Annotated in this window: 29 protein-coding genes; 21 read left to right on the plus strand and 8 right to left on the minus strand. The window is 42.0% G+C overall.

What is annotated here, in order from left to right; genetic code table 11:
- Positions 1-728 precede the first annotated feature (728 nt).
- The 6 genes from E7303_RS12795 (at position 729) to E7303_RS12820 (ending at position 7,601) form a co-directional block, all read left to right on the plus strand.
- Positions 729-899, plus strand: coding sequence for a chorismate--pyruvate lyase (locus E7303_RS12795; protein ID WP_292145727.1), 171 nt, complete (start codon positions 729-731; stop codon positions 897-899).
- Positions 900-948: 49 nt separating this feature from the next.
- The gene (locus E7303_RS12800; protein WP_292145728.1) at positions 949-1,938 is read left to right on the plus strand and encodes a DUF4003 family protein; all 990 of its coding nucleotides are present in this window, start codon (positions 949-951) and stop codon (positions 1,936-1,938) included.
- Positions 1,939-2,114: 176 nt separating this feature from the next.
- The gene (locus E7303_RS12805) at positions 2,115-2,567 is read left to right on the plus strand and encodes a PaaI family thioesterase (RefSeq protein ID WP_292145729.1); all 453 of its coding nucleotides are present in this window, start codon (positions 2,115-2,117) and stop codon (positions 2,565-2,567) included.
- A 138-nt stretch (positions 2,568-2,705) separates the two neighbouring features.
- The gene (locus E7303_RS12810; protein WP_292145730.1) at positions 2,706-4,109 is read left to right on the plus strand and encodes a carbon starvation CstA family protein; all 1,404 of its coding nucleotides are present in this window, start codon (positions 2,706-2,708) and stop codon (positions 4,107-4,109) included.
- Positions 4,110-4,249: 140 nt separating this feature from the next.
- Entirely contained in the window at positions 4,250-5,785 is a 1,536-nt protein-coding gene (locus tag E7303_RS12815; protein WP_292145731.1) for a GGDEF domain-containing protein, read from the plus strand.
- 133 nt (positions 5,786-5,918) lie between these two features.
- Positions 5,919-7,601: a flavocytochrome c gene (locus E7303_RS12820; RefSeq protein ID WP_292145732.1), complete on the plus strand. Its 1,683-nt coding sequence runs from the start codon at positions 5,919-5,921 to the stop codon at positions 7,599-7,601.
- Positions 7,602-7,668: 67 nt separating this feature from the next.
- Here E7303_RS12820 and E7303_RS12825 read toward each other — a convergent pair whose 3' ends face one another.
- The 3 genes from E7303_RS12825 to E7303_RS12835 form a co-directional block, all read right to left on the minus strand.
- On the minus strand, positions 7,669-8,265 hold the full coding sequence (locus E7303_RS12825) for a 5' nucleotidase, NT5C type (RefSeq protein ID WP_292145733.1): 597 nt from the start codon (positions 8,263-8,265) through the stop codon (positions 7,669-7,671).
- Between the two features lie 118 nt (positions 8,266-8,383).
- Positions 8,384-11,143 (minus strand): glycoside hydrolase family 2 TIM barrel-domain containing protein, encoded by a 2,760-nt coding sequence (locus tag E7303_RS12830; protein ID WP_292145734.1) that lies wholly within the window; start codon positions 11,141-11,143, stop codon positions 8,384-8,386.
- Positions 11,133-11,984 carry an AraC family transcriptional regulator gene (locus E7303_RS12835; RefSeq protein WP_292145735.1) on the minus strand — a complete coding sequence of 284 codons (852 nt, stop codon included), beginning with the start codon at positions 11,982-11,984 and terminating at the stop codon, positions 11,133-11,135. The genes E7303_RS12830 and E7303_RS12835 overlap by 11 nt, the downstream gene beginning before the upstream one ends.
- Positions 11,985-12,199: 215 nt before the next feature.
- Here E7303_RS12835 and E7303_RS12840 point away from each other — a divergent pair, with 215 nt between their 5' ends.
- Complete coding sequence (locus E7303_RS12840; RefSeq protein WP_292145736.1) at positions 12,200-15,511, plus strand: DUF5107 domain-containing protein; 3,312 nt, start codon at positions 12,200-12,202, stop codon at positions 15,509-15,511.
- On the opposite strand, the gene E7303_RS12845 is transcribed toward E7303_RS12840, so the two are convergent.
- Positions 15,490-16,653 carry an ATP-binding protein gene (locus E7303_RS12845; protein ID WP_292145737.1) on the minus strand — a complete coding sequence of 388 codons (1,164 nt, stop codon included), beginning with the start codon at positions 16,651-16,653 and terminating at the stop codon, positions 15,490-15,492. The two genes, E7303_RS12840 and E7303_RS12845, sit on opposite strands and share 22 nt — an antisense overlap.
- Before the next feature lie 150 nt (positions 16,654-16,803).
- Between E7303_RS12845 and E7303_RS12850 the strand changes: the two genes are divergently transcribed.
- From E7303_RS12850 to E7303_RS12865, 4 genes are all read left to right on the plus strand, one after another.
- The gene (locus E7303_RS12850; RefSeq protein WP_292145739.1) at positions 16,804-18,390 is read left to right on the plus strand and encodes a hypothetical protein; all 1,587 of its coding nucleotides are present in this window, start codon (positions 16,804-16,806) and stop codon (positions 18,388-18,390) included.
- Positions 18,391-18,456: 66 nt separating this feature from the next.
- The gene (locus tag E7303_RS12855) at positions 18,457-19,443 is read left to right on the plus strand and encodes a diaminopimelate dehydrogenase (protein WP_292145740.1); all 987 of its coding nucleotides are present in this window, start codon (positions 18,457-18,459) and stop codon (positions 19,441-19,443) included.
- Positions 19,444-19,458: 15 nt separating this feature from the next.
- Complete coding sequence (locus E7303_RS12860) at positions 19,459-21,495, plus strand: SpoIIE family protein phosphatase (RefSeq protein WP_292145741.1); 2,037 nt, start codon at positions 19,459-19,461, stop codon at positions 21,493-21,495.
- Between the two features lie 11 nt (positions 21,496-21,506).
- Positions 21,507-22,784 (plus strand): O-acetylhomoserine aminocarboxypropyltransferase/cysteine synthase family protein, encoded by a 1,278-nt coding sequence (locus E7303_RS12865; protein ID WP_292145743.1) that lies wholly within the window; start codon positions 21,507-21,509, stop codon positions 22,782-22,784.
- Positions 22,785-22,831: 47 nt separating this feature from the next.
- Here E7303_RS12865 and nadE read toward each other — a convergent pair whose 3' ends face one another.
- From nadE to E7303_RS12880, 3 genes are all read right to left on the minus strand, one after another.
- The gene (gene nadE / locus E7303_RS12870) at positions 22,832-23,587 is read right to left on the minus strand and encodes an NAD(+) synthase (protein WP_292145744.1); all 756 of its coding nucleotides are present in this window, start codon (positions 23,585-23,587) and stop codon (positions 22,832-22,834) included.
- A 56-nt stretch (positions 23,588-23,643) separates the two neighbouring features.
- The gene (gene pncB / locus E7303_RS12875) at positions 23,644-24,849 is read right to left on the minus strand and encodes a nicotinate phosphoribosyltransferase (RefSeq protein ID WP_292145746.1); all 1,206 of its coding nucleotides are present in this window, start codon (positions 24,847-24,849) and stop codon (positions 23,644-23,646) included.
- A gap of 68 nt (positions 24,850-24,917) precedes the next feature.
- Positions 24,918-25,433 carry an adenylyltransferase/cytidyltransferase family protein gene (locus E7303_RS12880; protein WP_292145747.1) on the minus strand — a complete coding sequence of 172 codons (516 nt, stop codon included), beginning with the start codon at positions 25,431-25,433 and terminating at the stop codon, positions 24,918-24,920.
- A 268-nt stretch (positions 25,434-25,701) separates the two neighbouring features.
- Here E7303_RS12880 and E7303_RS12885 point away from each other — a divergent pair, with 268 nt between their 5' ends.
- The 9 genes from E7303_RS12885 to E7303_RS12925 all read left to right on the plus strand — a co-directional run bounded on the left by E7303_RS12885 (position 25,702) and on the right by E7303_RS12925 (position 39,727).
- Positions 25,702-27,342, plus strand: coding sequence for a glycosyl hydrolase family 28 protein (locus E7303_RS12885; RefSeq protein WP_292145748.1), 1,641 nt, complete (start codon positions 25,702-25,704; stop codon positions 27,340-27,342).
- A gap of 366 nt (positions 27,343-27,708) precedes the next feature.
- The gene (locus E7303_RS12890; RefSeq protein ID WP_292145749.1) at positions 27,709-29,049 is read left to right on the plus strand and encodes a DUF2130 domain-containing protein; all 1,341 of its coding nucleotides are present in this window, start codon (positions 27,709-27,711) and stop codon (positions 29,047-29,049) included.
- Between the two features lie 31 nt (positions 29,050-29,080).
- On the plus strand, positions 29,081-30,436 hold the full coding sequence (locus tag E7303_RS12895; protein ID WP_292145750.1) for an MATE family efflux transporter: 1,356 nt from the start codon (positions 29,081-29,083) through the stop codon (positions 30,434-30,436).
- Between the two features lie 38 nt (positions 30,437-30,474).
- Positions 30,475-32,130 (plus strand): spermidine synthase, encoded by a 1,656-nt coding sequence (locus E7303_RS12900; protein ID WP_292145751.1) that lies wholly within the window; start codon positions 30,475-30,477, stop codon positions 32,128-32,130.
- A gap of 129 nt (positions 32,131-32,259) precedes the next feature.
- Positions 32,260-34,257, plus strand: coding sequence for a methyl-accepting chemotaxis protein (locus E7303_RS12905; protein ID WP_292145752.1), 1,998 nt, complete (start codon positions 32,260-32,262; stop codon positions 34,255-34,257).
- A gap of 13 nt (positions 34,258-34,270) precedes the next feature.
- Complete coding sequence (locus E7303_RS12910; protein ID WP_022776001.1) at positions 34,271-35,260, plus strand: substrate-binding domain-containing protein; 990 nt, start codon at positions 34,271-34,273, stop codon at positions 35,258-35,260.
- A 136-nt stretch (positions 35,261-35,396) separates the two neighbouring features.
- A complete protein-coding gene (locus tag E7303_RS12915; protein WP_292145753.1) occupies positions 35,397-36,689 on the plus strand; it encodes a chloride channel protein in 1,293 nt (430 codons plus the stop codon).
- 171 nt (positions 36,690-36,860) lie between these two features.
- Entirely contained in the window at positions 36,861-37,118 is a 258-nt protein-coding gene (locus E7303_RS12920) for a hypothetical protein (RefSeq protein ID WP_022775998.1), read from the plus strand.
- A gap of 269 nt (positions 37,119-37,387) precedes the next feature.
- The gene (locus E7303_RS12925) at positions 37,388-39,727 is read left to right on the plus strand and encodes a carbohydrate-binding domain-containing protein (protein ID WP_292145754.1); all 2,340 of its coding nucleotides are present in this window, start codon (positions 37,388-37,390) and stop codon (positions 39,725-39,727) included.
- Positions 39,728-39,818: 91 nt separating this feature from the next.
- Here E7303_RS12925 and E7303_RS12930 read toward each other — a convergent pair whose 3' ends face one another.
- Positions 39,819-40,481 (minus strand): HAD hydrolase-like protein, encoded by a 663-nt coding sequence (locus tag E7303_RS12930; RefSeq protein WP_292145755.1) that lies wholly within the window; start codon positions 40,479-40,481, stop codon positions 39,819-39,821.
- Positions 40,482-40,615: 134 nt separating this feature from the next.
- Here E7303_RS12930 and E7303_RS12935 point away from each other — a divergent pair, with 134 nt between their 5' ends.
- On the plus strand, positions 40,616-41,803 hold the full coding sequence (locus E7303_RS12935) for a ribonuclease H-like domain-containing protein (RefSeq protein WP_292145756.1): 1,188 nt from the start codon (positions 40,616-40,618) through the stop codon (positions 41,801-41,803).
- The last annotated feature ends 48 nt before the right edge of the window (positions 41,804-41,851 follow it).

A 41,851-nucleotide genomic window follows, 5' to 3' on the forward strand; every position in this document is an offset into this window, starting at 1 on the left:
ACATTTTAAATCAGGATAGAGCATTCATGGCTCTTTTATATTATTTTTTCAATTTACACCATTATATGGACATAATGGCTTGCTTTTCCATAATTCATGACCTAATCTTCATTTTATTTTCATTTAGGTCATGTTTTTGATAGATCCACTGTCTTTACTTTTCCAAAATCCATGACCTAAACATCATTTTTCTTTCAATTAGGTCATGTTTTTGATAAATCCACTGTCTTACTTTTCCAAAATCCATGACCTAAACTCCATTTTTCTTTCATTTAGGTCATGTTTCGCATTCTACGATTGCCTTATGCAGCCAGAAAACATGCCCCCAAAACAATGATTTCTATGCTTAAGGTATAAAAGACCATAGACTGCTACTATTTGAACTTTTAAATGGAAATATCCACGCATCAGAATGACGCATGGAACCCACGAAATGTAGTACCAACGATGTCTAACAAATATTCTCTCCAAAAACTGCCGCTTTTGAAAATAATAGCTGATTACAATGAGCGCAAGCCAATGCATAGCTCATAATGTAAGCATCCGCATATTCGGCCAAAGATTACTCTTTGAGCTTTTATACTTTACCATTTAAGGTTAAAAAAGACAACTCATTTCTTACATTTTAAAAATCATGGTAAATAATCAAAAGAATTCATTTATACCTGCGGGTTTCTGTAGTATTATCATATACATATGTGTTGTGGCAGATAAACAGGAGGTTTGTCATGGAAACTTGGTATTACGTAGTTGAAAGTATTGACGGCGATTATGCAAATTTAAAAAGAACAGATATTGAATCCGAGGATCTAAAGCTCGTTGCGAGAGCTCTTTTGCCGGAAGGAATAGCAGAAGGAACGCAGCTTAAGTATGAGTTCATGCAGTATTCAATTATATGATCCGGTAATGACAATTTAAAGAAAAGACTGAATTTTGGGAGAAAAGTGTATGAGAAGTGAAATTGAAAAAAGATGTGAATTGTTGGTAGAAAACAGGAAGCTCGCGGGGAAGGCTTCTTTATTGGATCATGATCTTATCAAAGTTGTAGCCGCTTCTTTTTTTACAGAAAAAGACAAGACGGCTGATGTTGATCAGCTTAAAGATTGTAAAAAGCTTATCAGAAAAAAGCAGGGAATATTCTCAGAAATTAGAGGCAACAATGAGCTGATCATTGCAGCCAAGATGGCTGCCAGTGGTAATCCTGAAGGGTATCTGGATAAGCTGATAGATGTGTATGGAGAGTTCCAAAAGGGGAAGATCCTTGGTTCTTCTTACAGAGTCCTTGCTGCAGCTTCAATCTGCGACACAGGAAGGGCATCTGAGGCAGAAAGCCTTGTTGAGAAGACCTACGAGATTATGAAGGGCATGAGAAAGGATCATCCATTCCTTACAACAGATGAGGATACAAGCTTTGCAGTTCTTTTAGCAATGAAGGACAAGAGCACAGAAGAGATATTGGCAGAACTCGAGGAGATTTACCAGCTTATTAAAAAGAACTTTGCATTCCATGAGGATGCTGCATACTCACTTAGTCAGGTGCTTGCAACATTTGATGGACAGGCAGAGCTAAAGAGCGAAAAAGTAATGGAGCTTTTTGAGGCCTTCAAAAATGCCGGAGCAAAGTATGGTAAAGGCTATGAGCTGGCTTCGCTTGGTATTCTTGTGGGAATCGACAAGAATATTGAAGACCTTGTTTCTGAGGTTGTGGAAGTAGCAGAATATCTTAGTGGTAAAAAAGGCTTTGGAATACTGAATATGAACAGGCATACAAGACTTATGCTCGGTACTATGATCGTTTCCGAAATCTATTCTGATGGAAACGTAGCAACTGGCGCATCTGTCGCAAGCAGTGCTCTTTCTGCAGTTATTGCTGCGCAGCTTTGTATGTACGTAGCGATCATGTCTGCGGCTTCTGCTTCAGCGTCATCAAGTAACTGATGGAGTGCGGCATCAGGGAACAGATTTGCCAGCCAATTGAAATTTAGAGCCTTGGGCGATATAATAATCACATAAAATCTGCTTTTTGTGGCAGCTGATACTCGTAACGGCTTGTATCAGCTGCCTATATTATTGCAGACTCATTGATATAAATCACGAAAGGCAAGGAAATAGAATTGAGAAAAGCAAGATCAGAAAAAGAAAACGCAATGAGGGAGAAGATGATTCCTGAGTTATATGAGAACAAATATAACAGCTTCATTGGGTTTGAGATTATGGAACTGAGTTCAACCTACAGTAAAGCGAGGATCAAGTGTGACTCAAGACTTCATAATACATATGGCAGTATACACGGAGGCGCACTCCTTTCATTTGTTGACGCTATGGCAGGAGCTACTGCAAGCATGAGCGGTTATTACGCAACAACAGTATCCGCAAACTTAAACTTCTTATTGCCGGCGATAAACACTGAGTATATTTACTGCGAGTGCATGAAGCTCAAGACTGGTAAGCATATTTTGGTATTTGATATAAGAGTTACTGATGATAACGGAAATCTTTTGGACAGTGGTGAATTCTCATTCTTTGCCAGCAAGGTTCCTGTTCTGGGTGACAATCTCAAGTTTTAATATGACAAAAAGATGGGTAAAAGACTCTGCGAAACAGCAGAGTCTTTTATTTTATACTTATTTTAGACAACAAGCTAACGCAGTATAGTAAAATTGAAATGGACAATTACACTTGGAAGCAAGGGGCAAGGAGAAAAAATGATTTCGTTAGTGATTTCTTTAGTAGTACTTTTATGCGGATATTTGGTGTATGGAAAGATTGTTGAGAAGATTTTTGACCCGGATGACAGAGAAACTCCGGCAGTTGCAATGAATGACGGAGTAGACTGCGTTCCCATAAAAACAGGTAAAGCCTTTTTGATACAGCTATTGAATATAGCGGGGACAGGGCCGATCTTTGGAGCTCTTATGGGAGCATGCTTTGGACCTGTTGTTTTTTTGTGGATAGTATTCGGATCAATTCTTGGCGGAGGTGTTCACGATTATCTGTGTGGAATGATCTCATCCAGACATAAAGGCGCATCAATAGCGGAATTATCCGGTGAGTATCTTGGTAACAAGGTCAGAATTGGAATGCGCGTATTTTCGATAGTTCTTTTGCTCCTTACAGGAACTGTGTTTGTTACAAGTCCGGCAGCTCTTATTGCCAGACTTACTCCGAACATATTCAGCACGAGTTTCTGGGTAGTCGTTATTCTTTTGTATTACATTCTGGCAACGCTCCTTCCAATTGATAAGCTTATCGGAAATCTCTATCCGATATTTGGAATAATACTTATTGCGATGGCGACAAGTGTTATGGGAGGGACTATCTTTGGAAACTACACTATTCCTGAGATTACGTTAAAAGACCTCCATCCTGAGAATCTGCCTATTTGGCCATTCATGTTTATAACTGTGGCCTGTGGAGCAATTTCAGGTTTTCATGCCACTCAGTCCCCTATGGTTGCTAAGTGCATAACCAGTGAAAAACAGGGAAGAATTGTGTTTTACGGAGCGATGATATCAGAGGCTGTTATTGCGCTGATATGGGCTGCTGCAGGAGTTGCTTTTTATGGATCAACTCAGCTTCTAAACGATGCTCTGACAAATCTTGGCCAGTCCGGAACTGTGTATGAGATTTCAGAGACAATGCTTGGAAGTGTTGGCGGAATCCTTGCGGTGGTTGGCGTTGTTGTATGCCCAATAACGTCAGGAGACACGGCATTTAGAAGCGCGAGACTTATTATTGCCGAGATGACAAAGCTTGATCAGAGCAAGATAAAAAATCGTCTTATCATCACAGTTCCTTTGTTAGGAGCAGGAGCAGTCCTTACTCAGCTTGATTTTAATGTGCTCTGGAGGTATTTTTCCTGGTCCAATCAGACTCTGGCAATGATCGCGCTATGGACATTTTCTGCATATCTTTTAAAAGAAGGCAAGAGTAAAAAGAGCTCTCTTATAGCTGCACTTCCTGCGACTTTTATGTCTGCTGTCAGCATGACATACATTCTTATGGCAGAAGAGGGATTGGGGTTATCTGCAGTTGTAAGCTATCCAATCGGTATAGCATTCGCACTTGCTCTTTTTGCTTTTTATTTAATGAAACTAAAAAATAGATAAGAAGAATACAAACAGTATATTGAATAAAAGTTTTCTAAATATTATTAAATGTTTTCGCTATTGTAGATTTTATCTGTGGGCTTTATTAGAATTATTGTTATAAGACTCATAAGATTGGTTTATTTTCAGGTGTGCTGCCTATGGCTAAAAATAGCGACATTTACACGCCAAATATAGTAGTTGATGCGACGGATTATGATGAATTTATGAAAGAAAATCGAAGAATCATAAACCGTTATATTAACACGGTGCTTTGGTTCTGTATTTTTACAGGACCAGCTATTGCTGTGGGCATTTTTTATGGGGTGTTTAATGCTGCCTCATACAGCACCTGCGTTGTGATCTCTGCGAGTATGATCGTAGTGGCTTTTATCCACCGCCAGATAATCAGAGTATGGCCCTATGCGCGCTCTGCAGGTCTAATAGCATTCCTTTGCATGGAAGTGCTCCTGGTCCTAATGTCCTATAACCATATTCATGTGAATATTACATGGTTCTTTGTACCATTTTTAAGCACCCTTTTTTGTGAAAAGAGATTGTTCATTATTACTGTGTCAACCAATTACCTGGCGATGGTCATATCTACGTACTTAATTTCTTTTTACAATGCGGATATTATTTCTGTTTATAGCACTAATATGGAGTTTTTTGCCAATACTCTGATGGGATATACCATTGAAACCGCGGTCATGACGGCTTCGGGATTGGCAATCATAAGGATTGTAAGTGGATACTTTGCAGATCTCATTCAAAAGAATCGTGCGACTCGTACGTATGCTACGCAGATTCGTGCTCAGATGGACGTTCTTTATTCCATGTCTGAGGTGTATGACTATGTCAATCTTATAGATTTTAAGGCAATGACAGAATTTTCCATTAAGGATGGAGAACAGGCAAAACCCTTAAGTTTGGGCGACCATGCGCATTCTCTTATGAATCATCATATAAAAGAGAATGTGGATAAAGAACAGCTGGAAGACTTCTGGGATTTTACAAATCTGAAAACTCTAAAGAACAGGCTGTATTGTAAAAGATTTATCTACGGCGAATATATAAATGTAAAAACGGGGTGGTTCAGAGCTCAGTACATCAATATTGAAGAGGATGAAAAGGGCTTTCCTTCGCTTATAGTGTACACTGTTCAGAATATAAACATGGACAAAAGAAGGGAAGAGAATCTCATAAAGATCTCTCATACTGATGATTTGACCAAAGTATTTAACAGAAGGTGCCTGGAATACGATCTTTCTGTTTATAATTCAAAGCCTATTGAAGATGATCTTGTTATAGCCTCTGTTGATATCAACAGGTTAAAGTACACCAATGACACCTTTGGACATGCTGCGGGAGATGAGCTGATCTGTGCAGCTGCCAATGCTTTAAGCGAAGCACTTGGAGATAGTGGAAAAGTATACAGGACAGGTGGAGACGAGTTCACACTTGTCATTCACACAAAGAATATTTCTGCTATAAATGATGAAATAAAAAAGAATGCCTCCGCGTGGACGGGAAGTTATGGAGGCAAGCTTGCAATCTCAATAGGATATGCATCCCATCGTGATAATCCTGAGGTGGGATTGGATAGATTAAAGGTCATGGCTGATTCTCTGATGTATGAGGACAAAAACCGGTACTATAAGAGAAATGGCTATGAGAGAAGAGCGAAAGAATTCTGAATATTTTTCAGGTTGCTTTAAATCAAGTTGTATCATTTTTTGATGGAAAGGAAAAGATATGGGAAGTCTCACAAAGCGAATTTTATCATGTTTAGCATGCGTGGCATTAATTGTGTTTTGCATTGGCGGAAGCATGTATGTCGTTGAGCGTGAAGGGCATCAGTACGATGGCGCAGCGCAGGGCTTTGCAGGAGAGATCAAGGTCTCTGTTTTTGTCGAAGGAAATACCATAACAGACATTACATATCAGACAGAGGGCGAGACACCATCTATTGGAGGAAGTGCCATAAAAGCACTAAGGACAAAAATCCTGAAGACTCAGAATGTGAATATCGACACTATTTCCGGAGCGACTTATTCCTCAAAAGGTTTTTTGTCTGCTGTGGAAATGGCACTTGGAGAGGCCGGAATAGTTGCTGATGGAAGCGGAGCCGGAGCAGGAACTGCCGAAGATTATGAAGCTACTGCTGATGTTGTAGTTGTCGGAGGCGGCGGAGCCGGAATGACGGCAGCGATCACTGTTGCTGAAAATGGTAAAAGCGTAATCCTTCTTGAGAAGAGTGACATTCTTGGCGGAAATACAAGCCGTGCAAGTTCAGGAATGAATGCAGCAGAGACTCATTATGAAAAAGAGCAGGGAATTGAAGACTCCGTAGAACTCTTTATCGAGGATACCATTAAGAGTGGAAAAGAGATAAATGATCCGGAGCTTGTAAGAACTCTTGCCGAGAACACATCAGAAGCTATCGACTGGCTGGATAAAGAGAATGCTCCTCTTTCAGGGCCTCTGGGAACAATGGGCGGCCTTAGTGCAAAGAGAACTCACCGTCCTGTGGATGCAGAAGGAAATGTTACTTCTGTAGGTAACTTCCTTGTATCAGCCCTTGGTGTAAGACTTGAAGAGCTTGGAATTGAAGTTCAGACCGGAGCTACAATAAATAAGATCCTTATGGAAGATGGAAAAGCTGTAGGCGTATCAGGAGTTGGAGCATATGGCGAAAATATCACTGTTCATGCTAATTCCGTTATCATTGCAACAGGTGGATTTGGCGGCAACATGGATCGTATCGTAGCGCTTCGTCCTGATCTTGCAGGATATATTTCCACAAACGTGGCAACTGCAGATGGTGATGCCATTGATTTCCTTGGTGAAGTTGGTGCAGACTTTGTGGATATGGAGCAGATCCAGCTTCATCCTACTGTAATCCCTACTGATGGAGCACTTGTTGGTGAGGCCTTAAGAGGTGATGGTGCCATCCTCGTAAATAGAGAAGGTGTGAGATTTACCAATGAAACCGGAACAAGAGACGCAGTATCTGCTGCAGAAGTTTCACAGACCGGTGGAAATGTATGGCTTATTGCCAACCAGGAAATGTATGAAGGCTCAGCGGTTATCAAGAAACTCGATAAGAGCGGATACCTTGTGACAGGCGCAGATCTCGATGAACTTGCAAAGGCCATGGAGTTTGATGCAAATGCCACTGCTGCATTGAAGGAAACAGTAAGTACCTGGTCTTCCTATGTTGCTTCAGGCACAGACGCTGATTTCTCAAGAGATATTGGAACGCCTCTTACAGATCTTTCTTCAGGACCTTACTACGCAGTTAATGTAGGCCCGGGAATTCACCACTGCATGGGCGGTGTAAAGATAAATACAGATGCTCAGGTCATCTCAACAGATGGAACTCCAATCCCAGGACTCTACGCCTGTGGAGAGGTTACCGGTGGTATCCACGGAGCTAACAGACTTGGTGGAAACGCTGTTGCTGATATCGTTGTATTCGGAAGAATTGCCGGTGAGAACGCATCAAAGTGATTGATAAAAAACAATAAAAATAAAACTTCCAACACAGGGTATGTAAAATGTGTTGGAAGTTTTTTCGCTATTTAACAAGTTCTTTTATTGTTTTCCAATCAGGGCATCTTGTGAAGGCCTTGCTTGGAAATTCACATTCCCTGTTCCAGGGCCTGTCAACTACCATTACCTTAAGGTCAGGAAGATGGTCAAAAAACTTAAATGCCATAGGTGAGTCTTCAATGGCATAGTCAAATTTCATTTTGTAGTAATCTTCCAGTTCAAGATTGAATTCGCTGTTCTTGATGAAACTGTCGCGGCCGTATTTGTTCAGGCAAAAGAGCTTAACTCTCTTCAGATCATGTTCATCAAGCCACTGCCTTGAAGCTTCATAAGCACTGTCTGGTCTTCCTGTAATGATAGAGACATCGTGTCCCTGATCAAGCCAGTTGTTGATAGTCGTGGCAGCTCCCGGTGTCTCCTCGTAAGAAAGAAGAACCTCAGGCCTGTGGCCTTCAATCATCATATCTTCATATTCCTTATCAGTAAGATCAAAAGATCTCTTGAGATCAAAGAACTTTATATCTTCGTAAGGCACTTCCTTATTAAACATTTCTTTTACAAGTATGGAAAAGTGCTTGGCAGTTTCACATAAACAATCGTCAAAATCAATATAAATATTCATACTTCGTTTACTCCGTTTTTCTGTTCCGCAAAATGACACATTAAGAGTATACGTACATGAAGTGAATTGGTCAATTCATATACGCCACTGTTTGGGAGTGGAAATTTGAAAAAACAAGTCAAAAGAACCGTCCCAATGTCTTGTTAATGTCATCAGGGGTCATCTCAGAAACGGGGTTAAACTCATCTGAATCCATATAGCTGTAGATACTGTGTAAAAGAGCTCTCGCTTCAGGATATTCCTGGAGGTCCCAAAGGCCCATGGATGAAGCCATAAGCTTGCCGCCGTTGCACTTTACTTCAAGAAGCTGAGACATTGGACGGAGAGTAGCATAGCTGTCCATCTCAGTTACAAGAGTGTCCATGTATTTTGGAAGGATGAAAGCTCTTTGTGAAGCCATTGGCCACCACTGGTAGTTGGTGAACTCTTCGGTAGGGAAGGTCTTAAATAAAGGATGGTCCTTTAAAATGAGCTGTCCCATAGTGCCTTCCTGGTTAGGGAAAGTTCCAACTGACCAAAAGTCCGTAGAGAACTGAGCTTTGGCAGAATGTGGAAGAGCTTCTTCTGTTGAGTGGGGAGCAAGGAATACTTTGCCGCCGGCTTCCAAAATTTTTATTGCCTTTTCGTCAAAGACTTCTGTTTCATAAACTGAATCAGGACAAACAGGCGTTACATCAGGGTAAACCCACACAGGGTAAGTGTTTCTAATATCGGTGTTTTCATAATAAACAACCAGATCCAGCCTTTTAGGAGAAGTGTAGTCTGCTAATGGTATTTCAATTGTTCCCACATTTGTTAGTGTTCCTGCAGGGCAATGAACTTCGCTTAAGACTCCCCCCTTGCAGGTAGCGCCGGATGTAGCCTCAGCACTATCTGAATGCTCGCAAAGGGCATACTTTACAGGTAAAAAGAAATCATCATGGCCGTAATTGGCAAATAAAACATCTGCTTTTATCAGATCTCCTGCAACATAAGTGTATCTGTCAAGAAGAACCAAAAGCGCCTGATCTGTGAAGAAACTTCTAAATCTTGAAGGTTCTGCAAATGGAAATGCTTTTGCTTCAAGGTGAGAATTGAGCATTCCCACAAGAGCTGTTCCCTGTCCGGGGAAGTCCTGAAGTCCAAGAAGAGATAAGCCTGACATTTCAGGAGTTCTCATGACAGCTTCAACTTCCTCGCGATAGCCTATTAAAGCGAGTTCACCTGTTGCGGCGATTCTCTTTTTCCATTCTTTATCTGATATACCAAGGGCTTTTAATTTATCCTTTACAATGCTGTAATTATCTGGCTTTGTAACACCTTTGAACTCATCAATCTCGTCAATATCAGGAGAGACCTCGTACTGACCAACTTCGAAACCAAAGACAGGTTTGTCATAGTCTTTTCTGAGGTCCTTCATAATCTCTGAGAAGTTGTTTTTTGCATTAGGATAGGTCTTATTAAAAAGCCCTTTAACTCCGGAAAGACGGATGTGCTTGTCCTTAAAGCGGGCAGAAGTGTAGAAGTCGCTCTCTTTATCAACTCCGTTTGCGCCGTAGAAGTTGTTTGATCCCCAGGCAAAGAGACGGGTGTTGTCAGTTCTTTTGGCGATTGATAAGAGCTCGTGCATGTAGGCAACGCCCTCTTCATCTGTTATGAGCTCATTTCCGAGTGAGAGCATGACAAAAGAAGGGTGGTTGGCGTAAGTCCAGAGGATCTCCAAAAGCTCTGTCTGGTAATATTCCTTGCTTTCACTGCTCTTAAAAGCGTCCCTTGGATTCCAGTGGGAGAGCTCAGGCTGCATCATCATACCAAGCTCGTCAGCTGCAGAAAATGCTGCTTCCGGCGGGCACCAGGAGTGGAAACGCATGCAGTTTACACCGTATGAGGCGTAGGTTTTAAGTATCTTTGTCCAGCTTTCCTTGTCCATTGGAGGAAAGCCTGTTTCTGGGAAAACGGCACAGTTGGCTTCGCCTCTTAGGAAAAATCTGCGGTCGTTTATTGTAAGTCTTCCCTCGCTATCGTAGGAGAAGTCCCTGATGCCAAAACGGACATTTTTCCTTGTAATTTCTTTTGCACCAGCTAAAAGAGCTACTGTAAGGTCGCAGAGATTGCCCTTTCCTTCATCCCAGAGGTGGTCTCTGTAATTTTCGGAAAGTTCAAGATCTGTGAGTTCTATGACAGTGCAGTCGTCGGATGGATCAATGTCTACCGCTGATTCGATGGTGTCTGCAAGGTATGGACAGCTAAGGACAAGGCTCATGTTTGAGGCGCTTACAGCGTTTTCAGCTACATCTATAACGATGCGTACATCAAGTTTGTTTCCGTGAGGGTAGACCATAATGTCAGATAAAAAGATATTATCTCTTTCCTCCACGTAGATGTCGCCTATTATTCCGTTCCAGTTAGTCTGGGTCTCATCTGTGGCTGCTGAGGAAAAGACAATGTCTTTGTAAGGAAGTCCCTGATAGGAGTTGTCGCAGGTGAAGGTGATGGTGCTTCCTTTGTGAAGAATGCCCGTAACTTCGAAAACGTAGGGAGTGCTAAGGCATCCGCTGGCGCTTGGAATGTCTGTGCCGTCCACATTAAGAGAAAGAGCACGGGCTCTCTCTGCCACGATAAAAAGCCTCTTATCTGAAGATGGCTCTTCATCAAAAGTCCTCTGAAATGTAGCCTCGCCCTCATAGGTGTAGAGCCTTGTGAACCTGGAGTTGATCCTTGGGTCAGTCTCCGCATCTTTTTCCATGTGTTTGTTTCTGTCTTCAACGTCCGGGTGCCAGGGCTTTGCAACCTTGTCAATATTTCCAATCTCGTTGGTATCAAGGGTTCCGGGAAGCTGCCCTTGCTTTTGAACCTGGTTTGCAGTAATCGTCCAATTGCCTGTTAGATCATATCTCATAATTTTCTCCTCTTCTGTATTTAAGCGGTGTTGTGCCGTTTTTCTTTTTAAATGACTGGCAAAATGCGCTCTCGTCGCTAAATCCAACCTTTTCAGCAATATCACTTATGCTCATATCCGTTGAGGATAAGTAGTATTTGGCGGACGAAAGCCTTGTATCAATAATGAACTGGTGCGGCGTTACGCCTGTTTTTTTCTTAAAAGCTCTGAGAAAATAATAGCTTGTGAGACCTGCAATCTCTGATAGTTCATCAATTGAAATATTTTCTGAAAAATGATCATTTATATAGCTTAAAACCTTTTGGAAATTCTCACTGTTTCCGATGATCTGGGTGTTCTCTGAAGTCAGCATTAGGTTCAAAAGATTGTGGATCATCAGCGAGTAATCGCCCTCGGAGCATTTGTTTTTACTCTCATTCATGGACTCAATTATCTTGTGGCAAAGACTCTTTATGGGCTGCAGGTTCTGCGGGGTTAAGATGTTTCCTTTGGAATTAATTATGGCTTCGTAGAAGTCATTGCTCATGTTGCCATCAAAGTGGATCCAGGAGATGGTGGTTTTCACAAGGCTCTTATAGGAGTGAGGCTCATAGCAATTTATCAATAAAATCTGACCGGGATATACTATGTATTCTTTTCCGGAAATGCAGGCTGTAAGTTCTCCGGATTCAACAATTATCATGAGGTAACTGTCATACCTTTCACGACTCAGTTCATAACCGGGAAGGTACGTGAACCTACCTGCCACAACCGGATAGAAAAAGAGCTTTTGAGCTGTGGCAGAGGCATAGTGGAAAAAGTATTCAGAATCCCTTGAAACGTACTTTTCTGTAGATTTCATAAGCGGTTCCTTAGCTTGAAAATATTTCTTTTAACATAGAGGAATTATAGCACTGACAGATAGCTCATACAATAGAGCAATATTTTAACAAAAATCACCAATTTTTTCACTTGATGATAACCCTGGGGTAAATGAAAATGTAAGTAACTAGTCCGGGGCTTGCTCTGAATAGTTACGAATGTTAATAACAATAGTATCCGCAAAGGAGAATAGACATGATAGATGCAAAAATATGGGAAGAGAGCGTTCTAATCCCAACTTACGAGGTCGGAAAGCCTGATATAAATCCAATGTTTTTGGAGAAGAGAGTGTATCAGGGAAGCACAGGAAAAATATATCCTTATCCTTCAACCAATGAGATCAGCCGCGCCAAAAAGGATGTGGCCTGGAAGGCAGTTTTTCTTGAGAACGAGTATATCAAGGTGATGATCCTTCCACAGCTTGGAGGCAGGATCCAGAGAGCCTATGACAAGACAAACGGCTACGATTTTGTCTACTACAATCAGGTGATAAAACCAGCTCTTGTCGGACTTACGGGGCCATGGATCTCAGGAGGCATTGAGTTTAACTGGCCTCAGCATCACAGACCTACAACTTATTCTCCTGTGGATTATAAGCTTACACAGAATGACGACGGCAGTGTGACTCTGATCACAGGCGATGTTGACCAGATGTATGGAACAAAAGAGATAACCAAGTTTACCCTTTATCCTGGGAAGGCTTTTATAGAGATTACAGGGCAGCTCTATAACAGAACACCGCTTCCGCAGACTTTTTTGTGGTGGGCTAACCCTGCGGTTTCTGTAAATGATTACACACAGTCAATTTTTCCGCCCGATGTTCACAACGTATATGACCACGGAAAGCGTGCTGTTTCAAGGTTCCCTATCGCAACTGGCGAGTATTACAAGCATGATTACAGCGAGGGTGTTGATATTTCAAGATATAAGAATATTCCTGTGCCTACTTCATATATGGCTGAGAAGTCTGATTTTGACTTTGTTGGAGGCTATGACTATAAGAAAGAAGCAGGCCTTTTGCATGTTGCTGACCATCACGTATCACCGGGCAAAAAGCAGTGGACATGGGGGTGCGGTGACTTTGGAAAGGCATGGGACCGAAATCTTACAGACGAGGATGGCCCATATATCGAGCTTATGACCGGCATGTTCTGCGACAATCAGCCTGATTTCTCCTGGCTTAAGCCCTATGAGGAGAAGGTATTTAAGCAGTACTTTATGCCATACAAGAAGGTTGGCCAGGTAAAAAATGCCACGATCCATGGGGCACTTAATGTTGAGGTGAAGCCTGACAAAGCGCTCTACATCTGTATTTATGCAACTGAGAAGTACAATGACGCTACCCTTTCAGTCCTCTATGGTGGTGAGACTCTTTTTTCTGAGAAGGTTTCTATTTCCCCTGTGGATATCTGCGAGCGGGAGCTTGAACTAGGTAAGATTCTGGAAGGGAAGGTTACTAAAGAGGAATTTGACAAGAGCAGGATCAAGGTGACAGTCACGGACAATACTTCGGGGAAAGAGCTTGTTTCCTACAAAATCCTTGAGGAAAAAGACCCTGAGTTTGCTGAGCCTGCAGAGGCAGTAAAGGACCCTTGTGATATTCAGACCAATGAAGAACTGTTCCTTGCAGGTAACCATATTGAGCAGTATCGCCATGCGACATTTTTACCTGACCCATATTACCTTGAGGGCTTAAAGCGCGATCCCGGGGATATCAGGATCAACAATGCCTATGGACTTCTTTTGCTTAAAAGAGGCAGATTCGACCTTTCGGAGAAGTACTTCAGAAAAGCAATCGAGAGGCTTACAAGGCTTCATCCCAATCCTTACGATTCCGAGAGCTTCTACAATTTGGGACTATGCCTCTTTTACCAGGAAAAATATGATGAGGCTTACGACGCCTTCTATAAGGCAACCTGGTCAGATGAACAGAAGGAAAAATCTTTTTATTATCTTGCGGCTATTGCGGCAAGGAAACATGAGTATGAGACGGCTCTTGACCTGATAGACGAGGCACTTGTGAAAAACAGTCATAGCACAAAGGCGAGAGCTTTAAGGGCGGCTATTCTCTATAAGCTTGGAAGAAAAACCGAGGCCCTTGATTATACCTGTGAGAACTTAGAATTTGATACTTTTGATTTTGTGTCAGCTTATATCAGGACTTTGCTTGTGGGCGAAGGAGCAGAACAGTTCAGAAAATTTACAAGGAACTTCCATGAGACCTTCCTTATGGTGGCAAGGGACCTTGCTGAAGGCGGATTCTATGAAGAGGCTGTAAGCGCCCTTGATATCTACGACGGTGATAATCCAATGGTCCATTATTATCGCGGCGCATATTTTGAGAAGCTGGGTGAAAAAGAGAAAGCTCTTTTGGCATATAAGAAAGGGGAAAAGGCAGATCCTGCTTACTGCTTCCCTAATAAGCTTGAGGACATCGCAGTTTTGAAGGCTGCGATAGCTGCTGATGAGGAGGGCTCAAAAGCAAGGTATTATCTGGGATGTCTGTACTACGATAAACTTCAGTACGACCTGGCAATTGAGATGTACGAGGCTTCCCTTGAGATATGCGATACATTTCCAACTGTTTTAAGGAACCTGTCAATTGCCTACTACAACAAGAAAAACGCTCCTGAGAAAGCCCTTAGCTGCCTTGAGAAAGCCTTTGACCTTAACAGGCAGGACGCAAGGGTGTTCCTCGAACTTGACCAGCTCTATCAAAAGCTCAACAGACCTTTGAAGGAGAGACTTGAGAAATATAAGGAAAACATTGGCCTTATCGAGAAGAGAGATGACCTTTATACAGAGTATGTGACACTGCTTAATACCCTTAAGCTTCATGAAGAGGCCCACGAGAGGATCACAGGCCACAGCTTCCAGACCTGGGAAGGTGCAGAAGGTAAGATCACAACTCAGTTTAAGGTAAGTCTCCTTGAGCCGGCAAAAGACCTGATAAAAGAAGGTAGGGCAGGTGAAGCAAAAGACAAGCTCCTTGAGGCTCTTTCATATCCTGAAAATCTTGGTGAAGGCAGACTTGAAGGCACGAAGGATAACCATATTTACTACAACCTTGGATGCTGCTTAGAAATGCTGGGTGACAATGATAAGGCAAAAGAGTGTTTTGAGAAAGCCACCCTTGGAGCCATGGAAGTCGCAGGAATGATGTACTACTATGACCAGCCTGCTGATATGATACTTTACCAGGGACTTGCATTTGAGAAGCTTGGAAACAAAAGGGAAGCCAATTCAAGGTTCTATAAGCTCCTTTATTATGGGCAAAAGCATCTTCACGACAAGTTCAAAATGGACTATTTTGCTGTATCAATGCCGGATATGTCAGTGTTTGACGCAGATATGGACAAAAAAAATAAAGCCCATTGCTATTATCTTATGGGCCTTGGATACATAGGCCTTGGAGATAAAGAAAAAGCAATGGACTGCCTTAAAAAGGTTATTGAACTGGATAATACGCATCAGAATGCATATATTTACTCAGAATATTCACTGTAATTATCAAGGAAATGATGGCGCTTTCCATCAGGCGTCTTGTAGGCAACAAGGGCGTTGAGATGAACATTCTCCACACTTTTGAAGATGTTTGCTTCTATATAAGGGCTTCTTTCTCTGAGCTCTGAAATAAGAGATTTTATCTCAGCGCGCTTGCTGCCCTTATCTGTACCGCCGCAGCTTGCGCAGCTCTCTGTCAGCCTGCAGGCACAGTTGATAAAAGTGAGATCATTGTATGCCATCCATTTTTTGATGTTCTCTTCTCTGATGAGGTAAAGAGGTCTTATAAGTTCCATGCCCTCAAAGTTTGTACTGTGAAGCTTTGGCATCATAGTCTGTATCTGACCACCGTAGAGCATTCCCATCAGTATGGTTTCGATGACATCGTCGTAGTGGTGACCGAGGGCTATTTTGTTACATCCAAGCTCTTTTGCCTTACTGTAAAGGGCACCACGTCTCATTCTTGCACACAGGTAGCAGGGTGAGCCTGAAACTTCCTTATCTACAATGTCAAAGATATCTGAGTCGAAAACAGTTATAGGAATCTGCATCAGTTTGGCATTGTTGATAATTGTGGTGTAGTTTATGTCGTTGTAGCCGGGGTTCATTACCATGTATACTACTTCAAAGTTCTTTTTACCATGCCTTGAAAGCTCCTGGAAAAGCTTAGCCATCAGCATGGAATCTTTTCCACCGGATATGCAGACAGCAATCTTGTCCCCGTCCTGGATGAGGTCGTAGGTGTTGATTGCTTTTGTGAACTGGCTCCAAAGCTCAGGTCTGAACTTCTTGATGATACTTCGCTCGATTTCTTTGCAGCGCATTTCTTTTTCATCTTCATCAGAGAGCTGATGCTCTATAGTATATCTGTAATAGCTGTAGATACCGCCTTCTATGCTGTAAATCTCGTAGCCCTTTGGAGTGAACTCTTCGCAGATCTCTACTGAGTGCTTTCCCGAGTAACACAAAAGATAAATTGGCTTTTCTTTTGACAGTTCATTTTCATGATCAGAAAATGTTTCCCAGGAAATATTCAAAGCTCCCGGGTATGAACTTTTATTGAAATCCTTTTCTTCACGAACATCGATGACAAGCTTGTCTCTGCTGTCTTCGATCATTTCTTCTATTGTTTTTGTGTATAACATATCTTTTCCTTATTATATAAATCAAAAAACCTGTAAAGTGTCTATGAATGTTATCATACTTTTTTTATCTATTCAATGGTGTCAGAAATAATTAAAGGAAGTATAATTGAGGAAGAATGTGCAAATGCAAAAGTTTGCGAGGAGGATTATATGAAGAAAAAACTGATTGGAATCATGTTGGCCTGTGCATTTTTAGTTTCTGCATGCGGGACTGATCAGAAAAATGCAGGCGAGGGCTCTTCTTTAGAAGCTACGACAGAAGAGGCGTCAAAAGATACATCGGAAGATGTTCAGACTTCAGATGAAACAACAGCTGAGGCGGATGCGGTCGAGGCTACATATGCAAACTTCCTTGCGAACAAGGCAAAAGTTCATATAAATCAGGACAGGGACTTTGGAACATATTTTTCTTTTGAAAAGGATAAAGACTTAAATTACACCCTTGAGGAACTTACAAATGTAATTATTTCCAATTATCTTGGGCAGTTTGAGGGCGCCAAGATTGAGCTTGAAGGAATCGAGTATTCTTACCTTGACTGCGGAAATGACGGCAATGAGGAACTGGCAGTCTGCATCCACACACCTTCTCTGGAGGATTGGGCTGAGTACCTTATTATAAAAGAAATTGATGGAAAGCTTGAGTGTCTTTATTCCAATGAGGGCTGGTCACGAAGCAGAGTCGGAATCAATAAATACGGATATATTTACGGCGACGGATCAGGCGGAGCTTCCAATCATTATTTTGAAAAGAGCTACATAGATGCCCGCGGAAACTGGCATTATATCTACGGTGACGAGACAACCGTTTTTGACTGCTCAGATACAGAATATCCTGGAGATATCTGGGGCGGCGAAGGTGAGCATGTAAGTCTTGAAATGCCACTTCCGGGAAGCTTTGTTTTCTTTAGCTTCGATTTTAATAATACAGAAGATGAAAAAGACAATGTATTCAGCTATGCGCAGTATAGCGGTGACTATGAAAATGACAACGGTCTTGGCGGATATTTCTACTGTAAGCTTATTGAGGACGACGGAATATATGATGACGAGTACCCTCTGAAGAAGTTCTATGATGCAGTGGGAATTGAGACCATTTCTATAAAGGAACTCAATGAACTCATTAGGGAGAAGGCAGAGGCGGAAGGCTTCACACCTGAAATTGCAAGCGCTGAGGATGTTGAGTGGAAGGAACTTGAGTACACTTTTGATCCTGACATAGAGACCTTCAATGCTGACAATTTCATTGAAACAAGTGCCTTTTTCCCGATATATCTTTCTCTCAGAAATAATGAAGATGCAAGCACGATCCTTCATATAAATGCTGATGGCAGCGTAGAAGGTTCCTACTATTCATCTAATTATTCAAATGAAAATGGAAATGAGTCAAAAAAGAATGAGTTCACCGGCAAGTTTGCCTTAAAGAAAAAGGTTAGTGACACCGAGTTTACTCTCACACTTTCTGACCTTACCCTCAAGAATGAAGCAGGGACTGAGGTTGTAAAGGAGACAAAGACCGGCGTTAAGACACATACATATTTTGTGACACCACCTGGAGTGGATGACGATGGCAAGAACTTTACTTTATATTTGCCGGATACTCCGGTTTCTTCACTTCCAGATGAAGTGTTAAATGCCCTTGGTGATTACTGGCGAGAGCAGCTTAGTGAGCGCGAGACCATAGGCAAGTGTATTCTTTTTGGAAACGATGGTAAAAAATATCTTTGGCTGGAGTTTTGATTGTTGTATAATCGAAATTAATTTAGGCCAGATTAGGGTCAGGTTTAAAGCGATAAGGAGGAGTTTATGAGTACTAGAATTGGAATCCTGGGTTATGGAAACCTTGGTAAAGGTGTTGAACTTGCAGTTAAGGCTGCTCCAGACATGGAGCTTGTAGCTGTGTTTACAAGAAGGGATCCTTCTTCTTTAAAGATAGCAACAGAAGGAGTTCCTGTTGTTTCTGTTAAGGATGTTGCTGATTATAAGGATAAGATCGATGTTATGATCCTTTGCGGAGGAAGTGCAACAGATCTTCCTGTTCAGACTCCTGAGTATGCAAAGCTTTTCAACGTGGTTGACAGCTTTGACACACACGCAAGAATTCCTGAGCATTTTGCAAACGTTGATGCTTCTGCAAAGGAAAGCGGCAAGATCGCAGTTATCTCATGTGGTTGGGATCCTGGAATGTTCTCACTTGCAAGAGTTTATTCAAATGCTATTCTTCCGGATGGAAAAGATTACACATTCTGGGGCAAGGGAGTATCTCAGGGACATTCAGATGCTATCCGCAGAATTAAAGGCGTTAAGAATGCAAAGCAGTACACAATCCCTGTAGAGAGCGCTCTTGAGGCAGTTAGAAACGGAGAAAATCCTGAGCTCACAACAAGACAGAAGCACACAAGAGAGTGCTTTGTTGTTCTTGAGGAAGGCGCAGATGCTGCAGCAGTAGAAAAAGAGATCAAGGAAATGCCTAACTATTTTGCTGATTATGACACAACAGTTCATTTTATCAGCGAAGAAGAGCTCTTAAAGAACCACAGCGGAATGGCACACGGCGGATTTGTATTCAGAAGCGGCAAGACAGGCGCTAACAAGGAGCACAATCACATTATTGAATACAGCTTGAAGCTCGATTCAAACCCTGAATTTACAACAAGCGTTCTCGTAGCAGTTGCAAGAGCAGCAAAGCGCATGAACGACGAGGGTCTCAAGGGATGCAAGACAATCCTTGATATTCCACCTGCTTATCTTTCAGACAAGAGTGGAGAAGAGCTTAGAGCACATCTTCTTTGATCCAGGGTATAAGTCATGAAAACTAAGAAGCGACTGTCTATTAGAAGTAAAATACAGATAATGGTCATGGCGATCATTGTCGTAGCTCTTTTGATAACTAGCACAGTTAGTGTAATTAGCATGCTCAGAATCAGGTCGCAGGCAAAAGACATACTGAAAGCCAGAATGGAGAGAAATCTTTCTAATACAGTAGTAAACAAGGCAACCTTAGCCAATGCTGAGCTTCTTAGATATGCGGAATATACAACAGCTCTTTCGGATTATATATCTGAGCTTTACCAGTCGCCACAGAAGTATAAGCCAAGAGAGGTTCTGCCTCCGCAGCCCCTTGATAATAACAAGGAAGTGATGAAAAGATATCTGGCTACAAGGGAGATTTCCTACGAAGATGTTAAGGATGAGATAGGTCTTTTGGGAAATGCCGAGCAGATATTTGTTCCTGTGTATAACAGTGACATTAGCAATATTGTAGCTATTTATCTGAGCACTAACTCAGGAATTCAGATATCCTATGATGCTGATTCCGAGATGACAGCCAATAATGATGGCAGCGAAGTTTATTACAACTATTACGGCAGAGTGTGGTATGACCTGGCCAGGAAAAAGGGACAGGTCTGCTTTACTGATGTCTATATGGATGATTACAACAGAGGCATGATGATCACATGTGCAGCGCCCTTTTACAGTGAACTTGGTGAGTTCAAGGGCGTTGTGTGCATGGATATGCTTATTGATGATCTGTATTCAGCTATTGTTGATTTTGATGTTTTGGCAGGTGACGGCGACTACGCTTTCATTGTGGATGGCAAAGGATATGCAGTCTTGCCCAAATATAAGGACCTGAACATCAAAGATGACAAGGAGATGAATGAGGAACTCATAGAAGCTATCATGTCCGGTGAAACAGGGGTAACTTATTCTGAAATATCAGATTGCTATTTTGCATATTCTCCAATAGAGAGTACCAATTGGAAATTATGCATCAGAGTGCCGCAGAGCATGATCTTGGAGCCGGTTCAGGATATGAGTTCCAAGATTCTTACAAGCATGGTCTGGTTTATTCTTATTTTTATCCTGGTAGTTTTCATGATCACAGCTATAGTGAGAAGCTTTGCTTTGAATTTTACGGAGCCGCTTTTTGCGCTCAGGAAAGATGCAGAAGAGATCAGTAACGGAAATCTCGAGCATGTGGCCAAAATTTACAGTAATGATGAGATTGGAGATCTTGCTGTAAGTTTTAACAACATGGCTATTTCTCTTAAGGATTACATTGCCAATCTGACGGCTATGACTGCTGAAAAAGAGAGGATCGGAGCGGAGCTTTCTGTAGCCACTAAGATTCAGGAAGATATGCTTCCCAGAAAATTCCCGGCATTTCCTGACAGGCATGAATTTGACCTTCATGCTACCATGGATCCTGCTAAAGAAGTAGGTGGCGATTTTTATGATTTCTTTTTACTGGATGATGATCATATAGTTCTGGTAATGGCTGATGTTTCCGGAAAGGGAGTTCCGGCGGCACTTTTCATGGTCATTGCCAAGACACTTATCAAGAACAGGGCGTTTATGGGCGGCTCTCCTTCAGATATTCTGGAGTATACCAATGAACAGCTTTGCAGCAGTAATGATTCGGAGATGTTTGTTACTGTGTGGTTAGCTATAATTGAGATTTCTACAGGAAAAGGAATCGCTGCCAATGCAGGTCATGAGCATCCTGTCATAAAAAGAGCCGGTGGCGACTATGAGCTTGTGGAGTATCGCCATTCACCTGCTGTAGCTACAATTGAAGGCTTGCATTTTAAGGAGCATGAATTTGAGCTTCACCCGGGGGACAATATTTTTGTGTATACGGATGGAGTACCTGAAGCAACAAATGCAGAGAATGAGCTCTTTGGAAATGAACGGATGCTTGAAGCTCTCAACAGGAAAAAAGATAGCAATTCTGCAGAAATATTAGACAATATGAAGCTGGCGATAGATGAGTTTGTCGGGGAGGCACCTCAGTTTGATGACATAACTATGCTGGCATTTAGATATTTTGGAAAACAATAACGGAGGATAGTATGAACAACCAGAAAATTGGAACAAAATGTGTGCAGGCGGGATACACACCGGGAAACGGAGAACCTCGTCAGATACCTATTATTCAGTCAACAACATTTAAGTATGACACAAGCGAAGATATGGGTAAATTATTTGACCTTGAGGCTTCAGGATATTTTTACACAAGACTTCAGAACCCTACTAACGACCATGTCGCTGCCAAAATTGCAGCTTTGGAAGGTGGAAGCGCAGCAATGCTCACTTCTTCAGGTCAGGCAGCTAACTTCTTTGCACTATTCAATATCTGCGAGTGCGGAAGCCACATCGTAGCTTCTTCTTCAATCTATGGAGGAACATTTAATCTTATAGCTGTAACAATGGCAAAGATGGGAATTGAAGTTACATTTGTTTCACCTGATGCTGATGAGGAGGAACTTAACGCAGCATTTAAGGAAAACACAAGAGCAATGTTTGGTGAGACAATTGCAAACCCTGCTCTTACAGTTCTTGATATCGAGAAATTTGCGAAGGTTGCACATGCTCATGGCGTGCCGCTTGTCGTTGACAATACTTTCCCAACTCCTGTAAACTGCAGGCCTATCGAGTGGGGAGCTGATATCGTAACACATTCTACAACAAAGTACATGGATGGCCATGGGGCAGCAGTTGGCGGTGCTATTGTTGATGCCGGCAAGTTTGACTGGATGGCTCATGCAGATAAGTTCCCGGGCCTTACACAGCCTGATGAGTCTTATCACGGAATTGTTTACGCAGAGAAATTCGGAAAAGAAGGTGCATTTATCACAAAGTGCACATCACAGCTCATGAGAGACTTTGGATGCATCCAGTCTCCACAGAATGCATTTATCCTTAACCTTGGACTTGAGTCTTTGCATGTTCGTATGCCAAAACATGTTGAAAACGGGCTTGCAGTAGCTAAATTCCTTGAAGGTCACAAGAAAGTCGTTAAGGTTAATTATCCGGGACTTGAGTCTGACAAGTACTATGAGCTTGCCAAGAAGTATCTTCCAAACGGTGGTTGCGGCGTAGTATCCTTTGAACTTGAAGGTGGAAGAGCCGCAGCAGAAAGCTTCATGAAGAAGCTTAAGATCGCCGCAATCGAAACTCACGTTGCCGATGCAAGAACATGTTGCCTTAACCCTGCAACATCTACACATCGTCAGCTTACTGATGAACAGCTCGAGGCAGCAGGTATCCCTGCAGGTCTTATCAGAATCTCCTGCGGACTTGAAGACTCTGCAGATCTTATCGCAGACATCGCTCAGGCGCTGGAGTAAAAATAAGTTAGACACTGAGAAGAAGACAGAGGGAAGACAGAGGGACCTTAACTTTGTCGATAGGTTGGTATGGTTTGAAGTTTATGAAGGTTGATCGCGTGAAGGTGGTCAATCTTCTTTTTTGTTTCCTCATCTTCACAGATGCCGGTGAGGACATATTTATCAAGTGTATCGTAGGTAAAACCAAGTTTGTCTTCGTCTGACATTCCGCTAAGGCCATCTGATGGAGTCTTGTGAATGAGGTCGGATGGAAGACCAAGTTCATCACCGATGGCTCTCATCTGGCATACAAGGAAGTCAGAGCAGGGGCTAAAGTCACCTGCGGCATCGCCGTATTTGGTTGAATAGCCAACATAGTCTTCAGAGGCATTACAGGTGTTGGCAACGCGACCGCCGTTTGGAAGAGACTGGGCAATGGCATAGAGCGTAGCCATGCGGATCCTTGGTGGTGTGTTGATCATGGCATCATTTGAAAGAGTGACGCCGGCTGCTTCTAAAGCTTTTTTCTCACCTTCAACTGCAGGGTGGATGTTTACGATATGTGACTTTATTCCAAGTATCTCAGCGACTTTTTTGGAATCATCAATATCTTTCTGCTCTCCGTCAGGCATAAGAACGCCGACAACTCTGTCTTTTCCAAGAGCTCTCACTAAGAGAGCAGCGACTATTGTTGAGTCTTTTCCGCCGGATAATCCGATGACAGCACTGGCTTTTGGCCCGTTATTATTAAACCAATCTTTGATCCAGGCTGTTATGTTTTCAATTTCTTTTTTAGCATTAAAATCTCTTATTATATTATTCATGTTTGCCACCTATATCAAAAATTCTCTTGCAGTTATCTGTAGGGATCATGCGAGCATCAAATCGCTTCGTTCTCCATTCTCCAATTGATGCACCTCTGCAGATAATCGACGTATGCAGGATTTTTGCACATTCCTTTGCCTTCAACATCAGAGATTTTGGCAACATCCTGACCATTGCAGGCTGTTGTCTTCATTACAATATTAAGAGGTGGAACTTTGGTGTCGTTGGCAATATAGGTACCGATTCCAAAAGCGACCTTAGCCTTTCCGTTAAAGTGAGCAAATATATCATTGGCGCGCTTGAAATCAAGGCTGTCGCTGAAGAGAAGAGTCTTTGTCTTAGGATCAATTCCAAGGCTCTCGTAGTGCTTTATCATCTTTTCACCCCACTCAAATGGATCGCCACTGTCGTGTCTTACACCTGAGAAAAGAGTTGAATATGTGAGCTGGAAGTCGCGAAGGAAACAGTCTGTTGTTATAGCATCTGTAAGAGCTGTTCCGTTAAGGATTCCATATTCTTTTACCCAATAATCGAGGGCATACCAGTTGGAGTATGCAGGATTGTGCTTGTGGTTACCCTGGCCGACACACATGATCCATTCGTGAGCCATTGTTCCTACAGGAGTTACATTTAAAAGCTTTGCAAGATATACGTTTGATGTTCCTACAAAGATCGAACCGTCGAGCTTGGCATTCTTGAGCTTCATTACAGCAAGCTCCTGGGCTTCAGCAGATAGGCGTCTTCTGAGACCAAACTCACTGAATGCACCAATCTTGTAAGTGCCGCTTGTGAGCATTGAAATCTTTTCATCAAGTTTTTCTTCAAATGATGTGAAGAGCTCATCATAGTCATATGCCATACGGAAGTATACTTCATTTACAATGGCAAGAGTTGGAATCTCATACATGGATGTGTTGAGCCATGTTCCGTTTGTCTCGATTGAAAGTCCGCATGGAGCGTCGGTTCCAATTGTGAAATCCTCATATCTTGGGTGCCATAAACGAAGGAAATCAACATAGGATTTTTTTATCCATTTAATTCCTGCAAGGTAGGCAAGTTCATCCTCATCGAAATTGAGGTCACAGTATGCGTAGATCTGACGCTTGATTTCTTCAACCATTTCAGGTGTGAACTTCACGTCAGTATTTCTGCATTTGAATGACCAGGTTGTGGTGTAGTCAGGAAAGTTGTGATAGATAGCCTGACCCATAGAAAATTTGTAAAGATCTGTTTCAAGTAAACTTTCAATAATGTTTTTCATGATAGTTTCCCCTAAGAAAAAATATTATTCTTTGACTTATTGATTTTTGTTTTCACTAAAAGAATTCTTTATTTAAGCATACCTGTTTCTTCCAGGTAATTTCTGAACGCCTCATTGATGTCATCTGCGTGGATTGTGGGATTGTTTCGAATCTCAGTTCCGGATACACGTATGACTGCTCTGTCTACAAGATTAAATGTATGGTCCGGATATATTTTCCCAAGTTTATCAATGTAAGATGGCTCTCCGGTGTACCAGTTAAAGTGCGCACCATCCGGCGAAATACCTGCCTGTTCAAACAGTTCGTTTCCCCATAAGACCCAGTTTTCGTGGGTGAAGGTGCCATCAAGCCCCAGTTTTTTGTCATCTATTTTTACAACTATTACTCGTGGATCATCTTGGAACATTTCTGTGACGATTTTGAATCTGGTGGCAAAGTCCAGAAAATCTTTGCCCCTGTCAGTCTGATATCCGCATACAGCCAGTATCAGCCTGTCATTTTCTAAAAGAGCTCTTTTGATAAGGGACTCATGTCCCTTGTGCATAGGTATGAAACAACCAAAAACAATTCCGATGTTCTGCATTGCTGTCTCCAAAAGATATATGACGTGATTTTAAGTACCACACCATCATATCACACTCTGAGGCTCAATATGTAATATAATTATGACAGGGGATCGAAGTCATAATGCATTCATGCTTGCATGATATGCTTTATGACCTTGAGACCCGCAAAACATGAGGAAGTAGCACTTGTGCGGATTCCGAATGCTTTAGAATTGCGAGAGTGATTTATCACGGAGCAATTCGTGTCATCATAAAATGTTAGAAAAACGCGGAGGAGAAGCGGGTATGCAGATAGACAGGGCGACAATGCCTGATAATGGTGTGATCTATGAGGGAGATTATTATAGAGGAATTCCGTATGGGCAGTATATTAGGCAGCAGGGGCTTCCAGATAAGCGCACATCCAGGGTTTTTGATATAAGGGACTTCGGAGCAGTAGCTGATGGAATGACAGTAAATACGGAAGCTGTTCAAAAGGCTGCTGATGCGGCTAAAAGCGCAGGCGGCGGAGTAGTGCTGGTGGATGGCGGATGGTACATTTCAGGTACTGTTAAGATCTACGACAATACTACCTTGTGGATCACAGGGGACAGTGCGCTTGTTGCATCCAAAGACCATGACAATTTTGTAGATGCGTTTGTGATCCTTGATAATGCGGAGAATGTCCGCGTTACAGGTGGTGGAAGGATTTATGGCAGCGGAGAATACTTTGTTTATTTGCCTCTTAAGAAGCCTCTTTTGACAACTCTTGAAAAGATCAAACAGCCACCGTTTCTCTACGATCCTATGGGATATCCTGTTGATACTATGAGATATGCTATTCGCAGCAGGATTCGTTACGCTGAGGATAAATATGGAAACGGTCAGCCCAAGATAAAGAGACCTATGTACATGCTGTGGGCCAATGGATGCAAGAATGTGATCATTGAGAATGTCATCCTGGAGGATTCCATGGACTGGAATCTGTGCATTGATGGGTGTGACAATGTGAAGGTTTCAAATGTGGTCATCAACGGAAACCGCCACGTAGCAAACACTGATGGTATTGATGTTATGGGCAGTGAGGATGTTGAAGTTACACATTGTTTTATTTCTACTGCAGATGACGGACTGTGCGTTAAGGCTCCAAGGGTCCACGACCACGACGGATTAAATGTGGCTTCCGAAGGAAAGATGCGTGGCACGAAGAATGTACGCTTTTCAGACTGCACGGTTCTTAGTGTTGCCAATGCTTTTAAGATTGGGACAGAGACTTACTATGACATTGAAAATGTGACATGCGAGAATTGTCATTTCTTTCTAGATATTTATCCGGGAACCTGCTCCGGAATTGCCATTGAGAGCGCGGATGGAAGCAATGTAAAAAATGTCACTGTCCGCAACATTACCATGGACAACGTTGCATGCCCGCTGTTTATTTGTCTTTGCAAGAGAAATAAGTTTGGATATGTTGACGCAGAGGATGAGAAGAAGCGCTTTTTGGGCGGCTCTATTGAGGGCGTGACTATCGAGAATATCAAGGCGGTAAATGCTGAAGTGCCGTCAATCGTGACAGGGTATAGGATGACCCGGAAGCAGATGGAAGCTCTTTTGACAAAGGAAGGGGTATCTGAAATGGCTGCTAGCAGAATTGTTGCTGGTGAATGTGAATTTAATGAAAATGATTCATCGGATAATATAATTGGTAAAAATCTTGGGGAAATCATGATCAGTGACTTTGAAGTGGCATATAGAGACGACAAGGAAGAGATAAATCTTTTACCTGAAATACATGAGAATGTCACTGATTATCCTGAGAACAGCGCTATGGGCGATGTGCCGGCATACGGCCTGTTTATCAGACATGCACCGAAGTGTACATATTCCAATGTCCATGTTGTGCCGCGAAGCATGAATACAAGGGAATGTATAGTAGAAGAATTGTAAAAAAGATGTTGCGAAGCAAACCATGTCTGATATAATCTAAATAAAGAAGCGGTAACCCCGCTTGATATGAACTGTAGCTACAAAGTTATAACCGCTAGTCCGGCCAAGAACAGGGCGGTTACTTCTTTGAGTAGAACACTTGCTGAGGTATTTTCGAAGCTAGTGTGAACCATACATGTGCACTTAGCGAGGTTTTTTCGAGCTTAGTGCAGCAGGTATATTGATAGTTAGTTAAGATCACCTCCTCGCATATGCGAGGCTACCGCTCCACATGTAATAATAGCATGTGGAGTTTTTTAATACAAGAACAAATGTTCGAACAAATATTCGCTATAATATGTAAAGGATTTGATGGAGGATAGGGATATGGCAGAACTTAAGTGCCCACATTGCGGGCAGGCGTTTACGGTTGATGATACAGAGCTCAGTTCGATCGTTCAGCAGATAAGGGATAAAGAGTTTGAAAAAGACCTGGACAGACGAACAAGTGAGCTTGAGAAACACCTCCAGGAGAAGCATGCTCTGGAGATGGCTGCGCAGGAGGACAAGATCACTCTTAAGACCAAGCAGCAGTATGAGAAAGAGATTGAAAATCAGGTCAAGATCATCGAAGAGTTAAAAACGAAACAGTATAAAGAGCTTGAAGAGCAAAACCAAAAAATAAATGAATTAAAAGAGGAGAAAGCTGCAGAAATTGAGCAGTTAAAAGACAAGCTCCGCGAAGCTCAGGAGAAGAACAGTAAGCTTCAGCTTGAGATAGAAAGCACTTCAGACAAGACCAGGCTTGCAGTTTTGGAGGCGGTAAAAAAGGTCGAGGATGAGAAGCATGAACTTGAAAGCTCATTCAATGAGAAGGCAAGAGATCTTGAAAATGCACTGACTCAGGAAAAAGAAAAAGGAAAGATTCTGCTTGAGCAGAAGGAAAAAGAAGTAGAGTTCTATAAAGACTTAAAGACCAAGATGTCCACAAAGATGGTTGGCGAGACCCTGGAGCAGCACTGCGAGATCCAGTTTAATCAGCTCCGTGCCACAGCTTTTAAGAATGCATATTTTGAAAAAGACAATGATGCAAGAACCGGAAGTAAGGGCGATTACATCTACAGGGAAACTGACGAGAACGGTGTTGAGATCATATCCATCATGTTCGAGATGAAGAATGAGATGGATGAGACTGCAACCAAGCATAAAAACGAAGACTTCTTCAAAGAGCTTGATAAGGACAGAAAAGAGAAAAACTGCGAATATGCGGTTTTGGTATCCCTTCTCGAAAGTGACAGCGAGTTGTATAATGCAGGAATAGTCGATGTTTCTTACAAGTATGACAAGATGTATGTTGTAAGGCCACAGTGCTTCATTCCAATGATCACACTTTTAAGGAACGCAGCTCTCGGTGCCCTTTCATACAAGCAGGAGTTGGCAGCAGTTCGCAACCAGGATATTGATATATCCAATTTTGAAGATTCTCTCATGAAGTTCAAGGATGACTTTAGCAAGAATTACAATCTTGCCCACAAGCATTTTGACGCTGCTATAGAAGAAATCGATAAGACTATCCAGCATCTTGAGAAGGTTAAAAAAGAGCTTCTCGGAAGCGACAATCAGCTTAGAATTGCCAACAGCAAGGTGGATGATGTCAGCGTAAAAAAGCTTACAAGGAACAATCCTACTATGAAGGCAAAGTTTGATGAGCTGAAAGAACAACAATAAAAGAATAAAAAGAAAATAGGTTATATACTTAATGGCAACACAAAACAGAAGAGAATATTTAACAACAACACCGATACCAAAGCTTATTTTGTCACTGTCTGTTCCGACTATAATAAGCATGATGGTAACAGCTATTTATAATACTGCAGATACATTTTTTGTGGCAAGGGTGTCATCTGACCCTGTGGTCAATACTGCAGCCACCGCATCCGTAGGACTTGTATTTACAGTGATGGCACTTATTCAGGCAACGGGATTTTTCTGTGGCCACGGCTCAGGCAATTTCCTTTCCAGAATGCTAGGGGCCGGCAATCACAAAGAGGCCAATGAGATGGCGTCCACCGGATTTGCACTGTCGCTGATCCTGGGGGTTATATTTGCAGTTGTTGGAAACATTTTTATAGAAGAGATTGTGCAGTTTCTTGGTGCCACCAGCACAACCATGCAATTTACCATGGATTACATGAGGATAATCCTGTTTGGTGCTCCTTTTATGATGGCTCAGTTTGTTATCAACAATCAGTTAAGGTTCCAGGGAAGTGCAGTGTACGCCATGGTAGGGCTTATGTGCGGCGCTGTCATGAATATTGTTCTTGATCCGCTCCTTATCCTGGTTTTCCACATGCAGGTAAGAGGCGCTGCCATAGCTACTGTGATGGGACAGGTTACAAGCTTTATAGTTCTTCTCATAGGCACCAGTAAAGGTGAAAACATTAAGCTTAACATCAAAAATGTTCATATCAATGGCTATTATCTAAAAGAAATCGTAAATGGTGGGGCACCTTCTTTATTCAGACAGGGAATGGCAGCTATTGCTACTCTTATCCTTAACAGAACTGCAGGAGCTATTGGCTCAGACGCTGCAATCGCAGGGATGTCTGTTGCCGGAAGAGTTATGATGATGATGGCATCTGCTCTTATCGGTTTTGGCCAGGGATATCAGCCTGTTTGTTCATTTAACTATGGCGCAGGCCTTACAAAGAGGGTAAAAGAGGGCTTCATTTTCTGCGTGAAATATTCAACAGTATTTCTCGTTGGAATAGGCGTTGTATGCTTTATTTTTGCTCCGGATATAATAGCTCTTTTCTCTAAAAATCCGATGGCGATGGAGGTCGGTGTTGCAGCACTCAGATTTCAGGCCTGTACATTGCCACTTTCAGGAACCATCGTTATCAGCAACATGATGCTTCAGTCTATTGGAAAAGGTGTCAAAGCTTCCATAATGGCATCATCAAGAAATGGCCTTTTCTTTATACCTATGATATTGATATTACCTCCAATATTAGGTATTCTTGGAGTTGAGATGGCACAGTCCTGTGCCGATGTGCTTTCTTTTGGACTGGCTATTCCTCTTGCCGCATCGGAACTTAAGAAATTTAACGACTGATACCGGCAATATAAAAATGAGAAGTGTTGGGTGAGTAAATGAGACATAAGAAAATATTGAAAAACAAGTTATTTCTTTATTTGACAGAGTTCTTTTCAGGAATGTCTGTCATGGCGGTAGAGCTTGGTGCTAGCAGGCTCCTGGCCCCATATTTTAGTTCATCGCAGATTGTGTGGACTATAATAATCGGAACGATCATGATAGCCATGGCCCTTGGAAATATCTACGGTGGCCGAAAAGCCGATAAGGACAAGGATCCAGGAAAACTCTATGGCAGAGTTCTTATCGCAGCTCTTTGGATTGCGCTGATCCCTGTTGTTGGAAAATATATAATACTTGGAATTTCAGCAATTTTGGTATTTACTGTCAATTCGAATTTCCTCGTGATCGCAGCCTTTGCGGCATGTATGATCGTGTTTGTTTATCCTTTGTTTTTGCTTGGAACTGTTACACCGAGCCTTGCAAAATATACAACGGATTCTCTTGAGGATAACGGTAGGATCATCGGAACTCTCGGCGCATTTAATACAGTAGGAAGCATTATCGGTACTTTTGCTCCCACATTTATAACTATTCCTGCAGTCGGAACTTCAGTAACATTCCTTATTTTCGCAGGTATTCTGGTGGCACTTTGTGTTTGTTATTTCTTAAGCCCTGATGAGGCGGAAGAAAAAACTCAAAAAAAAAATCTAAGTAAGGTGATAGCAGGGATACTGATCTTTGCTATATGTTGCGTCTTTGGACACAGCACCAGCTTCGCTTTCTGGGAGAGTGGCCTTACCTATGAAGGCGAGTCTGTATACAACTATCTTCAGGTAAAAGAAACACCAAATTCCGTAATTCTTTCCACAAACGTTCTCTTTGGAGTTCAGTCTGTTCTGGTAAAAGAAGGGGCGCTGACCGGTATGTATTATGACTATGCCATGGCAGCTCCCTACATGTGCGGAGTAAAAGACAAGGCGGAAAATGGTGAGGATGTGGATGTACTTATCCTTGGAATGGGGTCAGGCACATACGCGACACAGCTTAGCAGATATTTTGATAATGTGAATGTCACCGGCGTTGAGATTGATGATAAGATCACGGATCTTGCCCATAAGTATTTTGAACTTCCTGACACTACTTCAGTTACAACTTACGATGGAAGGGCCTATCTGGCAGCAGTCAGCGACCAATACGACGTTATCATGGTTGACGCATATCAGGACATTACTATTCCATTTCAGATGTCTTCTGTGGAGTTCTTTTCCCTGGTAAAAGAGCATTTGGCACCCGGCGGTGTTATGGTGGTTAACATGAACATGTACAGTGATGAGACCCAGAGTGGAAGTCAGGAAGCTACGATCAACACGTATCTGGCGGACACCATTTCATCAGTGTTTAAGAACGTTGTAGTAGTTGATGTTCCGGGAGCGACCAACAAAGAGCTGTTTGCTACTGAGTCAGATGAGTTCCTTAATAATCTGAAGAGCAATGCGGCAAAAGAGCAAAATGAAAAACTGGCGGCCATGATGGAGAGAGCTCTTTTGACTGCAACTGAGTATGAAGCGGGCGAGAATATCATGACTGATGACAAGGCCCCTGTGGAGCTCCTTGGTATGAAGCAGATTGACTCGATAATCAAGGATGAAGTGCAGTATTACAAAGAAATCTACAGATCACAGGGAATTGAAGGATTGATAAACAGTTTGTAAACTGTCTGAAAATTGTATAAATAAGTACGATATCAAGCACATTTCTGAATGGTTGATGCTATAATAGACATGCATTACCGTTTAGTAATGTGCTATTTTTGTGTCCGCGAAAGCGAGAAAGAGAGAAAAATGGGTGAAAAAACTGAAAAGAAGAAAAAAACAAAAAAGATAAGTACTAAGCTTATTAGCTACATCGTTCCGCTTGTAACGGCGACGGTCATAGCACTTGTTCTTGTGGCGTCGCTGCTTTCAAAGAGCAGGATGACTGAAATGGCAAATGAAACTCTTGAGTCGTCTATTTCGAATCAGGCCGACAATATTGAGGCGTGGCTTAGTGAGAATCTGCAGTTTTTTAGCACGGTTAAATACTTTATAGAAAAAGAAAATCCTGCAGAGGGCGAACTTTCAGGTATGCTGGATATGTTCTATGGTTACAATTCAAGCTGCCCAAACGGATTATATATTGGAACTTCAGGTGGAAAGCTTATCAAGGCGGCTAAATCTGAAATTACTGAGTCCGATGTCCTTGGGAGTGCATGGTATAAGCAGGGTATCACAAGAGTTGATATGGCTTATGGCGGAGCACATTCTGATGCAAACGGTACAACAGTTATCAGTGCTACAGGTATTTTAGATATGGAAGGTGATGAGCTGAAGGTCCTTGCAGCTGACGTGCCACTTGACGCCATCAGTATCATCGTTAATTCCGGTGTAAAAATGACAAATGCAAGCTCTTTCCTTGTGGATAAGTCCGATTACACGATCCTTGCCCATAGAAATTCAAGTCTTGTATCAACAAAGCTAACAGGTTCATCATCAGATGCTTTTCTTGATGGAGCATACAAAAAACTTTCAGCAGGCGATTATACAACTGAAGAGATTGCGGCTTACATGACAGCTTTTAAGGAAATAGAAGGAACTGACTGGGTGCTTGTATCATATATTCCTACAAGTATTATCCTAAAAGCAATAACACAGATGAGTAATCTTCTTATCATAATCGGTGTTATCGCAGTTGTTCTTATAGTTGTTTCAATTCTCTATGTAGTTAGAAGAGTTATCGCTCCTCTTGGACATATTACAGAAAATATCACAGCTATGTCAGAGGGAGACTTCACGATTGAAGTTAATTCTGAGAGCAATGATGAAATTGGAATCATGGGAGGCAAGGTTACAGAGTTTGTTACTTCCATGAGGAAAATGCTTAAAAGTATCAGTGAGGAATCTGAGAAACTCAGACAGGAGTCTGACAGCAGTGATCAGGTTTCGCGAACAATGTATGATGCTTCTCAGGCTCAGTCAGAGGCTATGAAGCAGCTCAATGAAACAGTTGATCAGCTTGCTACAGCGGTTAATGATATTGCACAGAATGCCACAACTCTTGCAACTATTGTTTCTGACACAAGAGATAATAGTGACAAGGCCAATGAGAGCATGAAGGAAACTGTTGAGATCTCTAAAAAGGGTCGCCAGGATATGGAGAAACTCAGCACAGCCATGCAGGATATCGAAGCTGCAAACAACGAGCTTGTTAATTCTATCAACAAGGTCGGAACAGCTTCTGAAGAGATCACCAATATTGTTGGAATGATTGGTGAGATCGCTGAGGAAACAAATCTTCTTTCTCTTAATGCCAGCATAGAAGCAGCTAGAGCAGGTGAAGCAGGAAAAGGCTTCGCTGTTGTTGCTACTCAGATCGGTAAACTTGCGCAGACATCAGCAGAAAGTGCTCAGAATATAGCAAACCTCATTGAAGAGGTGCACAAACTTATTGAGAATGCGGTGGGACAGGCCCATGCCAGTGCTACAAGCATTCAGGAAAACAGTGAACTTATCGGCGTTGCCGTTGGTACTTTTGACCAGATTTATAACAATATTCAGGAATCCAACAAGCTTATTGAGAACATGATAGAAGATGTGCAGAAGGTTGATGATGTTGCAACCAATGTAGCAGCCATTTCTGAGGAACAGGCGGCCAGTGCAGATGAGATCCTTGCTACATCAGAGAATATGGTTGAGATGGCTGAGAATATCACCAGAAGTAGTCAGGATGTGGCAGATAATTCTGAAGAACTTGCAGGAACCAGCCACACGCTCACTTCTTATGTTCAGAAGTTCAAGATTTGAGGAGGCTTGTAAGATGAAAAAGATTATTACAGTTCTTTTAACAGGATTATTGCTGGTTACGGTCATCGCAGGCTGCGGAGCTGCTTCAGGAAGCACGGCGAGCACTGGTGGTGGCGGAAAGGCAAAAATTCTTTTGATCATGAATGATGTTACTGATACTTTCAGAGGCCAGCTGGCCGATGCGGTTACATCAGCAGCAACCAGCAGCGGAGCGACTGTTGATCTGGTTGAGACAGGCGGAAGCGTTGAGATGGAAGCAGAGCTTGTAGCAACCGCAGCTTCAAAGGGATATACAGCAATTATCCTGAGACCATCTGATGCCAGCACAGCTCTTCAGATGAATGTGGCAGCAGGAAATCTTCCAATCATCTATGTTAACAACCAACCTTCGGATGAACATCTTACTGCCGATAAATATATTTACGCAGGTTCAAGTGAGGAGCAGGCCGGACAGCTTCAGGCTGAATATGTTCTTAAAAAACTGGGCAATCCTTCAAGTCTAAATGTAATTATTTTTGAGGGAGAGCAGGGACATTCAGCTACAATCGGAAGAACTAATGCAGTTATCAAGACTTTAAAAGAAAATGGCTGCAATGCAACTTATGTATTTAAGGATTATGCAAACTGGTCTGACACTGAAGCTGAATATAAACTTGGAATCTTTATGAAGACAGGGCAGAGCGTTGATGCTGTTTTTTGTAACAATGACACGATGGCTCTTGGTGTTATCAGTGGAATGAAAAAATATGGTCTGGATTATACCAAGATTCCTGTGTGCGGCGTCGATGCAACAGCAGATGGCTGCGAGTCAATCTCTTCCGGTGAGATGGCATTTACGGTTCTTCAGAGCGCAGCAGGTCAGGGGGCTTCAGCTGTAAAGGCGGCTATAGCGCTTGGAAGTGGCGGTACGATCGAGGGAATCGATTATGCTACAGAAGATCACAAATGTATCTATGTTCCATTTGAATCTGTAGATGCGTCCAATGTAAGCCAGTACAAGTAAAAAGTAATATGATAAATAAAGGGCAGTGCAGTGCTTAAAAAGCATTTCATTGCCCTGTTTTGCATATTATGAAAACTCAGATTATAATTGTGAAAGTTTTAAGTAATTTTTTTTACAGAAGTTTGAGGTTAAGTGTATGGAAAATAAAGAAAAGAACAGTAATCCTATCGAGTACATTATCGATCATATGCCGGAGATGGATCTGATTGGGAGGATAAGAGTCTTTTTCAGGTGGATAATTCTGGGAAGTATTACAGGAATTGTGGTTGGAGCTATTGGTGCAGCCTTTGGACGCGCGATAGTTTGGGCTACAGGTTTTAGAAGCGAGCATGACTTAATTATTTTAGGGCTCCCTTTTGCAGGTCTTTTGATAGTGTTCCTGTACAGGCTCTGCAAGGATTACGAGGATAAGGGAACAAATCTTGTGATCAAGTCGATCCAGGCGGGGGAGAACCTTCCTATTGCAAAGGCTCCGCTTATTTTCATTTCTACGACTTTGACCCATTTATTTGGTGGTTCAACAGGTCGTGAGAGTGCGGCACTTCAGATGGGCGGAAGTATCGGCTACAATCTCGGAAAGCTCTTCAGACTAAAAGAGGGAAATATAAAGATCATCACTATGTGTGGCATGAGTGCTGCTTTCTCAGCACTTTTCGGAACTCCTATGACTGCTGCGTTTATGGCAATGGAGATTGAAAATGTAGGTATTATGTACTATTCAGCTCTTGTGCCATGCGTTGTTTCGGCTCTTGTAGCTTCAGGAGTAGCGGAGTTTTTAGGAGCTCAGGGAGAAATCTTTGCAGTAAACATCGTACCTGAGTTTACTGTTTATAATGCGATATTCACTGCAATTCTTGCAATCCTGTGTGCAGTAGTGAGCGTGATCTTTTGTGATGTTTTGAAAATATCAGGACGACTTTATAAGAAGTTTTTTGCAAACCCGTATTTGAGAGTATTTGTTGGCGGATGTATCGTTGCGGCTCTTACATTTATTTCCGGAACAAGATATTACAACGGAGCTGGAATGAATGTGATTGAAATGGCTTTAAAGGGCGAAGCCCCTTATTTTGCATTTCTTTTGAAGATCATTTTTACAGCGCTGACTCTTGGCGCCGGCTACAAGGGTGGTGAAATTGTGCCAGCTCTTTATATAGGCGCAACTTTTGGCTGCCTTTATTCACAGCTTTTAGGATTTGATCCGGCTCTTTGCGCTGCTATCGGAATGGGGGCGCTTTTCTGCGGAGTAACCAACTGTCCTATTTCATCACTATTTATTTGCTTTGAATTATTCGGCTTCAAAGGCATGCCATATTATCTTTTGGCTGTTGCACTGAGCTATACCTTCTCCGGATACTCAAGCCTTTACAGCAGTCAGAAGATTGTTTATTCCAAGTTCCACAATAAGTATGTAAACAGGGATACGAACTGATATGGTAGGAAAATAAGCCAGTATTGAGGCATGTTTATTTTTGCGTACAAAGTGTGTTGCCACTTAAGTAGTTATGTGATATATTGTATGTAGTAATCAAAACTACATGCAATCATTTGAAAAACCACTTTTCTCATGATGACAAATAGAGACTTCAATTGGGAGGCAACTATGAACGCAAAAGAACTTCAGAAATATTTCAAAGAACACTTAGTACCATCAAAACTCTACAAAATTGGTGGACATCATAAGAATAGAATTTGCCTTGATAAAACTGAGAATGGTTGGGCTGTCTTTTTCCAGGATAAAAAAGAACGCATCGGAGTTATGAACTTTGTAGATGAAGCATCTGCCTGCAATTCTATGAAGGATGAACTCAGAAAGCTCATGGAGCAGATGTACGGAGTTACATGGGCTCAGGCCAGATGATTAAATGTGTGGATTTTCTGCGTGACAGATTCGCATATTCAGTATAGGCGACTAATTTAATAAAGTTAATATTTAAAGCTCACACTGGTTGAACGATCAGTGTGAGTTTTTTTTGTGTTCTTGGAAATTGCTTTGCGCCCTGAATTTATATTTTCCTCAATATTTTTTTAGGCTGGATTTAGGTTGTTTTTTTAGAATGGCAGTGTAGACAAAGAGAATGAGTTTAAAGAACAGCCTAAAGGCATGTGAAAAGTAGAATGGAGAATAATATGTTAAATAAAAAAATGAAATCAAAAATGGGAATTGGATTTGCTACAGTGCTTGCAGTTGCTTTGCTTGTAGCAGGATGTGGGACAACAACAGGTGGAACTGAGACAGCTACAGTAGGTACAGAGAGCGCAACAGTTGTTGCTAGTACCGATGCAAGTATAGATTTAAGCGATGTTACAGCAGTGATCACACTTTCCGATAATGGATCAGTTGTGAGCGGTAACGGAGCAAGTGTAGAAGATAATGACATTGTGATCACATCCGGTGGTACTTATTCATTCAGTGGTACTTTAACTGAAGGAAGGATCAAAGTTGAGGCTGAGGGCCAGGATGTAACGATCGTTCTGAACGGAGTGACAATTACAAACAGCGAGAAGGATGCAATCTATATTGAATACGCAAACAGTGCAACTATCTACGTGATGGAAGGCACTGAGAACGTGCTTACAAGCGGAACAGAGACAACTTATGAAGAGGCCAAGGCAGCTACTGACGAAGCAAATGCAAGTGCTGATGACAGTACATCAAGTGAGGACAATACAAGCACGACTGAAACTTCATCGGCAGATGCAAGTGGATCAGCAGATGATTCAGAAGCAGTAAGCGATTCTGCAACTTCAGAAGGCAGTACCGAGGCAGTGGATGAAGGATTTAGCAACAGCCAGAAGGCAACGATCATGGCAAAGTGCAGCCTCACTGTATCAGGAAGCGGTTCACTTACTGTTAATGGATATATCAACAATGGCATTCAGTCAAAAGAAATACTGACAATAAGTGACGTTGATCTTACACTGGTTTCTGCAAATGATGGAATTAAGGCAGGAACAGAACTTAACATAACATCAGGAACATTTGATATTGATTCTTATGGTGATGCAATACAGTCAGACGGAACTCTCAATATCTCAGATGGCTATTTTGATATCTTTACAGGAAATGGTTCTGCCTCCGCTGAAAAGAAATCTGAAGCTATGCCAGGCGGTGGCGGCATGGGCGGCGAGCGAAATAGTTCCGATATGATCGCAAAAATGCTTGAGAGAATGGGAGTTGATGGAGCAAGTGATCTTGCTGCAGCACTCGAAGAGGCAGGAGCTTTGGAAAGTGCACCAAGAGACATGAATAGTGTTGTTGATTGGCTAAATGGACTTGTCGAAGATGGAACCATTTCTGCTGATTATCAGACAACTATTGATGCAATTGAATCTGCTATGAGCAGCTTCCAGCCGGGACAGATGGGAGCGCAGAATCAGGCTAATATGCAGCCGACTGGTGATTCATCGCAAGCAACCGATAATACGGGTAATGCAGCACCTCAGCCGACAGATATGGCAGGTCAGGCACCTCAAATGGCTGGCGGTGGCTTTGGTGGCGGAATGATGGATGATACTGCAGACAGCGCAGATTCTGATTCAAACAGCGTAAGCCAGAAGGGTATCAAAGCAGAAGGTGTAATGACAATCGATGGTGGTACATTCACTATAGATACAGTGGACGATGCAATTCACGGAACATCAGATGTTGTTATAAACGCCGGAGCATTTAACATTACATCAGGGGATGATGGAGTACATTCAGACACAAACCTTACAGTCAACGGAGGAACTATAACTGTAGAAGACAGCTATGAAGGAATTGAAGCGGGAGTCATTACTATAAATGATGGTGAAATAAGCGTAACATCTTCAGATGATGGATTTAACGCATCTACAACCCTTACAGATCCTGATATTACAATAAATGGCGGTGTTGTTTATGTAAATGCCAGCGGTGACGGACTTGATTCAAATAAGAACCTTACTATAAATGGCGGAACAGTATATGTTGATGGCCCTTCAGAAGATATGAATGCCGCAATTGATATAGGAACTGAAAATCAGGGTATCTTCGTTATAAACGGAGGAACAGTGACAGCGGTTGGATCATCAGGAATGCTTGAAAATGCAGATTCTTCATCAACTCAGCAGACTATTACTTATGTATTTAGCGAGAAACTTGAAGAGGGAACTGTTATTACAGTCAGTGACTCATCAGGAAATGAAGTTGCAAGCTTTACGCTTATCAAGAGCGCGAGTGCAGTCACTTATTCTTCAGCAGATCTTGTTTCAGGCGAGACCTACACATTTACAGCCGGTGACCAGTCAGGTGAGATTACAACAGACAGCATTAATACAACTAACAGCACCGGAGGCATGGGAATGGGTGGCCACGGTGGCGGCATGGGCGGCCGTGGTATGATGCAGGGCCAAATGCCAACAGACGGCCAGATGCCAGCAGGCGGTCAGGCACCTTCAAATGACCAGACTACTACAAACGAGCAGGCTCCAGCATCAGGAAACTGAATGACATAGACTACAAAGGGCGGCACACAGATGAGTCTCATCTGCGTACCGCTCTTTGTATTTGCGCAGCACGCCTTATTTGCTATATCAATCAGCAAAGAAAAGATAGGATCTCTTTTGCTGAATCTGCAACGAATGTTGCACCTTCACGTATCATCGCTGATGTGCTGCCATAGCCATAGGTTACAGCAATGCTGTCGATGCCTGCATCTACGGCACCTTTTATATCATAGGCGGTATCCCCGATCATTATGCAGGATTTTTTTTCAAGGTTATAGGTACTAATGGCTGTTTCAATGAGCCTCTTTTTGTCAGAACTGTGGTCAGAAAGTGTAGGGCCAACCATGTGGTCAAAGTATTTATCGAGACCTATCCGAGTAAGTATTTTTTCTGCAAAAACGAGAGGTTTACTGGTGATCAAGACAACAGTGAAGTCTTTTTCTTTCAGAGTTTCAAGGAGTTCTGGAATTCCTTCATATATATCAACGTCGTACATTCGCTCTTTTTCGTATATGTCTCTGTAAAGGGCTACTGCCTTGTTACAGTCCTCGTCATTCATGTGATATTCCCTTGTAAATGAATCATAAAGAGATGGACCAATGAAAGTTTCCAGTTTCTGGCGCGGCTGATCAGTTATACCAAACTGTGACAGAGCATACTCAACGGAGGATGTAATTGCTCTTCCGGAGTCTGTGAGTGTTCCATCCAGATCAAACATTGCGACCTTGTAAGGTGAAAAGAACTGTTTTACCATTTGAGCCTCCATAAATAGATGAATCAGTTTGAATCATTTTACCATGGAATGACAAGCGAACTTGCTTTATTATACCTATTTGATAAAATATTTTTCATAGGAGATTTCGTATTATTACGAAAGAGGAAACGTGTATGATTAAGACTAGTGAGGGAATTGTTCTTTCTGGTAGTCATTTTGTCAGGACTTTGCCGGATCTTTTAAACTGCAAGCCGGAGGATTTTCTTTTTATTGATATAGAAACTACTGGGCTTTCTCCCAAGAGTGCTGATATATATCTTATTGGATGTGCTTATCATGATAATGGTAACTGGCACGTCTGTCAGTTTTTTGCTGAGACACCTGATCAGGAAAAAGAGATTCTTGAGGCGTTTATTGAATTCTCCAGGGAGTATAAGATACTTATCCACTTTAACGGTGACAGATTTGATATTCCATTTCTTTTAGCCAAATTTGAAAAGTATGGACTTCCAAATCCGTTTGCGCATATGAGTTCCCTTGATATTTATAAGGAGATAAAGCCATATAAAAAGCAGTTGGGGCTTCTTGACTGTAAGCAAAAGACAATTGAGCTTTATCTGGGGATTCAGAGAGAAGATAAGTATGATGGAGGAAAGCTTATTCCTATCTATCAGGACTATACTGTTTCCAAAGATGCTGAAAAGTTAAAGCTCCTTATGCTTCACAATTTTGAAGATGTCAAAGGAATGTTTGATGTTCTTACAATGCTTAAGTATAAAGAGTTCTTTAACTCTTTTTCAAAGCTTCCTAAAGAAGCTGTCAGAACTGACGCGGAGATTCCAGCATCGGAAGAACTGCTTGAGATGTTGCCTGTCCGCGCTAAAAAAGTTCAGGCCAACTACTATAACGACATAGATGGAACGCAGAAAAAGGAAGTCTACATGAAACTGTCAGTTCCGAAGCCTCTTCCTTCTTCACTTTCAGGAAATCTTGACGGATGTTATTTCAAGATCGATGGAACTGAAGCAGTTCTCAGAGTTCCATTATATGAAACAACACTGAAGTATTTTTATTCTAATTATAAGGACTATTACTATCTTCCACAGGAAGACACGGCTTTGCATAAATCAATTGCCAGCTTCGTGGACAAAGATTACAGAGTAAAGGCGTCACCTGAGAATTGCTACACCAAAAAAGAGGGGCAGTATTTACAGGAATGGAATCTGTGCTTTGCGCCGTTTTTTAAATCAGATTATAACGATAAGAATATTTTCTTTGACCTTAATGAGAATATGAAAAAGAGCAGATTTGCAATGAGCCTGTACGCTTGTCATGTGATCGCACATGTGCTTGAATTGTAAGGAATTCATAGAAGGGTGAATAAAACAATAAAAAAAGAGCCGCAGATG

The sequence above is a fragment of the Butyrivibrio sp. genome (assembly GCF_015056685.1).
Taxonomy (GTDB): Bacteria; Bacillota; Clostridia; order Lachnospirales; family Lachnospiraceae; genus Butyrivibrio.

What these genes read in the sequence shown, in the direction of transcription:
- E7303_RS12810 (WP_292145730.1), top strand. Translation starts at nt 2,706, where the DNA reads ATGATTTCGTTAGTGATTTCTTTAGTAGTACTTTTATGCGGATATTTG.
- E7303_RS12885 (WP_292145748.1), top strand. Translation starts at nt 25,702, where the DNA reads ATGCAGATAGACAGGGCGACAATGCCTGATAATGGTGTGATCTATGAG.
- E7303_RS12795 (WP_292145727.1), top strand. Translation starts at nt 729, where the DNA reads ATGGAAACTTGGTATTACGTAGTTGAAAGTATTGACGGCGATTATGCA.
- pncB (WP_292145746.1), bottom strand. Translation starts at nt 24,849, where the DNA reads ATGAAAAACATTATTGAAAGTTTACTTGAAACAGATCTTTACAAATTT.
- E7303_RS12815 (WP_292145731.1), top strand. Translation starts at nt 4,250, where the DNA reads ATGGCTAAAAATAGCGACATTTACACGCCAAATATAGTAGTTGATGCG.
- E7303_RS12910 (WP_022776001.1), top strand. Translation starts at nt 34,271, where the DNA reads ATGAAAAAGATTATTACAGTTCTTTTAACAGGATTATTGCTGGTTACG.
- E7303_RS12865 (WP_292145743.1), top strand. Translation starts at nt 21,507, where the DNA reads ATGAACAACCAGAAAATTGGAACAAAATGTGTGCAGGCGGGATACACA.
- E7303_RS12935 (WP_292145756.1), top strand. Translation starts at nt 40,616, where the DNA reads ATGATTAAGACTAGTGAGGGAATTGTTCTTTCTGGTAGTCATTTTGTC.
- E7303_RS12920 (WP_022775998.1), top strand. Translation starts at nt 36,861, where the DNA reads ATGAACGCAAAAGAACTTCAGAAATATTTCAAAGAACACTTAGTACCA.
- E7303_RS12860 (WP_292145741.1), top strand. Translation starts at nt 19,459, where the DNA reads ATGAAAACTAAGAAGCGACTGTCTATTAGAAGTAAAATACAGATAATG.
- E7303_RS12905 (WP_292145752.1), top strand. Translation starts at nt 32,260, where the DNA reads ATGGGTGAAAAAACTGAAAAGAAGAAAAAAACAAAAAAGATAAGTACT.
- E7303_RS12835 (WP_292145735.1), bottom strand. Translation starts at nt 11,984, where the DNA reads ATGAAATCTACAGAAAAGTACGTTTCAAGGGATTCTGAATACTTTTTC.
- E7303_RS12825 (WP_292145733.1), bottom strand. Translation starts at nt 8,265, where the DNA reads ATGAATATTTATATTGATTTTGACGATTGTTTATGTGAAACTGCCAAG.
- E7303_RS12900 (WP_292145751.1), top strand. Translation starts at nt 30,475, where the DNA reads ATGAGACATAAGAAAATATTGAAAAACAAGTTATTTCTTTATTTGACA.
- E7303_RS12850 (WP_292145739.1), top strand. Translation starts at nt 16,804, where the DNA reads ATGAAGAAAAAACTGATTGGAATCATGTTGGCCTGTGCATTTTTAGTT.
- E7303_RS12930 (WP_292145755.1), bottom strand. Translation starts at nt 40,481, where the DNA reads ATGGTAAAACAGTTCTTTTCACCTTACAAGGTCGCAATGTTTGATCTG.
- E7303_RS12830 (WP_292145734.1), bottom strand. Translation starts at nt 11,143, where the DNA reads ATGAGATATGATCTAACAGGCAATTGGACGATTACTGCAAACCAGGTT.
- E7303_RS12845 (WP_292145737.1), bottom strand. Translation starts at nt 16,653, where the DNA reads ATGTTATACACAAAAACAATAGAAGAAATGATCGAAGACAGCAGAGAC.
- E7303_RS12890 (WP_292145749.1), top strand. Translation starts at nt 27,709, where the DNA reads ATGGCAGAACTTAAGTGCCCACATTGCGGGCAGGCGTTTACGGTTGAT.
- E7303_RS12925 (WP_292145754.1), top strand. Translation starts at nt 37,388, where the DNA reads ATGTTAAATAAAAAAATGAAATCAAAAATGGGAATTGGATTTGCTACA.
- E7303_RS12855 (WP_292145740.1), top strand. Translation starts at nt 18,457, where the DNA reads ATGAGTACTAGAATTGGAATCCTGGGTTATGGAAACCTTGGTAAAGGT.
- E7303_RS12895 (WP_292145750.1), top strand. Translation starts at nt 29,081, where the DNA reads ATGGCAACACAAAACAGAAGAGAATATTTAACAACAACACCGATACCA.
- E7303_RS12800 (WP_292145728.1), top strand. Translation starts at nt 949, where the DNA reads ATGAGAAGTGAAATTGAAAAAAGATGTGAATTGTTGGTAGAAAACAGG.
- E7303_RS12820 (WP_292145732.1), top strand. Translation starts at nt 5,919, where the DNA reads ATGTATGTCGTTGAGCGTGAAGGGCATCAGTACGATGGCGCAGCGCAG.
- E7303_RS12915 (WP_292145753.1), top strand. Translation starts at nt 35,397, where the DNA reads ATGGAAAATAAAGAAAAGAACAGTAATCCTATCGAGTACATTATCGAT.
- E7303_RS12840 (WP_292145736.1), top strand. Translation starts at nt 12,200, where the DNA reads ATGATAGATGCAAAAATATGGGAAGAGAGCGTTCTAATCCCAACTTAC.
- nadE (WP_292145744.1), bottom strand. Translation starts at nt 23,587, where the DNA reads ATGAATAATATAATAAGAGATTTTAATGCTAAAAAAGAAATTGAAAAC.
- E7303_RS12880 (WP_292145747.1), bottom strand. Translation starts at nt 25,433, where the DNA reads ATGCAGAACATCGGAATTGTTTTTGGTTGTTTCATACCTATGCACAAG.